At 45.5% G+C, this 57,239-nt stretch carries 61 protein-coding genes (1 of these 61 running past the window's edge); 20 read left to right on the forward strand and 41 right to left on the reverse strand.

From position 1 onward, the window contains the following. Nucleotides 1-31 precede the first annotated feature (31 nt). The 3 genes from QUB39_RS01375 to QUB39_RS01385 are packed head-to-tail and all read left to right on the forward strand — an operon-like array spanning nt 32 to nt 1,609. Nucleotides 32-295 (forward strand): type II toxin-antitoxin system PemK/MazF family toxin, encoded by a 264-nt coding sequence (locus QUB39_RS01375; protein WP_333210152.1) that lies wholly within the window; start codon nt 32-34, stop codon nt 293-295. A 55-nt stretch (nt 296-350) separates the two neighbouring features. Next, complete coding sequence (locus QUB39_RS01380; protein ID WP_333054550.1) at nt 351-1,205, forward strand: TIGR02587 family membrane protein; 855 nt, start codon at nt 351-353, stop codon at nt 1,203-1,205. After that, a complete protein-coding gene (locus QUB39_RS01385) occupies nt 1,202-1,609 on the forward strand; it encodes a TIGR02588 family protein (protein ID WP_333210155.1) in 408 nt (135 codons plus the stop codon). Before QUB39_RS01380 ends, QUB39_RS01385 begins: the two co-directional genes overlap by 4 nt. A 385-nt stretch (nt 1,610-1,994) precedes the next feature. Here the strand turns inward: QUB39_RS01385 and QUB39_RS01390 are convergent, their stop codons facing one another. From QUB39_RS01390 to QUB39_RS01450, 13 genes are all read right to left on the reverse strand, one after another. Further along, nucleotides 1,995-2,588, reverse strand: coding sequence for a CPBP family intramembrane glutamic endopeptidase (locus QUB39_RS01390; RefSeq protein WP_333054547.1), 594 nt, complete (start codon nt 2,586-2,588; stop codon nt 1,995-1,997). 31 nt (nt 2,589-2,619) lie between these two features. Beyond that, entirely contained in the window at nt 2,620-3,702 is a 1,083-nt protein-coding gene (locus tag QUB39_RS01395) for a DUF3326 domain-containing protein (RefSeq protein ID WP_333210157.1), read from the reverse strand. Beyond that, nucleotides 3,699-3,890 carry a hypothetical protein gene (locus QUB39_RS01400; RefSeq protein WP_333054545.1) on the reverse strand — a complete coding sequence of 64 codons (192 nt, stop codon included), beginning with the start codon at nt 3,888-3,890 and terminating at the stop codon, nt 3,699-3,701. The genes QUB39_RS01395 and QUB39_RS01400 overlap by 4 nt, the downstream gene beginning before the upstream one ends. 57 nt (nt 3,891-3,947) lie before the next feature. Further along, nucleotides 3,948-4,265, reverse strand: a complete 318-nt coding sequence (locus tag QUB39_RS01405; protein WP_333054544.1) for a 2Fe-2S iron-sulfur cluster-binding protein — start codon at nt 4,263-4,265, stop codon at nt 3,948-3,950. A 244-nt stretch (nt 4,266-4,509) separates the two neighbouring features. After that, on the reverse strand, nt 4,510-5,055 hold the full coding sequence (locus QUB39_RS01410) for a Uma2 family endonuclease (RefSeq protein WP_333210159.1): 546 nt from the start codon (nt 5,053-5,055) through the stop codon (nt 4,510-4,512). 22 nt (nt 5,056-5,077) lie between these two features. Beyond that, complete coding sequence (locus QUB39_RS01415; RefSeq protein WP_333054542.1) at nt 5,078-5,368, reverse strand: hypothetical protein; 291 nt, start codon at nt 5,366-5,368, stop codon at nt 5,078-5,080. Further along, nucleotides 5,361-6,542 carry a GTPase gene (locus QUB39_RS01420; RefSeq protein WP_333210161.1) on the reverse strand — a complete coding sequence of 394 codons (1,182 nt, stop codon included), beginning with the start codon at nt 6,540-6,542 and terminating at the stop codon, nt 5,361-5,363. The genes QUB39_RS01415 and QUB39_RS01420 overlap by 8 nt, the downstream gene beginning before the upstream one ends. A 155-nt stretch (nt 6,543-6,697) precedes the next feature. Beyond that, a complete protein-coding gene (locus tag QUB39_RS01425) occupies nt 6,698-7,195 on the reverse strand; it encodes a DUF29 domain-containing protein (RefSeq protein WP_333054540.1) in 498 nt (165 codons plus the stop codon). 188 nt (nt 7,196-7,383) lie between these two features. Next, complete coding sequence (locus QUB39_RS01430) at nt 7,384-7,923, reverse strand: Uma2 family endonuclease (protein WP_333210164.1); 540 nt, start codon at nt 7,921-7,923, stop codon at nt 7,384-7,386. 55 nt (nt 7,924-7,978) lie between these two features. After that, nucleotides 7,979-8,362, reverse strand: coding sequence for a hypothetical protein (locus tag QUB39_RS01435; protein WP_333210166.1), 384 nt, complete (start codon nt 8,360-8,362; stop codon nt 7,979-7,981). An 11-nt stretch (nt 8,363-8,373) separates the two neighbouring features. Continuing rightward, the gene (locus QUB39_RS01440) at nt 8,374-8,811 is read right to left on the reverse strand and encodes a CdiA C-terminal domain-containing protein (RefSeq protein ID WP_333210168.1); all 438 of its coding nucleotides are present in this window, start codon (nt 8,809-8,811) and stop codon (nt 8,374-8,376) included. Nucleotides 8,812-9,195: 384 nt separating this feature from the next. Further along, nucleotides 9,196-10,311 (reverse strand): hypothetical protein, encoded by a 1,116-nt coding sequence (locus QUB39_RS01445; protein ID WP_333210170.1) that lies wholly within the window; start codon nt 10,309-10,311, stop codon nt 9,196-9,198. Nucleotides 10,312-10,884: 573 nt separating this feature from the next. Continuing rightward, a complete protein-coding gene (locus tag QUB39_RS01450; RefSeq protein WP_333210172.1) occupies nt 10,885-11,373 on the reverse strand; it encodes a hypothetical protein in 489 nt (162 codons plus the stop codon). A gap of 146 nt (nt 11,374-11,519) precedes the next feature. On the opposite strand from QUB39_RS01450, the gene QUB39_RS01455 reads away from it, so the two are divergent. The 3 genes from QUB39_RS01455 to QUB39_RS01465 are packed head-to-tail and all read left to right on the forward strand — an operon-like array spanning nt 11,520 to nt 12,268. After that, nucleotides 11,520-11,732: a helix-turn-helix domain-containing protein gene (locus QUB39_RS01455; RefSeq protein ID WP_106149040.1), complete on the forward strand. Its 213-nt coding sequence runs from the start codon at nt 11,520-11,522 to the stop codon at nt 11,730-11,732. 56 nt (nt 11,733-11,788) lie between these two features. Beyond that, a complete protein-coding gene (locus tag QUB39_RS01460; protein WP_106149042.1) occupies nt 11,789-12,001 on the forward strand; it encodes a helix-turn-helix domain-containing protein in 213 nt (70 codons plus the stop codon). A gap of 54 nt (nt 12,002-12,055) precedes the next feature. Then, nucleotides 12,056-12,268, forward strand: coding sequence for a helix-turn-helix transcriptional regulator (locus QUB39_RS01465; protein WP_333210174.1), 213 nt, complete (start codon nt 12,056-12,058; stop codon nt 12,266-12,268). A gap of 29 nt (nt 12,269-12,297) precedes the next feature. Here the strand turns inward: QUB39_RS01465 and QUB39_RS01470 are convergent, their stop codons facing one another. The 11 genes from QUB39_RS01470 to QUB39_RS01520 all read right to left on the reverse strand — a co-directional run bounded on the left by QUB39_RS01470 (nt 12,298) and on the right by QUB39_RS01520 (nt 19,845). Next, complete coding sequence (locus QUB39_RS01470) at nt 12,298-12,672, reverse strand: hypothetical protein (RefSeq protein ID WP_333210176.1); 375 nt, start codon at nt 12,670-12,672, stop codon at nt 12,298-12,300. Between the two features lie 16 nt (nt 12,673-12,688). After that, a complete protein-coding gene (locus QUB39_RS01475; protein ID WP_190657376.1) occupies nt 12,689-12,892 on the reverse strand; it encodes a hypothetical protein in 204 nt (67 codons plus the stop codon). 74 nt (nt 12,893-12,966) lie between these two features. Next, on the reverse strand, nt 12,967-13,152 hold the full coding sequence (locus QUB39_RS01480; RefSeq protein WP_333048362.1) for a hypothetical protein: 186 nt from the start codon (nt 13,150-13,152) through the stop codon (nt 12,967-12,969). Between the two features lie 334 nt (nt 13,153-13,486). After that, nucleotides 13,487-14,437, reverse strand: a complete 951-nt coding sequence (locus tag QUB39_RS01485) for a F0F1 ATP synthase subunit gamma (protein ID WP_006631110.1) — start codon at nt 14,435-14,437, stop codon at nt 13,487-13,489. 382 nt (nt 14,438-14,819) lie between these two features. Then, a complete protein-coding gene (atpA, locus tag QUB39_RS01490) occupies nt 14,820-16,337 on the reverse strand; it encodes a F0F1 ATP synthase subunit alpha (protein WP_333037344.1) in 1,518 nt (505 codons plus the stop codon). 111 nt (nt 16,338-16,448) lie between these two features. Continuing rightward, the gene (gene atpH, locus QUB39_RS01495) at nt 16,449-16,994 is read right to left on the reverse strand and encodes an ATP synthase F1 subunit delta (RefSeq protein WP_333054532.1); all 546 of its coding nucleotides are present in this window, start codon (nt 16,992-16,994) and stop codon (nt 16,449-16,451) included. A 3-nt stretch (nt 16,995-16,997) separates the two neighbouring features. Further along, nucleotides 16,998-17,525, reverse strand: a complete 528-nt coding sequence (locus QUB39_RS01500; RefSeq protein ID WP_333054531.1) for a F0F1 ATP synthase subunit B — start codon at nt 17,523-17,525, stop codon at nt 16,998-17,000. An 87-nt stretch (nt 17,526-17,612) separates the two neighbouring features. Beyond that, a complete protein-coding gene (locus QUB39_RS01505) occupies nt 17,613-18,098 on the reverse strand; it encodes a F0F1 ATP synthase subunit B' (protein WP_333054530.1) in 486 nt (161 codons plus the stop codon). 97 nt (nt 18,099-18,195) lie between these two features. Beyond that, nucleotides 18,196-18,441 (reverse strand): ATP synthase F0 subunit C, encoded by a 246-nt coding sequence (gene atpE / locus QUB39_RS01510; protein ID WP_006631105.1) that lies wholly within the window; start codon nt 18,439-18,441, stop codon nt 18,196-18,198. A 128-nt stretch (nt 18,442-18,569) separates the two neighbouring features. After that, nucleotides 18,570-19,328: a F0F1 ATP synthase subunit A gene (gene atpB, locus QUB39_RS01515; protein WP_006631104.1), complete on the reverse strand. Its 759-nt coding sequence runs from the start codon at nt 19,326-19,328 to the stop codon at nt 18,570-18,572. Between the two features lie 55 nt (nt 19,329-19,383). Continuing rightward, on the reverse strand, nt 19,384-19,845 hold the full coding sequence (locus QUB39_RS01520) for an ATP synthase subunit I (protein ID WP_333054529.1): 462 nt from the start codon (nt 19,843-19,845) through the stop codon (nt 19,384-19,386). 162 nt (nt 19,846-20,007) lie between these two features. Between QUB39_RS01520 and QUB39_RS01525 the strand changes: the two genes are divergently transcribed. Further along, nucleotides 20,008-20,244: a hypothetical protein gene (locus QUB39_RS01525; protein ID WP_333210178.1), complete on the forward strand. Its 237-nt coding sequence runs from the start codon at nt 20,008-20,010 to the stop codon at nt 20,242-20,244. Nucleotides 20,245-20,342: 98 nt separating this feature from the next. Here the strand turns inward: QUB39_RS01525 and QUB39_RS01530 are convergent, their stop codons facing one another. Next, on the reverse strand, nt 20,343-21,632 hold the full coding sequence (locus QUB39_RS01530; protein ID WP_333210180.1) for a hypothetical protein: 1,290 nt from the start codon (nt 21,630-21,632) through the stop codon (nt 20,343-20,345). Between the two features lie 135 nt (nt 21,633-21,767). After that, entirely contained in the window at nt 21,768-22,217 is a 450-nt protein-coding gene (locus QUB39_RS01535; RefSeq protein WP_333210182.1) for a nitrate reductase associated protein, read from the reverse strand. Between the two features lie 166 nt (nt 22,218-22,383). On the opposite strand from QUB39_RS01535, the gene moaA reads away from it, so the two are divergent. After that, the gene (moaA, locus tag QUB39_RS01540; protein WP_333054525.1) at nt 22,384-23,373 is read left to right on the forward strand and encodes a GTP 3',8-cyclase MoaA; all 990 of its coding nucleotides are present in this window, start codon (nt 22,384-22,386) and stop codon (nt 23,371-23,373) included. Between the two features lie 526 nt (nt 23,374-23,899). After that, nucleotides 23,900-24,742 carry a hypothetical protein gene (locus QUB39_RS01545; protein WP_333210184.1) on the forward strand — a complete coding sequence of 281 codons (843 nt, stop codon included), beginning with the start codon at nt 23,900-23,902 and terminating at the stop codon, nt 24,740-24,742. A gap of 433 nt (nt 24,743-25,175) precedes the next feature. On the opposite strand, the gene QUB39_RS01550 is transcribed toward QUB39_RS01545, so the two are convergent. After that, on the reverse strand, nt 25,176-26,561 hold the full coding sequence (locus QUB39_RS01550) for a hypothetical protein (RefSeq protein WP_333054522.1): 1,386 nt from the start codon (nt 26,559-26,561) through the stop codon (nt 25,176-25,178). Nucleotides 26,562-27,640: 1,079 nt separating this feature from the next. Next, the gene (locus QUB39_RS01555) at nt 27,641-29,170 is read right to left on the reverse strand and encodes a YifB family Mg chelatase-like AAA ATPase (RefSeq protein ID WP_333054521.1); all 1,530 of its coding nucleotides are present in this window, start codon (nt 29,168-29,170) and stop codon (nt 27,641-27,643) included. A 215-nt stretch (nt 29,171-29,385) separates the two neighbouring features. Here QUB39_RS01555 and QUB39_RS01560 point away from each other — a divergent pair, with 215 nt between their 5' ends. After that, on the forward strand, nt 29,386-29,733 hold the full coding sequence (locus QUB39_RS01560) for a histidine triad nucleotide-binding protein (RefSeq protein WP_333054520.1): 348 nt from the start codon (nt 29,386-29,388) through the stop codon (nt 29,731-29,733). 545 nt (nt 29,734-30,278) lie between these two features. After that, the gene (gene psbA, locus QUB39_RS01565; protein ID WP_333160757.1) at nt 30,279-31,361 is read left to right on the forward strand and encodes a photosystem II q(b) protein; all 1,083 of its coding nucleotides are present in this window, start codon (nt 30,279-30,281) and stop codon (nt 31,359-31,361) included. A gap of 95 nt (nt 31,362-31,456) precedes the next feature. Here the strand turns inward: psbA and QUB39_RS01570 are convergent, their stop codons facing one another. Next, nucleotides 31,457-31,633, reverse strand: coding sequence for a hypothetical protein (locus QUB39_RS01570; protein ID WP_333054517.1), 177 nt, complete (start codon nt 31,631-31,633; stop codon nt 31,457-31,459). A gap of 64 nt (nt 31,634-31,697) precedes the next feature. Here QUB39_RS01570 and lnt point away from each other — a divergent pair, with 64 nt between their 5' ends. Next, nucleotides 31,698-33,575: an apolipoprotein N-acyltransferase gene (lnt, locus tag QUB39_RS01575; RefSeq protein WP_333210222.1), complete on the forward strand. Its 1,878-nt coding sequence runs from the start codon at nt 31,698-31,700 to the stop codon at nt 33,573-33,575. Nucleotides 33,576-33,641: 66 nt separating this feature from the next. Here lnt and QUB39_RS01580 read toward each other — a convergent pair whose 3' ends face one another. Continuing rightward, nucleotides 33,642-34,547, reverse strand: coding sequence for a bestrophin family ion channel (locus QUB39_RS01580; protein WP_333054515.1), 906 nt, complete (start codon nt 34,545-34,547; stop codon nt 33,642-33,644). 375 nt (nt 34,548-34,922) lie between these two features. Between QUB39_RS01580 and QUB39_RS01585 the strand changes: the two genes are divergently transcribed. Continuing rightward, nucleotides 34,923-37,070 (forward strand): DHH family phosphoesterase, encoded by a 2,148-nt coding sequence (locus QUB39_RS01585; protein WP_333210189.1) that lies wholly within the window; start codon nt 34,923-34,925, stop codon nt 37,068-37,070. A gap of 106 nt (nt 37,071-37,176) precedes the next feature. Here QUB39_RS01585 and psb30 read toward each other — a convergent pair whose 3' ends face one another. Further along, complete coding sequence (gene psb30, locus QUB39_RS01590; protein ID WP_333054512.1) at nt 37,177-37,317, reverse strand: photosystem II reaction center protein Ycf12/Psb30; 141 nt, start codon at nt 37,315-37,317, stop codon at nt 37,177-37,179. 492 nt (nt 37,318-37,809) lie between these two features. Between psb30 and QUB39_RS01595 the strand changes: the two genes are divergently transcribed. The 3 genes from QUB39_RS01595 (at nt 37,810) to QUB39_RS01605 (ending at nt 39,182) form a co-directional block, all read left to right on the forward strand. Next, complete coding sequence (locus QUB39_RS01595) at nt 37,810-38,178, forward strand: YkgJ family cysteine cluster protein (protein WP_333054511.1); 369 nt, start codon at nt 37,810-37,812, stop codon at nt 38,176-38,178. A 162-nt stretch (nt 38,179-38,340) separates the two neighbouring features. Continuing rightward, nucleotides 38,341-38,664: a hypothetical protein gene (locus QUB39_RS01600; protein WP_333054510.1), complete on the forward strand. Its 324-nt coding sequence runs from the start codon at nt 38,341-38,343 to the stop codon at nt 38,662-38,664. A gap of 230 nt (nt 38,665-38,894) precedes the next feature. Next, nucleotides 38,895-39,182 (forward strand): YggT family protein, encoded by a 288-nt coding sequence (locus QUB39_RS01605; RefSeq protein WP_333054509.1) that lies wholly within the window; start codon nt 38,895-38,897, stop codon nt 39,180-39,182. Nucleotides 39,183-39,406: 224 nt separating this feature from the next. On the opposite strand, the gene QUB39_RS01610 is transcribed toward QUB39_RS01605, so the two are convergent. The 3 genes from QUB39_RS01610 to QUB39_RS01620 form a co-directional block, all read right to left on the reverse strand. Beyond that, complete coding sequence (locus QUB39_RS01610; protein WP_190657424.1) at nt 39,407-39,838, reverse strand: hypothetical protein; 432 nt, start codon at nt 39,836-39,838, stop codon at nt 39,407-39,409. Nucleotides 39,839-39,945: 107 nt separating this feature from the next. Further along, complete coding sequence (locus tag QUB39_RS01615; RefSeq protein ID WP_333054508.1) at nt 39,946-40,986, reverse strand: shikimate dehydrogenase; 1,041 nt, start codon at nt 40,984-40,986, stop codon at nt 39,946-39,948. 96 nt (nt 40,987-41,082) lie between these two features. Beyond that, nucleotides 41,083-42,447 carry a P-loop NTPase fold protein gene (locus tag QUB39_RS01620; protein ID WP_333054506.1) on the reverse strand — a complete coding sequence of 455 codons (1,365 nt, stop codon included), beginning with the start codon at nt 42,445-42,447 and terminating at the stop codon, nt 41,083-41,085. Nucleotides 42,448-43,564: 1,117 nt separating this feature from the next. Between QUB39_RS01620 and QUB39_RS01625 the strand changes: the two genes are divergently transcribed. Further along, entirely contained in the window at nt 43,565-43,690 is a 126-nt protein-coding gene (locus tag QUB39_RS01625; RefSeq protein WP_333210192.1) for a hypothetical protein, read from the forward strand. Between the two features lie 356 nt (nt 43,691-44,046). Here QUB39_RS01625 and QUB39_RS01630 read toward each other — a convergent pair whose 3' ends face one another. Further along, nucleotides 44,047-46,818: a phycobilisome rod-core linker polypeptide gene (locus tag QUB39_RS01630; protein WP_333054505.1), complete on the reverse strand. Its 2,772-nt coding sequence runs from the start codon at nt 46,816-46,818 to the stop codon at nt 44,047-44,049. Nucleotides 46,819-47,473: 655 nt separating this feature from the next. On the opposite strand from QUB39_RS01630, the gene QUB39_RS01635 reads away from it, so the two are divergent. Beyond that, nucleotides 47,474-48,724 (forward strand): class I SAM-dependent methyltransferase, encoded by a 1,251-nt coding sequence (locus QUB39_RS01635; protein ID WP_333210194.1) that lies wholly within the window; start codon nt 47,474-47,476, stop codon nt 48,722-48,724. A gap of 114 nt (nt 48,725-48,838) precedes the next feature. Here QUB39_RS01635 and QUB39_RS01640 read toward each other — a convergent pair whose 3' ends face one another. Further along, complete coding sequence (locus tag QUB39_RS01640; protein ID WP_333054503.1) at nt 48,839-49,039, reverse strand: hypothetical protein; 201 nt, start codon at nt 49,037-49,039, stop codon at nt 48,839-48,841. A 478-nt stretch (nt 49,040-49,517) separates the two neighbouring features. After that, the gene (locus tag QUB39_RS01645; RefSeq protein ID WP_333054502.1) at nt 49,518-49,916 is read right to left on the reverse strand and encodes a DUF4342 domain-containing protein; all 399 of its coding nucleotides are present in this window, start codon (nt 49,914-49,916) and stop codon (nt 49,518-49,520) included. Nucleotides 49,917-50,745: 829 nt separating this feature from the next. Here QUB39_RS01645 and QUB39_RS01650 point away from each other — a divergent pair. Both QUB39_RS01650 and QUB39_RS01655 read left to right on the forward strand, forming a co-directional pair. Further along, nucleotides 50,746-50,913 carry a hypothetical protein gene (locus QUB39_RS01650; RefSeq protein ID WP_333054501.1) on the forward strand — a complete coding sequence of 56 codons (168 nt, stop codon included), beginning with the start codon at nt 50,746-50,748 and terminating at the stop codon, nt 50,911-50,913. Between the two features lie 432 nt (nt 50,914-51,345). After that, nucleotides 51,346-52,830, forward strand: a complete 1,485-nt coding sequence (locus tag QUB39_RS01655) for an ATP-binding protein (RefSeq protein WP_333054500.1) — start codon at nt 51,346-51,348, stop codon at nt 52,828-52,830. A 189-nt stretch (nt 52,831-53,019) separates the two neighbouring features. Here QUB39_RS01655 and QUB39_RS01660 read toward each other — a convergent pair whose 3' ends face one another. The 4 genes from QUB39_RS01660 to QUB39_RS01675 all read right to left on the reverse strand — a co-directional run. Next, complete coding sequence (locus tag QUB39_RS01660) at nt 53,020-53,400, reverse strand: hypothetical protein (protein WP_333210197.1); 381 nt, start codon at nt 53,398-53,400, stop codon at nt 53,020-53,022. A 117-nt stretch (nt 53,401-53,517) separates the two neighbouring features. Next, entirely contained in the window at nt 53,518-54,486 is a 969-nt protein-coding gene (gene secF / locus QUB39_RS01665) for a protein translocase subunit SecF (RefSeq protein WP_333210200.1), read from the reverse strand. Between the two features lie 194 nt (nt 54,487-54,680). Further along, nucleotides 54,681-56,078, reverse strand: a complete 1,398-nt coding sequence (secD, locus tag QUB39_RS01670) for a protein translocase subunit SecD (RefSeq protein WP_333054497.1) — start codon at nt 56,076-56,078, stop codon at nt 54,681-54,683. 182 nt (nt 56,079-56,260) lie between these two features. Next, nucleotides 56,261-57,239: the 3' portion of an alpha-ketoacid dehydrogenase subunit beta gene (locus tag QUB39_RS01675; protein WP_333109434.1), read on the reverse strand. Its footprint extends 5 nt past the window's final position; the window shows 979 of its 984 coding nt (coding positions 6-984); its start codon lies beyond the right edge, outside the window; the stop codon is at nt 56,261-56,263.

Consider the following 57,239-nt stretch of genomic DNA (forward strand, 5'->3'; position numbering starts at 1 on the left):
TTAATGAACCCTAAACATTTAAGAAATTGGTTTGCTAATTGCTGCTACTGTACCTCATAACAGCGGGAACCGCTGTATTGTTGTTGCACGAGTGACAAGTCAAACAACTAAGACTGTTTTTGATATTGAGATTGTAGAATGGGAGCAGGCAGGTTTTTTGCGTTCGTCAGTGGTTCGACTCCATAAGGTGAACACAATAGAAAAGCGTTTGGTCAATCGTCGATTGGGAATTTTAACCGCTAGCGACTGGACGCAAGTTAGAGAAAGAATACAACAAATATGGTATTCTATTTGAGCCAGTTTAAAAAAATATTTACTTGCCCAATTTTTGACGTGCGTTTTCACGAAACATGAAAAAATCAAAAAGACTTAAAAATCAGTGGTCAAAGGAACTAAACGACATCATTCGAGGTGCATCTGGTGGCTTTTTGTTCGGAATTCCGCTGCTTTATACGATGGAGGTTTGGTGGATCGGTTCCTATACTACACCAGCGGAAATGTCGATCGCGATCGCAACTACTTTTCTCGTCGTTTTCTTGTTGACTCGCACGGAAGGTTTTCGCAAAACTCAAGAGATCCGCTGGCTAGATGCTGCAATCGATACCGTAGAAGCGATCGCCCTTGGCATTGTCTGCGCGGCTTTTGTCCTGTTTTTGCTCAGGGAAATTACCCCGGAGACTCCGCTGCAAGAAACTTTGGGGAAAATCATCTTTGAAGGCCTGCCGTTTGCCTTGGGAGTAGCCCTGGCCAACGGTTTCTTGAGCGGCGATCGCTATCAAAGTTCAGACAGTGAACAGGAACCTACCATTAATGCAACTGTAGCAGATATCGGCGCTACTTTAATCGGCGCGATGATCATTGCTTTCAACATCGCCCCAACTGACGAAATTCCCATGCTAGCGGCAGGTATTTCGCCACCTAGGCAATTAGCAATTATCGCCGCTTCCCTGCTAATTTCTTACGGTATAGTATTTGTAGCAGGCTTTACTTATCAAGCAAAAAGGCAGCAGCAGCAAGGGATTTTTCAGCGTCCTCTCAGCGAAACTGTCATGGCCTATTTAGTGTCCCTGGCGGCTTCTGCATTTATGATGTTTTTCTTCCACAAACTCACTTTTGACGACCCGTGGTCGCTGTGGTTGAACTATACGTTAGTATTGGGATTGCCGGCGGCTGTTGGCGGCGCCGCGGGGAGGTTGGCGGTATGAGTGAAAGTAATAACAAAGAACAGCAACAAAAAAGAACTTTTGCTGAATGGGTGACATTTGCGATCGCCTGCTTGATCCTCTTTTCCATCACCGGACTCGTACTCTACAACTGGGTGACTAAAAAGCAGGAACCTCCGGTTATTTCTGTCACTCGGAACACGCCTATTCGCGAAAATCAAGGGCAATTTTACGTGCCGTTTACAGTAACTAATACGGGCGGCGAAACGGCAGAATCAGTGCAAATTATGGCCGAACTCCGCGTCAACGGTGAAGTTGTAGAATCCGGCGACCAACAAATAGATTTTTTGTCAAGCGGTGAAACTCAAGAAGGAGCTTTTATTTTCAGCCGTAACCCCAGTCAAGGTGAGTTGATTGTGCGATCGAGCAGTTACAAACTGCCTTAACAAGGTTTTCAACTCTCGTTTCCGGTAAGTGTGACCCTCATAAAATCCTGTCGCTGGGTGGGGGCGGGTTTAAAAATACCTTGGTTATTAAGCAGAGATACGGGTGAACCCGCCCCTACAAAATTTACGTTTATTGACCGAGAATTTTTTCATGGTACCCGCCACGTGATTTATCCGTGGAATCAATCCAAAATCTAAAATCCTCAAGCCCCCGAATTTATCTCGCGCAAGTCAATCCAAAATCCAAAATCTAAAATCTAAAATAGAATGACTCGGTATCACGTTAAATAGACATAATTCCCGTAGGGGCGGGTTCACCCATCTCTCCAATCGAGTGAGAGATTCATTAAACCCGCCCCAACCTCGATATTGTAGTGCGATCGAGCTAACGCTTCACGAGATTGTGTTCCCACTTCCAAACACAGCTAGAAATCAAATTTGTGCAGATATGAGCCGTAATTGGCACTAACAAATTCCCAGTAGCTAAAACACTGTAACCCAACAGCAATCCGACAGCCGTTGCCCAAACAGCATAAGGCCACTGATCCAGGGTTCCCAAGTGCAGAATACCGAAACAAAAACTCGATAAAACTAAACCGGTAACATTCAATCCCAAAGCAGACAGCATCACGCCTCGAAATAGCAATTCTTCGCTAAGTCCCGGCAGGAGTCCCAGCCAAATTAAATCCGGCCAAAACAAAGGTTTGAGCACTACTTCCAAGTAAACATCCGCACTGCGGCGATAACCGGGCCAGAGTTGATAAACGATCGCACTACCGCCTGTAATTGCCAGTCCGAGCGCAAATCCTTTGAGCAAGTCGATTCCTATCAATTTGACTGGCAAAAGCGAGACCGATCCAAATAGCAACCACAATTTAGCTACCGCCAGCAACATAATTGCTGTCACGCCCATTGCTACTAAAATTTGGGTGCGCGTCAAGGGTTCAATTTCAGGATTTCCGGGAAGTTTTTCTGCCACTTAATCACTTTTAGATTTGAGGTTTGAGATTTTAGATTTGTTTAGTTGAGTCAGACAAACAACGCAGGGGGGAGATGTCTGCGCCCAAGGAAGCTGGACTGATGCCCGATCGCAAAGCGACCAAAACTCCGATCGCCTCTAAATATGAGTTTACCTGCAAAGCTTTGATTCCGAGTTTTTCTGGAGTCGCCTGCATCTGGGTTTTGTTGTCGCCGACAGCGATGATTTGTACGGACGATCGCGCACTCAAACTCAGAATAGCACTGCCGCCGCAGGCTGTGGCGGGTATCACTACCGCATCGACTCGATCGGCGGTAATTGATAATTGATTGTGCTGCTGGCTTTCTGGCGCTACCAATTGGGGAGCTTTGCTGAGTCCGGCAAGCACGCAAGGTAGGAAAGTATAGCCGATTTCCTCAGCAGCCGATCGCGGGGACAGGTGCGGATCGAGGGGAAGTGGGGAAAGCGCAGGGGCGTGGGCGCAGGGGATTTTAAACGTCCTGACGATGAGGTGGCTGATCACAGCTTCCGCGCCGGCGAGGGGGTCAACTCCTTTGCCACGGCGGTAGTTTTCGAGGGCGAGGCTGCCTTCATCGTCGGGAAATCTGGCTACAACTGCGATCGCCTCTACTCTTGCTTGTGTGATTAATTTTTCTGCCGCGCGCAATAAACTGTCTGGATTGCCGATCGTCCCCCAGGATGCCCCGGATTCGGAAATACGCAATTCTACTTGCAGGGGGCGATCGGTTAAAACACAATCGGTTATATTCAAACCCAATGTAGCTCTCGCTGCATCAGCCGCTTGCAAGTGGCGCAACTGCAAGTCTGGTTCAATGCCGGCATCGAGGATTAAGCCGATGCGATTTTGATGTACCGGTTGCAGTCCCCAGCATCCGGCAGCAAATTTGTCAAGGGCGTAACCTTCAACGTAGAGAGCGTTAGGTATGGGCCAATAAAGTTGAGCGCCGTTGAGGACGTTGGGGTGAGTGATCAGGGTGTCTGAAATTTGGGCGATCGCCCTAGCCACGGGCAGCGCATCTCCTGCAAACCCACCAATCGAGGCTCCAACGCCTGTGGGGACTATCAAAACCACTGTCAAAGGGCGGGGGTTCACGGTGTTGCGGGGGATGCTTCCACGAGCACGTAGCCTTCTACAACAGCCTTTTGCCGATCGACATCCACGTCTGTGACTGCCCACCGTAGGGGTTCGCCGTGCTTTTGCAGTTCAATTTCAATAGCCGAGTGCAGTTGCTCGGCGGTATCGTGGAGGTCAACTTCTGCGGAAATGAAATGGGTGGTCATAGGGCGATCCATAGTGGTTTTACCGCTAACGGTACTTAGGTCAATTTTAGCTTAGTGCTAGGATTTACCGAATTGGCGATCGTAAACAATGTCTTCTTTTTCTGTTTCTATCTTCAAGTTCGATCGGGGATAAGCAACACACAGCAACACATAACCTTCTGCCTGAAGTTCGGGACTAACGCCCATGCCATCAACTTGATCAACTTGACCCTCAATAATTTTAGCAGCGCAAGTAGTACAAACCCCCGCATTGCAAGAACTCGGCAACTCAATGCCAGCGGCGTTGGCGGCGCGGAGAATTTGTTTATCTTCGGGTACTTCTACGGTATAGGTAGAGCCTTGGTGGATCAATTCAACAGTGTAAGTCTTAGACATATATCAATTATTGGTTTTAATTCCCCAATTGGAATTTACGCTAGATTTGGAAACAAAGCAATCAGTATTTTACCGCTGTTGGTGCTTTTGTGCAATTTTACAACTGCATTTTTTATTGATAATTTTTTTTATTAATTGGCCGGGCGAGTGAGTGGCATTTTGTCAATGACTTTTTCACAAATTATTACAAACCTCACGGCGGAACTGTGCCACAAAGCACTTATACCTAATTAATTTTTTGCCTTCAAGCCAACAACTCATCAACCGCAAGACTAAAACCCGGCAGCACTAGCTGAGTGCTGACGGTAGAACCCAGGTTAAAAGTTAACTTTTGAGTTTGAGTCATTATCAATATCCAGCGACTTTCTGGAAAAACTATCCAAACTTCCAGACAACCCGAATCTAAATACTCTTGTGCTTTAAGAAAAATCTCTTCCGCAATATCAGTAGGAGAAACTATTTCAGCAATTAACAGCGGGCTTTGAGGCAAAGTAGGAACATCGCCATATTCAGCAACAAGTTCAGCAGTCAGATAAGCTACATCAGGGCGGCGCACTCGCCTGTCAGTACGACAAGGAACTTCTGTATAGACTTCGCCACCTTGTCCGCTAGAATCTTTGTAATTTCCCCAAGCACGATCTAGTCTAGATTGGATTCGACTGTGTTTTACTGTCATGCCATTTTTCTCCGAGATTTGCCCGTCCACCCATTCCATATCATCGGCGGGACAGGCTATAAAGTCTTCTAGAGAAACATTTTCTGATAAAACGGCAGCCATTACCATAGCCATTTACTCCCTTTTGCAGAATTCACTAAATTATAGCAATCTTTGGTAATTGGTAATTGGTAATTGGTAATTGGTAATTGGTAATTGGTAATTGGTAATTGGTAATTGGTAATTGGAACTGAGATATTGCACCATTTTCAGCAACAGGCTTTCCGGCCTGTTCCACAAGAAAATCAATATCTTTGTGGAACAGGCAGGAAAGCCTGTTCATAAAAGGCTTATTGAGAATGGTGCAATATCTCAGTTGGAGTAACAAAATAACCCATGCCCTATGCCCTATGCCCCATGCCCCATGCCCCATGCCCAATTTACTCAATATTAATTTGATTGGGTGGTTTAGGTTGATTCGGTTTGTCATCCTTCAAAGTTTTACGCCCAGAACTAGCATAATCCTTATACAAATCCACAAACATCTTTGTCAACTGCTGCAAAGAAAGTTGTTCCCCATTAACTTGAGCTTTCATATAAGCTTTAAGCACTTCAATGTAAGCCAAACCGAGGGCAAGCGTGAGAGTTGCCGCCGTTGCACCAGAGATAGCACCGCCGACAACTGTACCCGCACCAGGAATCATTTTAATCAAATTAGTAACAATACTTCTGCCAACAGCAGTCACCCCACCAGCGCCGCTAATAGCAGACAGCATCGCCGAAATAAACCCCTTATCAAAGGGCATTCCAAAAATCACAGTAATATTAGCAATCATGGCCGTTTGCATCGTCATCAAAATCGGCGCATCAGCAAAGGGTACAGGAGTCGCACCGACAATTGCAGAACCTGCAACATAAGCACTTAGATACTTAAATGCCATATCGGATTTGAGCGCAATATTTGCAATTTGTTCTTTAACAAAAGCTTTTTTAGCTACTTCCGGCAGCAGTTGAAAAGTTGCATCTACCAACTTATCTAAACCGTGAGATTTTACTGTATAATCCTCATCAATTTCTTCCGGTTCAGCCATGACGGGGATGATTTGACTGACTGGCAAATTCATGTGTTCCAGTTGCTTGAAAAACTCGCTCGGCTTTTTAGATGTGGTCTGAGTCAGCACTAAAAGAACTGGTACATCTTTGACTTCCATTTCTTTTAGCCAGCTTTCCTCCACAGATTCTATTCTATTGGCGCTGTGATTGATGCAGTACCAGATGACGTGAATGTGTTCTTTTGGGTGCAGGAGTCTTTGGTCTTCAATCAGTTTAGCAACGTTTAATTGAATAACTTTAATTTGTTCGGCGTTAAGTTCGAGTCCGGGAGTATCGTAGACTGTAATGGGGCAATTCGGTTTTGTATATTGGCGAATGCCTTGAGTTATGGGGCGGCCGACTCCGGTTTCTGCTAAGCGTTGGCGAAAAACGGAATTTATCAGGGTACTTTTGCCAACACCAGTTTTGCCGATGACTAAAACATTGCACTGTCCCACTTGGTTTTCTGCCTCTTTGAAGGCGTAATAACTTCTATTTAAAAGCTCGTCTAAGGAAAAGTCGTCTGACATGGCGGTTTGCTCCGATAAGGGTGGGATATTAATTCAATACCACCGAATAGAATTCCGATGCTCTACAAACGAAGTCCGCGAAGGCGGACTGGGGGAGTATTAAATATATTGTAGCAATTTGATTTCAGAACCAGTGGAAAGGATATCTGATTCAATTATTCAATATTTTCAGGATTTTCAGGCTGCTCGCTGTCAGGCGGTAAAAAATCAGGATTAAGAACTTCTTCTTCAGTAAATGGAGACTCTGGGGGAAATATCTGAATAGATAAACCTGTTTCATCTGCGGCTAATTCCCTAGCATCTTGATAAGATTCATTAAAAATTTCTTCAAAAAAACGATATAAACTTGGACTGGTTTTGAAGGTATCTCGGATGCGTTGACGATGTTCACGAATGGTGTACACCCAACTATTTGTTCGTTTTTCTGGCTGATATTTATACTTAAGTAAGTGCATTAAAAGTACCCTTAAATTACTTTTTAAAGCATTCTTATCGCTTTTTCCCATACTTTCCAGTTCCTCTAGTAAGTTCTCTAAATCTATTTCAGAAAACTTTCCCTCTTTCAATAAGTTGATTGTTGTCTGTAACCAAAGATAAAAATCCCGTTCATAAAGAGATGTTATTGCAGTTGTTATTGATTGGATAGTTGTCATTTTGTTTGACTCCATTTCTTGGTCATCAACCTAAGAATATTGTAGTAGTAGGTTGCGTAGCCCTTCGACTCCGCTCAGGAACCGCGACAGCGAACCCTCCGCTAAATGCTCCGCCCAACAAATCCCAGAAATTGTTGGGTTTCGTAAACTCAACCCAACCTACTGAGTTTCGGATTTCATAATTTAGTTTAACCTAGCAATCCATCGACATCGATGCTAAAACCGATCAGGATTTGTTGGGTGCTGGCGGTATCGCCGGCTCGAAATGTCAATATTTGATTTTGAGTCATCACGAATATTAAACGACTTTCGGGAAAAACTAGCCAAACTTCCTGACAGCTAGATTCTAAATATTCCTGTGCTTTGAGAAAGACATCTTCAGCGATATCGGTGGGTGAAACTATTTCGGCAATTAACGAAAAACTTTGGGGTAAAGTGGCAAGATTGCCAAATTGTGCAACTAATTCGGGTGTGAGATAGGCGACATCGGGACGGCGAATTTGTCGGTTGGTACGGCAAGGAACCTCGACATAAGCCTCTCCCCCTTGGCCGCTTGAATCTTTGTAATTTTTCCAAGCATCCCCCAGGCTTAACTGAATTTTACCCGTCTTTAGTGTCATGCCATTTTTCTCTACAAGTTGTCCGTCCACCCATTCCATGTTGTCGGGCGGATGAGCCATGAACTCTTCTAGAGTAAAATGCTTCTGTGCGGCAGTAGCAGTGACCATAGTCATTTCCTCGTTTTTACAAATCGGTTTCAGAACTTGCCTGTATGATGTTCGATCAAACCTTCACCAATGGCGCAAACTCCTCTAACTTCACTTGTAAGTCATCCACCAGCATTAAACGATACCTTTCGGTAGTTTTCAACTTGTGGAGAACATAACTAGCAAACTCATCTCGCCACTTTTTTCTATCAAGTTCATTCGAGATGTTCAGCGCTCTGATAGATAGGTTGTAAGGGTATTCTTCAAAGTTGAGTTCTTTATCATTTTCAAAATCATGCTTTCCTACTGTAAGAGTGATTGTTGAGTTACGAAACTCATACCAGTGGTCAATCCCATCAGAAACCAGCTCTAATTTTAGAGCCAATATAAACTCTAATTCTTTGATTAAATGTTCGATGTCCTGTGGAAAGTCTACAAAAATATCTAGTGTGCGAGACATAAAAACCTCCTTTATTGAAACTCAGTAAAAGTGATGTCATAGATATCGCCAATAATTCGGACGCTATCAATTTTTCCGCGTGTAATATTTTTGGCCCTCTGCAAACCTCGTTCAGCCTCAGCCTCTATCAACCCAGACGCCCTAGCATCTATAATTATATCCCTAGCCTGTCCGCCTCGTCTAATCGAATTGTTGATCTGATTTTTTACTGTCGCGCTTGTAGCACCGGCATCCAGACTTTTGAATTCTGTGCGTTTTCCATCTACCTCAGCATCGGGATTTCTACCTCCATCGGTTTTTTCTACCAAGGCTTTAACATTTTTTCCCTCTCTTTCCAGAAATTCAGCAATTGCTCTTTCGGTTTCACCAAAAGCTCTTTCTGATTCATCAATACTGCCACAATTAGCCGAATTTGGCTCAGGGGTTTGGTTAGTCCCGTTATTCACCATTTTTGGTTATTTAAAATTTTGGTGAATTATCGCACATTATGAGCCAAGCCACTTGATAAAAGGAACCGGGTTTCTCACTTAGTCAATACAATGATTCCTCTCCCATCAGGTTCTACTATTACCTTAATATTAACACTATCTCTAGTTCCTTCAATCTGCCATCTTACGGGCTTACCAGCAAAGAAGTTACTTAAACTTTTAGCAAAGACTTAAGATAAGGATAAACTCTGAAACAATAAATTCTCTTTGATTTTCTGACAATTAATGGCACTTTTGCAAGTAGCCTGCTATTACTATTATGGCCGGTAAAGACGATGATTTTATCCCATAACCATTGTAAAATTAAGTTGGTATTGAGAACACAATGATGGCACATAAAATGGATTAAAGGAGTTTTTTTAGCCTTTCCTTTATTGAGTCGAGATCATTAATTTTCAATAGTTCTTCAATTTCTAATTGCATATTCTTCTTACCTTTTTTTAGCCCTTCTTTATAATTCTCATCGTCGAGCATGTTCAGATATTTCTTAACTTCTTCTTCAAAATCATTTAGAGTTTTATAAGGTAATTCATCCATATTCTTTGGATCAGATATTATTTTATACTCTTCTTTCGCAAGAATTTCACGAATATCCTCAGAAAGCTCATAAGTTAGATTTTCTTTATATGTTACAAAACATCCTTCTGTCTTTTCTTGATAGGAACAGTGAGACAGGATTTTAGCAATTTGAAATATCTTGTTTTCTATTAATAAGAGGCATAAAGAACCTTGAGGAACATCATTTTTCTCTTCATCTATAGTTTGAATCGAGTGAAAACAACCTATATTTTTATCATTAGCGAGATTAGTTGCCTTGGCAAGAAGAAAACTATCAGTCAAGACACCTAGTTTAAGGAATTTACCGGGTGTGTCTGTTATGGGTGGTTGATCTTGATTTCCAGGCGTAGATTTTTCTTCAGACGGTGAGAGAACTTCATTTTGATTTTCAGAAGACTCTCCATTATATTTATTAATTTTTTCTGCAAATTCCTTAATTTTTTGTTCCCATGAATTATATTGATTGTTCTGGTACTCGTCAATTATTTTTTCCCATAAATCATATTCCTTAGAATCAATATATATCTCAGACAAACGAGCAATTAATGTTTTTGTTAAGTTGAAGTTGTGGATACTAATACATAATTCTCCCTCACATTCAAGACCTGGCCGAGTTAGATTAGATGACCCTATGATCGAAACACCTATCTGAATGTCAGCTTTTATCTTCACATTCCGACTCCGACCTAAAAAACAATAGGCTTTGATATGAAAGTTCTTCTTAGGGCATATAAAGTGAACAGATTTATTATTAGGTTTTTTTGATTTTTCTGATTCGATAAAATCTAATATTTTTTTAATATTTTTAATCTCATTAAAGAAGTTTTTGCTGCCGATGGCAATCACAACTTTCGCATCTTCTGTTAAAGAATCGGATGAAAGAATTTGTTTTACTTGTGTCACCCCAGCATCATCAAAAAAAGCAGAAAAAATATAAATTTCACTCCAATAAAATTGTTCGGAATCTAATAAAGTATTGATTTTATTTTTTCAGCTTTCTTTGTCGTCGTACAAAAACTGATAATTCATCGTAAATACCTCCAATTAATTGATATAAAACTTTTTAGGTAAGATGTAAACCACAATTTGATTATCTTCGCTAAAACTGCGCGATCGCAATAAAGTTGACTAAAAACATAATCAGCCAACTCAATCAAAGCCTACTTCGACTCCGACGGCGGGAACCCCACCAAACGCATAACCGCAGACTGAGCGGACTTAGCCTGTAATTCCCGCGATGCCTGGGATGTTTGAAAGGTTACTCATGGGCTTAACAAGGGATAGAGAGGGAAACGCATGGAGAAATTATAACTGTTGCAGTCGAGCTTGAACCAATTTTTGAATATTTGTGGCAGAGATCGGATTTATGAGAGTTACGCACAGCAAAGAAACCGGGTTTTTCACTTAGTTAAAGGCTGGGATGCCGTATTTTTGCAAAAAAACCCGGTTTCTAATCACCAGTGTTTTAGTCATAATTTAAAAATGTTGCAGCAGAGATTTTTCTTGGGCGTAAACCTTTCGCAGCGACTCCAGCCCGATCGCACTTAACATCAATTTAATCACCCCCACCATTTTCCCCCACTCCAACAATTCAGAAACACAAACAGCTTTCTGAAATCTCGCCGCATAGAAATCCACCCAAAAATCCGGCGCGTGTCTCTCTTTCTGACTCGCTATCCGGCGCTTCCAATAACCAAAATCTAAACCAGAGGGCGATTCCACTCCCAAAACTGGCGGAAAGTCGGCATAACTGACAAACCGACTCATGCCTTTGGCGTGCACGTACAAGATATGCGCCCAGCACTCGAAGCGATATATTTGTTCTACCTTGATTTTCAGCAGCCGCGCGATCGCCTCTTTTGTCACAAACCGGCTCAATCTGTGTCTGGGGGTTGATTTTGGTCGAAAGCTTGCTAACATGGTTGATACATCCCACTTGATGGGAATTTTCAATGGTTGATACATCCCACTTGATGGGAATTTCAGATGGTTAATAAATCCCAGTTGATGGGATTTGAACTTTGATAGGCGATCGTCTTTTAGTTTTCCAGACCTGGGGGCGATCGCTTTTTTCGATAAAATTATAATATACTAAATCTAGTGGTCTGTCAATGGGTTTAATTAGATTGCGGGTTAGAGAATTTGCTGGTGAGAAAGGCTGGACGATCAAAGAGGTTTCTGACCGATCGGGAGTCAACTACAGCACCCTCAGCACCTATTCACGTTCTCCAGGAATGGCAATGGTTGATTTTACTTGTCTGCTGAAGTTGGCACGTACTTTTGACGTGATGGTGGAAGATTTGGTTGAGGTCGTCAAAGAATAGTCGATCGCTTTTTGGGATAACACTATCCGATGATGGTACACCATCATTTGTCAAGTATGGGTTTAGTCAGACTAAAAGTCAGGGAATTTGCGGCTGAGAAAGGTTGGACGCTAAAAGAGGTTTCAGAACGATCAGGAGTAATTTACAGCACCGTCAGACACTACGCCCGCTGTCCGGGAGTGTCAACCATTGACTTTATTTCTATACACAAATTGGCTCGCACCTTTGATGTAATGATTGAAGACTTGGTGGAAATTGTGCAGGAGTGAGCGATCGCTTTTTACGATAAAATTTTATCCCAGAGTAAATCTAGTTTTTTGTCAATGGGTTTAATTAGATTGCGGGTTCGAGAGTTGGCTGCTGAGAAAGGCTGGACGATCAAAGAGGTTTCTGAGCGATCGGGAGTAGTTTACAGTACGCTCAGAACCTATGCCCGATCGCCCGGCTTAGCAACTGTTGACGTGACAGCCTTGCACAAGTTGGCAAGGACTTTTGATTTGTCGATCGAAGATTTGTATGAAATTGTGCAGGAATAGTCGATCGCTTTTACGAACTAATTATCCACTCAATATTGCTCGACAGTTGCTAGCCTCTGATTGACAGACTCACCCCCTTGTAGCGCTTCCCAATCAGATGTAACAGGTTGGTAAGAACAGTAACACACCACAATTCGCTCCTCAGTATCGGAAGCAAAAAACTGCTGAACGCGAGTAACTACCCAATCTCCATCTTTCCCGTGGGTGACTCCATTACCGGGGTCAGATAAATTTTCATAATCGCGGGTTTTGTCCCCTACTTGAGGAATTTCTGGGTTTTCTTCCCAAGTCCAATTTTCCCAAAGTATATTAGTGAGACCGCCCCTCGGCATAAGCTGACGTTGTTCCCAGCCCGGAGCACTCATGCTTTCGGTTTTGTAGACAATCCAGATTTTTTTTGCCATTTTTCCTCCCTTTCCTTTAATCTTGGTAATCTTGCCACATATCCTGAAACGAGGTTTGTTCCCCGTCAAACACGCAAGCCACATCAGGGGGGGTGTTACGAGTCACTCGGATTTCTTTTAACCGCCAGTGGTATTTTTCGCCCATCTTTTCACAGAGTTCGGGATCTGTAACATGGTGTACGTTTTCTGGCTTTGGATTCGGTACGCGATCGCTCCTCACTTCAGACTTCCCTTAAAGTTTAAAAACTAAATGTCTTGCCCTGTATGCGATCGCTCCACCACTGCACACAGCAGCTATGTGTTGTTTTGGTTTTGACTTGCTTCTATTTTTGGTTGCTCAGCCTTCATGACATATTGCTCCATAAATTCCAGCAAAACATCCCTCATATTTTTACCGTCCCTAGCAACAGCCGACTTAAATCGGTTCCGCAGATCCGGCGGCATTTCTACTCTAATAGCCACAGTCTTGTTTTCATCCATACAGGCTCAAGGCTTTACAACATATACATTTTGACATTTTTATGTAGTTTGCCTAAAAACCAGCTTTTTGTATACAGGTGCATTAGTTTAACTATATGCCTTAGTGCATACTAATGCAAGAGTGCAAAAAATGCCGTTTTCCGCGAAAAACGCTACAGAGCGTTAATTTAAGTCATTTAGCTATGATTTACGCTCATAAACCCGGTTTCTGCAAAAAATCTTGAGTTTGGCTTTGTTAGTACATTGTGGTCAATTGTAACAACTTTATAAATAAAAAAAGCGCCTGAGTTTCCTCAGACGCATACCATAAAATCAACAAATTGTCAACTATAATCTAACCGTTCAAAGCCTCAGCACCGCCGCAAACTTCCAGGATTTCCTGAGTAATTGCCGCTTGCCGCGCCTTGTTATAAGTCAGCGTCAAACTACCGATCAAATCGCTAGCATTCTCACTAGCATTATTCATCGCCGTCATCCGCGCAGCCAACTCGCTAGCAGCAGACTCTTGCAAAGCCCGCAGCAATTGGTTGTTCAAATACAAGGGCAAAAGAGCCTCCAGAATTTGCGCCGGATCTTGCTCGAAAATCATGTCCCTGGGCAAACTCTTCGTAGGTGAAGCAACCTTCTCGCGCGATACTTGAAACTGTCCGCCTTGCGATGTCAAGCGGAAGATTTCATCATCGGGAGTTTCCAAACCTTGGGGGTCGAGGGGCAGCAAAGTTTGAATTACCGGACGCGAACTAATTAATGACACAAACTTGGTGTAAATTAGCTCAACTCTGTCCACAGTTCCCGACAGGAACAAAGAAAGCAATTCGTCAGCAATTTGTGCCGCTTCCGGTGCTGTGGGAATTTGTTCTAAGTTAGCGTAAGTAGCATCTATCGGCTGTTCGCGGCGCTGGAAATACTGAGTAGCTTTGCGTCCTACCAACACGTATTTGTAGTCTAAGCCTTCAGCTTTGATTTCCTTAGCGCGATTTTCGGCGTATCTGATGATGTTGCTGTTGTAGCCGCCGCACAAACCCCGATCGCCCGAAACTACCAACAGTCCCACCGATCGCACTTCGCGTTTTTTCAGCAGCGGCAAATCCAGGTTTTCAAACTGCAAGCGTTCCGCCAAACCGTATAATACCTCTGCCAGTCGATCGGCAAAAGGCCGAGTAGCAGTCACCTGTTCTTGAGCGCGGCGCACCTTTGCAGCGGCCACCAAGCGCATTGCTTCTGTAATCTTTTTAGTGTTCTTGACCGACTTAATGCGATCGCGAATAGTTTTCAGATTTGCCATAATTTTCTCCTTTTTTCTTAGCTTTTATTCTGAGTTCTTAGTTCCTAGTCATCAATTTTTAAGCTTGTGCGCGATCGAGAAACGGCATTTTTTAACCCACCGTAGGGACACGGCACTGCCCATTCGTGTCAACTTAAGCCGAAAGCCCGCCAGGGACTGAAGTCCCTGTCTAATAGCGAAAGTCCTCTGAAGAGGACTAATAATTTCTTCAGTCCTCTTCAGAGGACTTTTGCTTTGAGACAGGGGTTTTAACCCCTGTCGGACTGCGGGTTTAACGTGTTTGTTGACACCAATGGGCAATGCCGTGTCCTTAATCTAGGGACACTCCAAGAGCCGTGTCCCTAACAATTTCACCCGCTAATCACTGATGACTAAAGACTAATTACGCAGAAACCAAGAAACTTTGCTTGTATTCAGTGATGCCTTCTTTCAGCAGCTTCTCAGCTTCATCAGTCAAGGCCTTTCCGCCTTGAACAATTTCGCCGTACTTCGGCTTGCTAGTCCGCAAATAGTCGCGCAAACCAACAGTAAACTTGCTGACTTTTTCCACAGGAATGTCATCCATATAGCCGTTAATACCGGCATAGATTACAGCAACTTGTTCGTTCATCGGCAGAGGCGAACTTTGGGGCTGTTTCAACAGTTCCCGCAAGCGCTGACCGCGCGACAATTGATTTTGAGTAGCTTTATCCAAGTCAGAAGCAAACTGAGAAAATGCTGCCAGTTCTTCAAACTGTGCCAATTCCAATTTCACCTTACCGGCTACTTTTTTCATAGCCTTAGTTTGAGCCGCCGAACCTACCCGCGATACCGAAATACCGGGGTTTACTGCAGGACGCAAACCAGCGTTAAACAAGTCAGAAGAAAGGAAGATTTGACCGTCGGTAATCGAAATTACGTTCGTCGGAATGTAAGCAGAAACGTCACCAGCTTGGGTTTCGATAATTGGCAAAGCAGTCATGCTGCCTTCGCCCAAATCGTCGCTCAATTTAGCAGCGCGTTCTAGCAAGCGAGAGTGCAGGTAAAACACGTCTCCGGGATAAGCTTCGCGACCGGGAGGACGGCGCAGCAACAAGGACATTTGGCGGTAAGCTTGTGCTTGTTTGGAAAGGTCATCGTAAATGACCAAAGTGTGCTTGCCTTTGTACATGAAATACTCGGCTAAGCTAGCACCTGTGTAGGGAGCCAAGTATTGCAGGGTTGCGGGGTCGCTAGCGTTGGCTGCTACTACGATCGTGTAGTCCATCGCGCCCTTTTCTTGCAGGACGTTGACGATGTTAGCTACTGTAGAAGCTTTTTGACCGATCGCCACGTAAACGCAGATCACGTTTTCCGATTTTTGGTTGATGATTGTGTCGATCGCGATCGCAGTTTTACCGGTTTGTCTGTCACCGATAATCAGTTCCCGCTGTCCTCTTCCCACCGGAATCATCGCATCAATAGCGGTAATTCCTGTTTGCATGGGTTCGTAAACAGAACGGCGAGAAACAATCCCCGGTGCCGGAGATTCAATCAAGCGAGATTCAGTAGTTTTAATTTCTCCTTTGCCGTCAATCGGACGGGCCAAAGCATCAACTACCCGTCCCAACATTGCTTCACCCACGGGGACTTCAGCAATTCTGCCAGTAGCAGTAACTGCCGAACCTTCTTGAATGCCGAGGCCTTGGCCCATCAACACTGCACCCACGTTATCTTGTTCGAGGTTCAGTGCAATGCCCACGGTGCCGTCGGCAAATTCTAGCAATTCCCCAGACATAGCTTTATCCAAGCCATAAATCCGAGCAATGCCGTCGCCTACTTGCAGAACAGTACCGACGTTAGAGACTTTTACGTCTTGGTCGTACTGTTCAATTTGCTGGCGAATAATGCTGCTAATTTCGTCAGGTCTGATTGCTGCCATGTCAGTTGTTTTTTGTCAGTTGTTTGTTGTCAGTTGTCAGTTATCAGTTGTTCAAAACTACCAACCGTTAACTGCTAATTAAATTAGCTAATAGTCATCAGCTATTAACTCTCAGGAATTCAAGCGAATTCCTAGACGGCGCAATTGTCCCCGCAGGCTGGCATCAATTACTTGAGAGCCTACTTTGATTACCACACCGCCGATTAAATCTGCGTCTATTTTGGTTTCAATTTCTACGCTTCTAGCGCTGGTCATCGCCTGCACTTTCTCGCGAACAGTCTGCTGTTGAGCGTCTGAAAGCGGGACTGCCGATGTAACTTCAGCCAATACTGTTTGGTTTAGTTCTCGGAGCCTTGCCAAGTATTGTTTGCCAATCCCTTCTAAAAAAAGAATTCTTCCTTTGTCTACTAATAGCTTCAGAAAGCTGTGCATCAAGGGGCTCATTTCTTCACCCGCTATTTGCCCAATTACGGCTTTTTTAGCATCCGGTTTTACCAGCGGATTGGCTAAAAATTGACGCAAATCTTCCGAACCTTCTAGCAGGCTCAGCAAGGAACGAATATCTTCGCCGAACTTCTCTGAGAGATTGTTGGACTGAGCCAGTGACATCAAGGCAGATGCGTAAGGCTGTAAGACTTCTGTGCTGACTGTACTCACGTTTTAGCCTCCCAGTAACGCAATGCTGCGATCGATTAATTGGTGTTGAGCGCTGTCGTCTAAGCTAGTTTTTAGCTGGCTTTCCACCTTTGCTAATGCCAGAGATACAACAGCCGATCGCAGTTGGGCGATCGCTCTTTCCCGCTCCGCTTCCAACTCTTGACCTGCTGTTGCTCTCATTCGTTCAACGTCTTGCGCTGCCTGAGCTAGAATTGCTTCTTTTGCTTTCTTGGCAGTTTCTTCAGCAGCGGCACGAATTCGTTCGGCTTCTGCTTGCGCTTGAGTCAGTTTTTGCTGTTGCTCTGCTAGAGCTGCTGCTGCATCTTTTTGGCGTTTTTCTGCATCTTGAATCGCCTCTTGGATAGCCGAACGCCTCTCTGTCAGGATTTTACCTACAAATCCGCGCCCGAAATAAAACAGCACTGCAATAATAATGACCAGGTTAATCAGGTTGGTTTCTAAAATATCGAAATTTAAACCGAAACCACCTTCGCCGCTAGCTTCTGTGGCTAGCAATAAAACAGTCCCCATGATACTCTTCCATAATTGCGCGTGCAGATTGGGTGAAGCGATTTTAGATTTGAGATTCCATCAAAAATCTAAAACTCTTCGGTCTCGCTATTTGGCCAACGACTGCCCTAATAGCTTTTCGAGAATTTGGCCGCTGAGCGCGTCTACTTGTTGTTCTAGTGAGCGCATTGCTTCTTGCTTTTGCTGCTCTATTTCTTGCCCAGCTTTTTCTCGCGCGACTTGAGCTTCTTGTTGAGCCTCAGCTACTTTTGCTGCCCCAATTTTTTGGGCATCAGCTTGAGCAGCAGCAATTACTGATTGAGACTGTTTGCGAGTTTCTCCCAGTTTTTGCTCGTACTGCTGCGCTAGTTGCTGAGCTTTTGCCAAGCGTTCTTTGGCGGAGACTTGAGTGTTGCGAATGTAATCGGCGCGATCGTCAATTGACTTGCTGAGCGGCTTGTAAAAAATTACATTCAAGACTGCGACTAGAATTAAAAACTGCACCGCCATCAGAGGCAGCGTAGCATCTATATCAAACAGTCCCCCTTCCTTAGCCGCTTCTTCAACTGCTAGTAATACTGTCCAGTGCATCATGATTTTTTGACGGCTTCCATCTAATTCGCTTAATCGATTTTAGACTTGAGATTTTGGATTAGAATCGCCAAAACCTCAAATCTAAAATTTCCAATTATTATGCGAAGGGGTTGGCAAACAGCAGCACTAGGGCTACGACCAAACCGTAAATTGTGAGCGCTTCCATGAACGCCAAACTCAACAGCAAGGTGCCGCGAATTTTACCTTCTGCTTCCGGCTGACGGGCAATACCTTCTACAGCCTGACCTGCTGCATTACCTTGACCGATGCCAGGGCCGATTGCAGCTAAACCTACTGCCAAAGCGGCGGCAATTACGGAAGCGGCAGCAACTGTTGGGTTCATGATGATTTTCCTTATCTAAAGTACAAAATTGAGAACAGAAAGTCTAGAGAATTGTCCGATTTTACGGCCGAAAGTTTAAGTTCAGAAATTTATTTTTTCCTCCCTCATGCTTCGCCGTTTATCGTTAGTTAATCGTGGTGTTCTTCGCCGTGACCGCCTTCTAGAGCTTCACCAATGTAGGCGGCGGCTAAGGTAGCAAAAATCAAAGCTTGAATTGCACTCGTAAATAGTCCCAAAACCATCACTGGCAGAGGAACAAATAAAGGCACTAGCAACACTAGCACTCCGACCACCAATTCGTCCGCAAGAATGTTGCCAAACAAACGGAAACTCAGGGACAGAGGCTTAGTGAAATCTTCTATGATTTTGAACGGCAACATAAAAGGCACCGGTTCAACATAGTGGGCGAAATACCCCAAGCCGCTTTTGCTGAGACCTGCATAAAAATATGCTAGAGAAGTCAGCAGTGCAAATGCTACCGTCGTGTTGATGTCAGCGGTAGGAGCTCCCAATTCCCCTGATGGCAGCTTAATCAGCTTCCAAGGAATTAGAGCGCCAGACCAGTTTGACACAAAGATGAACAGAAATAATGTACCAATAAACGGTACCCAAGGGCGATATTCTTTTTCCCCAATTTGGTTTTTAGCCAAGTCCCGAATAAATTCCAGCGCATACTCCATAAAATTTTGCATTCCGCTGGGAATTCGCTGGATTTTGCTGGTTCCTAAAATCGAAACTACGACTAAAACAGCAATTACAAACCACGAGGTTAGAAAAACCTGCCCGTGCACTTTCAGATTGCCCAGTTGCCAGTACAACTGCTGGCCAACTTCCAATTCGGCGAGGGGGAAACGATTAAAGGTGTTTAGAACGTCAAGCATTGCCATTCAACGGGCTTCCCCATACAAATCGATGAGTTGAGTTTTGCTCGAATTGCCTGACTTACCTGTAGTCTAGTGCTAATGCACTTCGGATCACGTAAACCATCAGCGCAGCTTTGTAAGTCAGAAATCCCAAAAATATCGGTAAAATCTGTAGCTGATTCCACTGTGTTCCTACTATCATCACCGCTAAAAACACACCGAGCCTTGTCTTGCTGATGCGTTGATTTTGGCTGCCGATTCGTTCAACGTCTCTAGCCAACATCTTTAAGTAAACCACACCTGTGCTCGCCCCAAGCAAATAATTCAGGGCAATATTGAGCGAGTAAAAAATCCAAACGGAGATAAAAATAATCGCCGTAAACGCAAGGGTGTACGCCAACAACTCTTGTTGGAGGCGATAAAAGTCTTGCATGGGATTCGTTGTCTCGGACGAGACTGTCGAGACTGTTGAGACTGTGCCAGCTTGAGGAATATCCTCGGTTGCTGGTGTGGGTTCGGTGGGTGTGTTTTGCGTGTTCACGAAGCTCAGAAACTAATGCAGGTAGCAGGCGAGTGCTTTGCAAACTCAGAAAAATAATACCACGCTGCGGTAACAATACTTAAAATAAAATTAATCATATTTTTTACTTTACTGGTTTCTAGGAAGAGCCTGGGAACCGATGTCACTCTTGCTCTGCCTCGCGTGGCGAAGGGTAAATTGGAGGCTCTTCTCGCCTATCTGCGTTACGAGGCAGAACCGACTGAACGCATCATCATTTTGAGTCGGCGACCGACGACTTTCACTATGAGACAGGGGTTTGCAACCCGCTGTCGGACTGTCGGACTGTCGGGCTGTCGGATTGTCGGACTGTCGGGCTGTCGGATTGTCCAGAAGACCGACAGGGAATTAATTCCCTGTCTCATAGCACAAGTCGGTTAAAAACCGACTGAAATCCTATAATTTTTAGTCTTCTTGCAGTCGTCTTCAGAAAACTACTTCACCGCATTCAGCTTGAGGATTGCTATAACTGATAACAGTTAAAAGTCCCCATTCAACGTGGTAAAATTGGCTGCGCTTAGAGCAGCAGGTTGGACTCCGGTAACAACCCCTAAAATTTGTCCGGTAGCAACAATCCGAATCGCTGTATTGCTACCCGAAGCATCTAAGGCAATTCCTGCAAATGCAAGTCCGTTGGTGAGGGCGATCGCATCTTGACCCGCCGTAAAATCCGCAATAACATCGGCTTCAGATACATTGGAGGCGGCTGCATTCACCCGCAGTACAAACAGATCGTTTCCAGCTTCACCTGTCAGAATATCTCTACCTAAGTCACCTACCAATTGGTCGTTACCCTCTCCTCCATTGAGCACATCGTTGTTTTGTCCGCCACGTAGGAGGTCGTCACCCGCACCGCCAGAGAGCGTATCATTTCCGAGGTTTCCAGCGATCGTGTCATTGCCGGCGTTGCCATCGATGCGATCGTTATCGCGACCGCCCCAGAGCGTATCGTTGCCGTCGCCTCCTAGTATAGTATCGTTGCCGGCATTGCCATTTACCCGATCGGCCGATGGCGACCCTTGGATCGAGTCGTTACCATCTAAACCTTGAACCAGTAGATTGCCGACTCGAGCTGGATCGATGGTAAAGTTATCGGCATTGGTGGAGAGGTTGAAGAAGAGGCCATTGGGATCCAAGGGGGAAGGAGAAATGGTTCCAGGTGTGAAACCATATTGAAGATGATCGACTTCCCAGTTATTTTTACCGGGCATCGACAATCGAATTGATGAGATCCCGTTTTGATTGACCACTCCAAAGAATCTATCTTCTGAGGTTGTACGCGAAATACTCTCATCACCCAGCGAAAAGGGACCGATAACCCCCAGAGATTCTCCCAATGGCCCAAACGCCTCAAATAACGTGTTATTTAGCAAGTCGCCAGACCGGGGTGTGCCGCCACCATTCCTGCCAATATCCGTCCAGACAATTCCAGCATGGGTTGGTAATTGACCCCCAAGTGCATTAGCGGAAAAGTTGAAGGTAAAGCTGCTAGTCCTCAAATTCGAGAATAAGCTGCTGCTGTTTCCCCTGGCCTGACCATCAATAACTCCGTCATCGCCGTCCACCGAGTCGCTGAAGGTTGTTGCAATATCTGTTGTGGCAAACTCAGAAACAGTAACACCCGGTGTATTTAAAGCGCCGTCTTCAAAGTCTTCTAAATGAAAGTAAGTGAACCTAACTGGGCTAAATGGGCTGATGGCACTTCCTGCTGATGGATTGTTGAAAGCCCAGTAGGGCAGTGGATCAAAAAACTGAGGATTGTTAGACATGGTGTCTTGAAAGTAAATGCTACTTAAAAGTTATATTCTCGCTGAAAATGAGGCGATATGGTAAAGAAATCGCTCCCAACCAACAACCTACATTGAGTGATTGCTCGCGCTGGCTACAAACTTTTTACCATATACTTATTCAATAAGTTGAAACTCTCGAACAGCGGGGAGAAAGTTTTTATTCTCGTGGCTCGATCGACTAAGCTTAATCAAAGCAAATCGCTGTAGCGGCTGCAAACTCGCCCACTGTGCCAAAGTTATTGTGACGCCGAACTCTTGCGCTTTTGCAGAAACAGACTCCGGTACAGTTGCAGCATCCATCCACGGGGGATTTTCATCAACGGTCAAATCTGTTCCCGGTTTGCCTGTCTGTTGAATTAATACTTGGTTTAGCTGTTCTCGGTAATCGATAATTTCTGCTTCTGTCAAGCAAGGTTTCTCTACAAGCATTTGACGTTCTGCTTGGTTAAAATGATTCCAATCCTGCAACTTTAATTTAATGCCACAAGTATCTAACTTGAGACGTACTTGCATCGGGATGCACCGCAGGGCTTCTACAAAATCGGCTTCAAATTCAAAGAACATAAATATACAAATTTGTGAATGAGATTTTTTTTTATTAACCGCAGAGGGCGCAGAGAGCGCAGAGTAAGAGAAGAGAGAGAAATCTATGCAGGTTTTTTGCTTTCTATCAATAATTGCAGAAAATCGAGTCAGCATTTATAATTAAATAATATTACAAACTATTGACATGGATACCGTAGACTACCTTCGGATTAGCTTGATAGACCGCTGCAACTTCCGCTGTCTCTACTGTATGCCGGAAGGTAGTGAGTTGGACTATGTATTGCAGCAGCAGTTGTTAACTCACTCGGAATTGCTAACTCTGCTGCGGGAAGTTTTTATACCCGTGGGATTTACCAAGTTTCGGTTGACGGGTGGGGAACCGCTGCTGCGCCCTGGGGTGGTGGATTTGGTAAGGTCGATCGCATCTTTGCCGGAAACGCGAGATTTGTCAATGACAACTAATGGCTTTTTGCTGGCGGGAATGGCCCAAAATCTCTACGATGCTGGTTTGCGCCGGATTAATATTAGTTTGGATTCGCTGGAACCGGAGACTTTTGATAAGATAATTGGCAGTCGGGGACGATCGCGATGGACGCAGGTTTGGGAGGGAATTCAAGCGGCTTATCACGCAGGATTTGACCCGCTGAAACTGAATGTTGTGGTAATTCCCGGTGTGAATGACGGCGAAATATTGGATTTAGCGGCGTTAACTATTAACCGGAATTGGCACGTTCGTTTTATTGAGTTTATGCCGATCGGCAATGGGGATTTATTTGGCGATAAGGGTTGGGTAGCCTCAGCCGAATTGCGGCAACGAATTAGCGACAAATACGGGTTAGCGGAGTCGGGTGTTCGCGGAAATGGGCCGGCGGATGTGTTTCAAATTCCGGGGGCGAAGGGCACTTTAGGATTTATCAGCCAAATGTCCGAGTGTTTTTGCGATCGCTGCAACCGGATGCGTTTGTCTGCTGACGGGTGGCTGCGGCCTTGTCTGCTGAACGAAACCGGGCAAATTGACTTGAAAACTGCTTTGCGGAATGGGGTGTCTACGGTTGAATTGCGCGATCGAGTGCGGCACATATTAGAGATGAAACCGGAAATTAATTTCAAACAGCGGGATTCGGGAACTACTCAAGGAAATTACAGTCGCACCATGTCTCAAATCGGTGGGTAATTGTCTTTAGTGCGATCGGTCATTTATGTACTTATTCCTAGGTTGCGTTGAGCTAAGCAAAACCCAACTCTCTGTGAAAGTAACAAGTTGGGTTTCGTTCCTCAACCCAACCTACAACTACTATAGCAATCCTTGCAGGAGTCGTAAAAAATCACGACTCCTGCAAGGATTGCTATATGCTTGCACCGCAAGCATTATAAATCACTCATTTAGCCGATATTCTTTGTTGAAGTACGGCTAATTCTATGCCTTTGGGGACTTGGGAATCACTCTGAGGGTAGAGCCTGGTTAATACCTTAACGAGTTACATTGGATACAAATGAAGGAAAAACCAAAAGTTCTCTAAACTCCCTAAGCTAAAAGCTGTTAAGCAATTAAACTCATGAGCCAAACACCCAACGCTTACACCTGAATCTTGACGGTAAATCGAAATAAGTGATTTAAATGCTCAACAGCTTAGCTCAAGTTTTCAAACCAGGGCATCTCCTACAGACAATATTTTTTGAATAGTTGTGGCAAGATAATTATGAAACCTAACGAAGAAAATAGCTCTAGCCGTGAAATTCATCAAGAAGTTCACACCGATGCAACTAACGGTCACGTCAGTACAACGCGAACCACTACAAGTGTTCCGAGTACAACGGGGAAGGCTTCTAAAGAAGCAGCTCATCACCAAGGTTATGTACAGGGTCAAATGGCGGAAAATCACCGCCAACTTGGAGTCCAAGAAGTCCGCGATAATGAGAATGCTGGTCGCGGGTTACTGTTAGGAATTCTTCTTGCTTCTTTGGCAGGCTTAGTTCTGGGCAGTGTATATTACTTCAATCGGAGTGAGGAGGCTCCTACTCCGGCTTCTGCTCCTGTGATTGTTGTACCGAAAGCGAATCAGCCTTCAGCAACACCAGCTCCGACTCGGACTATAGAGAGAGAAAAAACGATCATTCAAAAGATTGTTCCGGTTCCGGTTCAACCATCTCCAGCTCAAAACCCTACGCCTGATCCTCAACCAAGTCCAGCTCAAAACGCAACTCCGGCTCCTCAAGCAAGTCCGGCTCCCAATATCAATATTACAATTCCAAATTCACAGCAGCAAGATGCACCCGCTCAGGAAGCAGCGCCGTCTCCATCTTCGCCGTCAAATAATACCAATACTACGGTTCCGACTCCGCAGAATGAGCCAGATTCCACTCCAACAACTCCAGCACCTGAGAGTTCAGCTACTCCATCTCCAACTCAAGATGATGGTGCTTCTGGAGCAGGTACCAGTGGCCAAACTAATACGGAAAGCCAGAGCGATTCTAATCCTACGGATACGGCTGTACCTAATAGCAACTCCGGCGCAGAGGGTGCGACTGGTTCACCACAATAAAAGTTTGATGTCGAATTAGTCCGCTACGGGTTCAAACCCCAGACTCATAGCTAAAGTCCTTTAAAGCTGATATCTGGCACCATTCTCGCTTAACAGGCTTTTCGGCCTGTTCCACAAAATATAAATTTTCTTGTGGAACAGGCCGAAAAGCCTGTTCATAAAAGGCTTATTGATAATGGTGCAACATATTAGTTAAAGAGGACTTTTTTTAGGGTTTAAAGTGAAATCTTGCACCATTATCAATAAGCCTGCTATAGGCGGGATATCCTGCCCAACCCCTACTCCCCACAAGAAAATGCACTTGTTGTGGAACAGGCTCGAAAGCCTGTTAAGCGAGAATAATGCAACATCTCAGACTAACCGCACATTGTGGCTGAACTCAAAAAACCAGGTTTCTGCGATGGAAAACGTTTTAAGATTTTGCCAATCTATCCTAAGAAACTGTTTGGTGAACTAATTTAACTTTCCCTAAAGCCGTCTTTCTGCTGTCAAATAGTTTCATCACCCCGGAGGAGATGGTCTCGATGACATCGGGAGAACAGTAAGAGAGAAACTCTTCCGAGGAAATATGACCGGCAAAAAACTCTTGAGCTTTCTTCAAAAAGTTTTCAGTTTCAGCAAAACCGATAGATTTGATAATAAACGTAGCTACGGGAGAGTTTTTAATATCATAGGGAGATTCTTGATTTCGTCCTATTGCTAACAAATTTAAAACCTCTTTTTCCAACTGAGTTTCTAATGGGTAGGCAATCTGTTTGTTGGGCAAGTAATCCTCCAAAACTGAGGTCTTAAATCCGGGTGCGCGCAATTCTCCCATCATAGTAGAAAGCGGAATATCGCGCCCCAAGCGGTAGGAAAGAGCTTCTAAAATGGCGATGGTAATTAGCTTGATACCCAGATAAAGTTTAGCAACTTCGATATTTTTGCGAGTTCGGGCAATCAGGTTAGCGTAGGTTGCATCGTCCGGCTCTTGCATAAACTGCTGGAAAACCAGCTCGGGTTTGAGGAAGTTCAAAAATCCTTCCATTTTTTGCAGAGACCTGCGATATCCGGCAACAGTATAGGAATTAACATTGGTCAATTCGTGGTTGGTTTCTGGCATCAAATTCCAGGTATTGTCTAAGAAATTAGAGGAATTTGGAGATGCAAAATTCTCGACATCTCTATTTGCTAACCTGACTGCACGCTTGACAATTTCTAAGGTTTGGGCATCGCTCCATCCCAAGTTAAAATCGCGATTTGCACTTGCTAAACGCTGGTACAAAAGTTCGATCGCACTCAAACCGCTGGGCGAAACGGGGCGAAAAGGGATAGTAGCTTCGATGCAAGCGGCGATTTCGGCGATCGTACTAGCTGGCAAAAAAGGCTCCAAAGATTTGGCAGCAATAACGGCACTCAAAAATTCGTTTTGGCCGCCAAACGGAGAGAGAGTCTTGCCGGGAATAAACCCAAATACTGAGGCCACTAGGTGATACATGGCATCGTCGGGCAGTTCGGTTTCATCTCTAATAACTAACTGCGATCGCACTTCTTTGACAAAAGGACAAAGGGCGCTGCTAATATTGAAACTAACCCCCTGATCGACTTGCACGTACACGAGGTCGTGAAACAGGGCAGCCAGCACCTCGATCGGATCGACTGACCCCCCGACCTCAAAAATGTGTTCCGACGTGTGAAAGTAGCGCCAAGGCCCTCTCATCGTTTGAATAATTAGCTCAGCTATCTGCTCCAGCTTGGGAATGTCTACTTGACCTCCCAATTGCTCGATCGAGCTTACCAAGCAATCCAAGCACCGTTTTTGTTCTGCCAAAAGCTCCATTTACACACCTCCAGTGCATTCCCTGATTGTCTTGCGCTTGATTGCATGGTATCAAAACGCGCTGCGATCGTGCCATAATTCGTCACTCAAAAATTTCAAATTTTAGGGTGAAACAGGGAGAGGGGGCGAGGGAAAGAGGAAGAGCGAGGAAGAGCGAGGGAGAGCGAGGGAGAGCGAGGGAGAGAAATTAAGTATTAAAAATTCTGCCGTTGTGGAGATTCGGGCAACTTGGGCGATCGGTATCATAAATTACAGTAAAAATGACAAAAAGTGGGTAAAAACTTGATGAATTTTTGAGGAAATTATGAGGGATTTTTGACAAAAGCTGTGGGTGGGTGGCATTGACACCAGCTTCAAGCTGCGGTGGTCTAAATACTGCGTGTGGCCTCAGAATAAGATTCCTAGACGTGCTGATAAACTTCAGTTGATTAGCTTTCGGGCAGTTGGTCTAAAGCTTCCTCGCTCGCCACTTTAACTGCTGCCTTGGTTTGCTGTGACCTCCCCCAATCTAACACTAACAGAACTTACGCAACTGTCAATCGATTTTAGATTTTAGATTTTAGATTTTAGATTGAAGCATTGACTTGCGCGAGATAAATTCGGGGGCTTGCTTATCGGATACACGTTTTTGATTTCTCCACGGATGAATCACGTGGCGGGTATCCTGGATGCTTTCGGTCACAAGTGATACTGGCACCATGCAGCACAAAATCAGACAATAAACATGGGAACATCGGGGCGTTTCAGTGGCTCAATTAAATAATGGGACAACATCAATCGAGCTTCAATACCCCCTCAATCCCTTCGTCCCCCTCTGCTGCGACTTCGTATGTTTAGAAGCAATTTAAATCGCCGAATCAACTGTTAAATACCCAACTTCTTTAAGAAGTCGGGGATCGGGGGATTGTGTCTTTTGAGCCGCTGCTGACAAGCGAATTTCTTCATGTGGTACCCGCCACGTGATTTATCCGTGGAATCAATCCCAAATCGAAAATCGAAAATCCTCCAGAAAGAGCATTTATCCGTGGGGTCGCCTCTAAAATCTAAAATCTAAAATCTAAAATCTAAAATCGATTGACTTACTGCATTCGATCGATCGTCCGATACTGCACCGCCTCCGCCACATGATTCGTTTTCAAGCTTTCATCCCCCGACAAATCAGCAATAGTTCTAGCAACCTTCAAAATGCGATCGCTAGCCCTCGCCGAAAGCCCCAACTTCCGAATCGCCATCTCCAATAAATTCCGAGAAGCATCATCCAACTGACACCATCTGTTAATGTGACTGCTTTGCATTTCCGCATTACAGCGCAAACTAGATTCCGACTGAAAACGGCGAGTTGCGAGCTCTCGCGCCCGCTGTACTCTCACCCGCACCGGTTCCGACTCCTCCCCCGTCGGCTGTCGCGTAATTTCTTCGGGTTTCAAACGATTTACGGCCACTTGCAAATCAATCCGATCCATCAAAGGCCCCGAAAGTTTTGCCCAATATTGCTCCCTCTTTTGCGGCGAACAAGTACACTGTTGAATCGAATCCCCGTAATAACCGCAAGCGCAAGGATTCGTACTTGCAACTAAAGTGAATTGAGCCGGAAACATCACCGATTGTCTAGTCCGAGAAATCGTCACATAACCATCTTCCAGTGGTTGCCGCAAAAACTCCAAAACATCTCTTTTAAACTCAGTTAATTCATCCAAAAAAAGAATGCCGCGGTGTGCTAAAGAAATTTCACCCGGACGGGGAAAACTGCCGCCACCTACCAAAGAAGGGCCAGATGCCGAATGGTGAGGACTGCGAAAAGGCCGATCGCCCACCAAGCTTCCCTTATCCTTCAACAACCCAGCCACCGAATGAATCTGAGTTACATCCAAAGCTTCATCAAAAGTCAGCGGCGGCAAAATACCAGGCAAACGCCTCGCCAACATCGTCTTACCGCTCCCTGGCGGCCCCACAAAAATTAAATTGTGTCCCCCCGCCGCCGCAATTTCCAAAGCCCGCCGCGCGTGAATTTGCCCCTTTACATCCTTTAAATCTAAACCCGAAAACCGCGTTTTAGCTAACTCTTCTCGACCGTTTACTTCGACAGGCGAATAAACTTCAGGATTGTTCAAAAAATCAGTAACTGCAAAAATATTCTCAAAACCATAAACAGATATTCCGTGCACCAAAGCCGCTTCCTGCGCGTTACCAGCCGGTACAACTAATCCTGAAATACCCATTTTTTGAGCAGCAGCGGCGATCGGCAAAACCCCAGCCACAGGCCGTAAACTCCCATCTAAAGAAAGTTCCCCTAAAAACAAATAATCTCCTAAAAGTTGACCGCTGACTTGTTCTGATGCTGCTAAAATGCCAATGGCGATCGGCAAATCAAAACTCGGCCCCTCCTTCCGCAAATCCGCCGGAGTCAAATTAATCACAATACTCCGCATCGGAAAAGCATATCCCGAATTTTTCAGCGTAGCCTTAACCCTTTCTTTAGCTTCTTGCACCGCAGAATCGGGCAATCCCACAACCACAATTTTCGGTAGCCCGCCTGACACATCAGCCTCAACACCAACCTTTACCGCGTCAATTCCAACGATCGATGCACTCCAAACCCTAGCAAGCATTTTTCTTTATCCTTAATTTGCCTGTCCTTGATTCATCATCTATTATGATTAACAATGACTAATGAATATCGGAAGAGGCAAGAAAAACTTTTCCTTGCCTCTTCTTTTTCTGATCTTCCTTCTCTCCTGCTAAGTCTTCCCTCTTCCCTCTTCCCGACATCCGTTACATCCGTTACATCTTGTACAGTGCTCGTTGCCGAACTTCGTTAACACCCATGACAACTCAAGAAACGCTTTTCAGCAAAATCATCCGCAAAGAGATTCCCGCAGACATCGTTTATGAGGACGACTTGGCCCTCGCCTTCAGAGATATCAATCCGCAAGCGCCCGTCCACATCCTCGTCATTCCCAAACAGCCTATTGCCAAATTAGCCGATGCCGAGTCGGAAGATCATGCTCTCATGGGGCACTTGCTGCTGACTGTCAAGCGCGTAGCAGAACAACTCGGACTTAGCAACGGCTATCGCGTCGTCATTAATAGCGGCAGCGACGGCGGTCAAACTGTATACCACCTGCACCTTCACATTCTCGGCGGTCGGCAGATGAACTGGCCTCCAGGCTAAAGCCTAATTTTTACCCAGAAATTGCGGACTCATCCTCAGAAACTCGGTTGATTTCTCTTGCCAAGCGCCTCAGAAACCGGGTTTCTTTTTTCGTCAATAAACCCGGTTGATTGGCTCTTATTGAGAATGCAGCCCGCACTAGAAACCCGGTTGTCAGTATTCTCCCGATAAAAATTTACCCTCGCAGAATCCACCGGGTATATGTGAATAAATATTAAAAATCCTCTCCCCCAGACCTAATTAAGAGATATTTAAATAGAAAGAGAATCGACCTGAACAAAAATAATTTGATGGAGCTGCTGAACCAAGCTACAGACAATAGATTCAGTTCTTCTGACCGCTGTATTTAACTCGTTTGGTGTGTAATTTTACTTTGTAAAAAACTACAAATATTTACTAATAATCAAATTTTTGTAAAAGTTTGTAAAATTTTTGAATTGTCAGCAGAAATCCCTTGGCAAACTTTAGTGAATGGTGTTACTAATATAAGCGTGGGACATCCCCACAATGAACCTTGAAAATTCAATTAAGCCATCATAAACCAAATGACAACAACCGTACAGCGTCGCGAAAGCGGCAACGTTTGGGAACGCTTTTGTGAATGGGTCACAAGCACTGAAAACCGGATTTACATCGGTTGGTTCGGCGTCTTGATGATTCCCACCTTGCTGAGTGCCACCATCTGCTACATCATCGCCTTCATCGCTGCTCCTCCAGTGGACATCGACGGCATCCGCGAACCAGTAGCTGGTTCCTTGATGTACGGCAACAACATCATTACTGGTGCTGTTGTGCCTTCATCGAATGCGATCGGGCTTCACTTCTATCCCATCTGGGAAGCTGCTTCCTTAGACGAATGGTTGTACAACGGCGGCCCCTACCAATTGGTAGTATTTCACTTCCTGATTGGCATTTTCTGCTACATGGGTCGTGAATGGGAACTGTCCTACCGCTTAGGTATGCGTCCTTGGATCTGCGTCGCTTACTCTGCACCTGTTGCAGCAGCCACCGCAGTATTCTTGATTTACCCGATCGGACAAGGCAGCTTTTCTGACGGTATGCCCTTGGGTATCTCCGGCACCTTCAACTTCATGATCGTGTTCCAAGCCGAGCACAACATCCTGATGCACCCCTTCCATATGTTGGGAGTAGCTGGTGTCTTCGGCGGTGCTCTGTTCTCCGCCATGCACGGTTCTCTTGTTACCTCTAGCTTGGTTCGCGAAACAACCGAAACTGAATCTTTGAACTACGGTTACAAATTCGGTCAAGAAGAAGAAACCTACAACATCGTTGCAGCCCACGGCTACTTCGGTCGTTTGATTTTCCAATACGCGAGCTTTAACAACAGCCGTTCTCTGCACTTCTTGTTAGGTGCATGGCCTGTTGTCGGCATCTGGTTTACCGCTTTGGGTATTTCCACGATGGCGTTTAACCTCAACGGTTTCAACTTCAACCAATCGATTATCGACTCGCAAGGTCGCGTCATCAACACTTGGGCTGATGTCATCAACCGCGCTAACCTGGGTATGGAAGTAATGCACGAGCGCAACGCTCACAACTTCCCTCTCGACTTGGCTGCCGGTGAAGTCACCCCAGTAGCAATGGTTGCTCCTTCCATCAACGGCTAAATTTAGCTTTTGATTTAACAAAAAGCGCTCCTAGAAATAGGGGCGCTTTTTGTTTGAGCAAGTAGAATTTGAGAGATTTTTTTCGGTTAAATCCGTTAAATCTGAGATGTTGCACCATTCTCAATTAATTGTTTAGGAACAGGCTTTTCGGCCTGTTCCACAAGAAAACTAACTCTTTGTGGAACAGGCCGAAAAGCCTGTTCTTGAGAAGGGTGCAAAATGTGAGTTAAATTCATTAAATCCGTTAAATTCCGTACACTGCTCGTTGCCAAACTCCCTTCTTCCCGATCGATCTGATATATTGATTAAGAATTATTATTTTTGGCAAGCATCAAAGTGGCGATATTTAACAGGCACAAATTTGAAAAACTCGTGGTTCATAAATCAAAAACATTAGCCTGGGCGATCCCACTTTTCAGCGGCATTTTGATGGCATTGACAACCGCACCAGTAAATGCTTGGCTATTGGCTTGGGTAGCATTAGCTCCGCTGTGGGTTTTGGTTGTCAGTTATCAAAAGCCAAAAATAGAACAACAAAAACAAAAATTTCTCTTTCTTCCTTCTTTCCTCAAAATCCATCCGTTACATCCGTTACAGAATCCGTTGCCGAACTTCCTTCTTCCTTCACTCTGGGGAATTGGCTATCACGGATTAGCTTTATCTTGGATTATGGGAATTCACCCGATGACTTGGTTGGGAGTTCCTTGGTGGCCGAGTTTGGCGATCGCACTTTTTTGCTGGGCATTCATCACCCTCTGGGGAGCAGCCTTAGTCGCCGTTTGGGCGTGGCTATTTGTAATTCTCAACTCCCTCACTTTACCCAGCAAAAATCCTATTCCTAACTCCCCCCCTTTACAAGGGGGGGCTGGGGGGGGTAGCTCCGATCTTATTCTTCTTAACTCCCCCCCTTTACAAGGGGGGGCAGGGGGGGGTAGCTCTAAATTTTCAGCATTAACTCGCGTTTTAATTGGCACAGCTTTGTGGTGTGCCTTAGAAAGTATTTGGAGTACAGGTTCGCTGTGGTGGACATCACTATCTTACACGCAAAGCCCGCACAATTTAGCAATATTGCACCTCGGTCAACTCTCCGGGCCCAGCGCAGTAACAGCGGCTATTGTAGCAGTAAATGGCTTAATCGCAGAAGCTTTTATTGAAGGAAGAAGGAAGAAGGAAGAAGGAAGTTCGGCAACGGATTGTGTAACGGATGTAACGGATGTAACGGATGGATGGAAGCAGGAGAGAGTCCGAGGTAAGAAGGGAGAAGTCCGAGGGAAGAAGTCGGTTGCTTATATTTTGCCTGCGGGTTTATTTTTAGTTTTGCATATTGCAGGCTGGAGTTTGTACAATCGGCTTTTAATTCAAGAGGCGGGAACATCATTAAAAATTGGCATTATTCAAGGCAATATTCCTAACGAGATTAAGTTTGACTCAGCGGGTTGGGGGCGCGCTTTAGAAGGTTACACCACTGGATACAAACAGTTAGCCGACAGAAAAGTCGATGCTGTGTTAATTCCAGAGACAGCTTTGCCTTTTATCTGGACAAACGAGTATCAGCGTTCTACTCTTTCCTTTTACCAAGCTATTCTCGAACGCGGCGTTGTGGCTTGGGTTGGAGGATTCGGACAGCAAGATAATAGTATCACTAACAGCTTATTGGCGATCGATCGCACTGGAGAAATTGTCGGCCGCTACGATAAACTAAAGCTAGTGCCTTTAGGCGAATATATCCCTTTTTACGAAATCTTAGGCGGGATTATTAATCGACTTTCGCCCTTAGATGCTCATTTAGTACCCGGCAATTCTCAACAATTGTTTGATACGCCGTTTGGCCGCGCCATTGTCGGAATTTGTTACGATTCGGCCTTTGCGGAAATTTTCCGATATCAGGCGGCGAATGGAGGCGAATTTATGCTCACAGCTTCCAACAATGCCCACTACAAACCGCCCATGTTGGATCAACATCACGCTCTAGATGTGATGCGGGCAATTGAGACGGATAGATGGGCAGTTATCGCAACTAATACGGGTTACTCTGCTTTTGTAAATCCTCGCGGCGAGACGGTTTGGAAGTCTGGGATTAATACCTATGAAGTCCGAGATGCTACTATCTATCGGCGGCAAACTCGGACTTTTTACGTGCGGTGGGGAGATTGGCTGACACCTGTATTGTTAGTATTAGCGGGGTTAATGCGGTTGATTGTTAAAAAAAATTAATCCGAAGCTTTTAGATTTTAGATTTTATGTACCAATCTAAAATCTAAAATCTAAAATCGAATGACTCTACTTATCTTTCACGTGTTCGTGAACGCTAGGAGATAAAGAAATTAAATCGTCGATATTGCGCTGCATGGCAGCACAAATATTGTCCAAAGGCAAATCATTGTCATCGTGCCCGAAGGGATTTTCTATTTCAATGCCGATTTCTTCGATGCCGAACAAAGTAAAACTAATTAAAGCCACAACTAAGCCGGTTCCCCAACCCAAATCTTTCACCATTTGAAAGGGGAGGGCTAAACAGTAAAGCAACAATAGTTGTTTCAGGTGAATCGCGTAAGCCAAAGGGATAGGCGTCTTCAAAATCCGCTCGCAGCCACCTAATACATCAATCATAGAGTTGAGCAACTCATTCATACCAGTTAACTGATAAACATCGAGGCAATTGCGCTCGTACTGCTCGTGCAAGTAATCCTCAATCCAAAAGGCAATTTCTAGAGGCGGATTGTTCATTGATTTGAGCTTGTGGTAGTGCGCTGGGGACATTAACGGCTCCAACTCTGGATTGACTGATTCTTGCCGCAAATGCAGTTTTAGGGCCACTGCAAAGGCGGGTAACAGGCGCAGGACTGACTTTTTGAGTTCGATATCCTGCGGGTCTTTTTCCTCAATTGCTACCCAGATTTGGCGCGCCAAATTGCGGACGTTGTTGACTAAAGTTCCCCACATTTTTCGGCCGTCCCAAAATCTTTCGTAGGCTGTATTTGTCCGAAAAACTAATAGTAGACCCAGGACTATACTGGGTACAATACTCGACAAAATTGGTAAGGAAACTGGCCACTTAAAAAAGTGCAGTAGGGAAATAAAAACTCCAAAGCCGCCGCACAGCAAAACGCGGGGCAAAATTGAGAGAATGACAGACCCCCGAACCTGTAATGCCATTTTAAACCAAGGTGGTCGATCGTCTCTCATGCAAGTCTCCTCATTAAATTAAATTAGCCTCGCCCTAGCACGGGCGGCACAACTGCCTGCTACACTTATTTCTTCGGCTCCCACCAGTCGATTTGAGATTCGAGATTTTAGATTGACTCCACAGATAAATCTGGGGCGTTTGAACTTTGGTCTAAAATTTTTTGGTCTCCATGACTGTTGGCAGGGCTTTGATCCCTATTTGGGTGCGGTGAGAGCTTCCGAAAAAAGCTTTCCTACAAACAACCTTTGGATTTTACCCAAAAAACTCATCAGCATCAATCTAAAATCTAAAACCTAAAACCTAAAATCTAAAATTGATTGACTGAGGCACTTAATTCGGTAAGATTAATCATGTATCTTTAAACCTCAGCTTCCGTGCAAGAGCTACCGACATCTGTGCCCCCGCATTTTCACCGATTGCCAAACCAACGGTGGCAAATTTATTCGCCTCAAACACAGCAAGCCGAACAGTTTGCCACTGAAATCAGTTTGTCGCCTTTGCTGGCCCAGGTGCTGATTAACCGGGGCATCGATTCGGTTAAAGAAGTGCAAGGGTTTATCGAACCGGAATCTCTGGTTTTGCCGGCGCCAATGGATGAGTTTCCAGATTTGGCTGCGAGTGTCAAATTGTTGCGGGAGGCGATTTCGGGAGGGCAAAAAATTGCGATTTGCGGCGACTACGATGCTGACGGGATGACGAGCACGGCTTTGTTGTTACGCGCTCTCAGGGTTCTGGGGGCGAATGTGGATTATGCTATTCCGAGCCGGATGCGAGAAGGTTATGGGATTAACGATCGCATTGTAGAAGAATTTCACTCGGAAGGTGTCGCTCTCATTCTCACGGTTGACAACGGAATTGCAGCCTACGGCCCGGTTTCCAGGGCACGAGAACTCGGTGTCAAAGTTATTATTACAGACCACCATGATTTGCCGCCAAAACTGCCGCCGGCTGATGCTATTCTCAACCCGAAATTAATCGCGGAATCTTCACCTTATCGCGGTTTAGCTGGCGTAGGCGTGGCTTATGTTTTGGCTATTACTTTGGCTCAGGATATGCAGAAAGTTGGGGGGTTGGTAAATCCCCTGCTGGAGTTATTCACGTTGGGAACTATTGCGGATTTAGCACCTTTGACTGGAGTTAATCGGCGCTGGGTAAAGCGGGGTTTGCGGCTGTTGCCTCACTCGCAATTGGCGGGTATTCAGGCTTTGATTCAGGTGGCGGGAGTGCAGCCTGGAAGTGCGGAAAGTTCATCTATTCTCAACTCAAAACTCAAGGGCGGGCACGGGGGCACCGCCCCTACTCAAAATTCGTTAAAGCCTGAAGATATTGGTTTTAGGCTTGGGCCCCGGATTAATGCTGTGGGGCGGCTGGCTGACCCTCAAATTGTGATAGAGTTGCTGACTACGGACGATCGCGAATTAGCTCTTAAAAACGCGATGCAGTGCGAACAAATTAATCAGCGCAGGCAGGAGTTGTGCCAGGAAATTGAGCAGGAAGCAATTGCTTGGTGCGAGGAAAAGGCGATCGATTTGCAGCAAGAACGAGTTTTAGTTGTGGTGCAGCCCGGTTGGCACCACGGGGTGATCGGGATTGTAGCTTCTCGGTTGGTGGAACGCTACGGCGTACCTGTGTTTATTGGTACTTTTGAGGATGAGGGCGGGCACGGGGGCACCGCCCCTACAACCTCATCCTCCTCCGTTCCCCCGTGCCCGCCCGCTAAAATTGTCCGGGGTTCGGCGAGGGGAATTCCTGAGTTTAATGTATTTGATGGGCTGAATTTTTGCGCGGATTTATTAACTAAATTTGGCGGACACAAAGCGGCTGGCGGTTTTTCTATGCCTGCTGAGAATATCGAACAATTCCGCAGCCAATTGTCAATTTTTGCCAATCAATGTTTGCAGCCGGAACACTTAAAACCGCTGGTTTCAGTTGACGTGCGAGCAGATTTGGCTGAGATTAATCTTGACCTTTACCGACAAATTGATGCTCTGGAACCTTGCGGGATTGAAAATAAGGCTCCTGTATTTTGGACGCCTAATGTTTGCATAACTGAACAGAAAATTGTTGGTAAAGGAGGTCACGTTAAATTAACTGCAACTCAAGATGGAAATGTATCGGCTAGTGTGAAGGCGATTGCTTGGCGTTGGGGCGAATATTTTCCTTTGCCTCGGCGGGTTGATCTTGCTTACCGATTGCGGGAAAATAGTTTTAATGGCAAGACATCGGTTGAGTTAGAATTGTTGGGCGTTCGGCTACCGGCAAATGCTGCTACTTCCAGGCCACCGAGGTTCGGAAAAGTTGAGTTTGATTATTGCGATCGCACTTATTCTTGCAGTCTGTCTCCCGCCGGCTCGATCGAGGAATTGAGAATTCGCAACTCTCAAGGGCAAGTTTTGGCTGTTGCACCCGGACAAAACATCGGTTTGTTAGGTAACTCCCGCAAAGATGCTAGAGAAGTCGATGTATCTCTACCTTTTTTTGAGAATTTGATTCAAACTGCTAAACACGCCCTTGGTATTTGATAAGAAAGCTCGTGCTGCTGGGAAATTTGGCGATCGAGCGTTGTGAATTTTGCCTAATTTAAAACTCAAAACTCCCAACTCTCGATCGCCGCCTAGCGTGCTATAATTACAGGTCGCCGCCTTTAGCTGCCAAGAGAAAAATCACGATCGGGCCAGAAAGCACGACGGCTGCGAGTAAAGCTACCTGAACAATGAGTTGGTAGTCTACACCACCCATACCACTGAAAAGATCGGTTATAAAGTCCATTTGTCCTCCTGACTGTAGTGATTAAGTCTAGATTGTTGCATTAGAAAATCCGCTTCTGATTTTACCGGGCGATCGACCATATTTTTTAAGGAACTTTACAAAATTCAACAAAATGTAAACTACGATCGACCTCTCAGTCATTCGATTTTAGATTTGAGATTTTAGATTTTGGATTGACCCCAGGGATAAATTCGGGGGACGCAAGGATTTTCAATTTTCGATTTTGGATTGATTCCACGGATAAATCACGTGGCGGGTACCACATGAAGAAAGTCTTGGTCACAGGGAACTGCGGACTTGATGCCCCTTCCCGGAAAGTCTCCCAAATCTCAAATCTCAAATCTCAAATCCAACCGCCCCTTCGGGATATGGGCCTCCGGCGCTGGCAATTGATATACTTGAAGAGCCCAAATCTCCTAAAGTTTGGCATTTTCCACATAATGCTCCGAATCTAAAATCTAAAATCTAAAATCTAAAATCTAAAATCAAACTATGGCTACTTGGCGTTGCGTAAAGCAGTGCGGTGCTTGTTGTTACCTCGACCCAACAGAGCGCCCAGACTTAGACGAGTATTTATCAGAAGACGAATTATCGCTCTATTTGAGCTTAGTCGGAGATGACGGTTGGTGTATCAATTTTGACAAAACCACCAGAGAATGCGGAATTTATGCCGATCGACCGCGCTTTTGTCGGGTAGACTCAGAGGTGTTTGAGGAAATGTACGGCGTTGAGCCGGCCCAATTGAACGATTTCGCGATCGAGTGCTGCTTGGAACACATAGAAGATTTGTATGGCGATCGATCTTTGGAAATGATCCGCTTTAACTCGGAAGTCGGAATTCTCGCCTTACCTGACAACTAACCGACTTGATGCTCATTAGGCTTTCTCTTTGCGGATGATTTTTCGCGCTGGGCATCTCAATCTAAAATCTAAAATCTAAAATCTAAAATCGTCTGCCGGTTTCTCACCGGGAGAGTGTCAAAATAAACAAATCAAAGAAATATCGCGCTGTTGAGTTGAGCCATGAGCAATCGAGAGGGTTTTACGGGGGGATTTATTGCCGGAGCCGCAGTTGGCGGCTTGGTGGGTGCCGTTTTGGGCGCGGTGCTGTCGCGGCGCGCTGCTGAAGCTTTGCTGAGTGAACCTTCAGAAGCAAAGACAAGAAAGATCCGCCAGAGGAAAGCCAGCCAACTCGAAGCCGAAGGGATGGAAGTAGCAAGGCTGAGTTTAGAAGATAAAATTGCCCAGCTCAATCAGGCAATAGATGACGTGCGGCTGCAACTCGGCGACGTAAACGGCAACGCGCCGGCGTCGGGCAGCGAGGGTTCGATCGCCCAAGACTCCTGAATCCCTTTAAAATTTTAGATTAGTCGGGCCGATCGATGGGGGCTACTGACATCTTGCACCATTCTCGCTTAACAGGCCTTTCGGGCCTGTGAAGCCAAGAGTGAATTTTATTGTGGGTCGTTACTCTTCTAGCCCGCCCGTAAACAGCCTCATGCTCCCCCTCTCCCCGACCTATGCTAAACTTTAAGTTAAAGTGTCTGTAAACTTTACTCAAACTTCAACGAGAATATATGAGTTATTCCCTAGGCCTTTTGGCAACCACGCTGTCCACATTTCTGCAAATCTATGTAGCCCTGATGATTATTCGGGTGCTGTTAAGCTGGTTCCCTAACATCAATTGGTACGACCCCCCGTTTTCAATTTTGAGTCAGTTAACAGACCCTTACCTCAATCTATTCCGCTCGATTATCCCCCCCTTGGGAGGGATTGACTTTTCACCACTAATTGCGTTTTTTGTACTGCAATTCGGCTCGGAATTCTTGATCGGTCTTTTGACCAGCCTGCAAACATCTTTGTAGTTGGAAAAGCTTAAGTTTTTCAGCATCGAGCGTAAATTGTTTGGCAGACCTAGCCGCCGGCAACTAAATTTTAGATTTGACATTTTTAGATTAACTCCCCGGTTGAAAAGCTGGGGAGTTTATCGTAAATTAGAAATGAGAAATTGCCGGCCGCTCAACAATCGAAAATCGAAAACTGCATCGCAATTTCATCGGCAGCCAACCCAAAATCTCCAAGAGTTTCGTTAGCGGCGAACCACGCCAGTAAAACCTGTAGCTTTAAATTGCTTGAGCTTCAAAGGTGTTCGTTGATTGGCGGCAACGGAAATTCTGAGCTGAAAATCGCTAACTCCGGGAGGAACTTCTTCTATAGAACCCAACCGAGTCCGGTTTTGCATCACCGGATTGTCGTCAGCATCATAAATGCGGCCGAAAATATCGGCATTGACAACTGGTTTGCCGGTGCTATTTTCAGCTTTCCCAGTAATCAAAAAGCAGGTAGCTTCCATAGAACTGCCGCTGGTGACTGTTCCTTCTCCCATTTCTGCCGGACATTCGCGATAAGAAAGGTCTGAAAGTTTAATCTGCGTCAAAGCCCAAGCAGGTGGAGTGAATACCAAACTAAAAATTCCGATTAGGCAAGTAGCAAAAAAAAGGCTGATAGCTCGAAATTTCATAAATGGGGGGGCAAGTATATTTTAATTCTCAGCTTAGCGCGAATTGGGCCTCAAATTCCTGCTTATAGGAATTCTGAAAACTACAGCTACTTTTTGAAGAAATGGCATTAATCTAGACCTAAATGCTGGCGCAAGGCTTGGCGCATCACATCGACTGGGACGGATTCTTGATCCAGCCAAATTTTTAAGGCGGCTGCTCCTTGTTGAACTAGCATGGGGAGTCCGTCAATAGCTCGCGCTCCCCGAAGCTTCGCATCTTTGAGAAACTGGGTAGGATTAGGGGTGTAAATTAAATCATAGACGATCGCACCTGCTGAAATTCGATCGATCTCACCAGCCGCAACCGGCGACTTTTCCCCCTGCGGATACATCCCCACAGGCGTCGTGTTCACCAGCAAATCTGCCTGCGAGATTAAGCTTGACAAATTATCCCAAGTATGCACCTGCAAATTATGCACGGGCATCGGAGAATTGACCCAACTCTGCTGAAATTCCCCTAAATTTTGTTCGTTGCGGCCGACAACGTGAATCTCTGCACATCCCAATTGAGCGCATCCAGCCACAACAGCTCTCGCGGCCCCGCCATTCCCCAAAATTACCGCTACTTTCTGACTCCAATCGGAACCCCCCCTAGCCCCCCCTTGGTAAGGGGGGGGACAGGATTCAACAGCCGTATTGCCCGTTTCTTCGGAACCCCCCCTAGCCCCCCCTTGGTAAGGGGGGGGACAGGATTCGACTGCCGTATTGCCCGTTTCTTCGGAATCCCCCCTAGCCCCCCCTTGGTAAGGGGGGGTTGGGGGGGTTTGCAGGGGCGCGAGAAAGCCTTCAACGTCTGTATTTGTGCCGCACCAACCTTTGTCAGTCAGGTATACGGTATTGACTGCGCCGATCGATCGGGCGATCGGGGAAACTTCTGACAACAGCGGTAAGATTGCTTGTTTGTGGGGAATCGTGATGCTAAATCCCCGAACGCCGATCGCCGCAAATCCTGCAAGAGCAGCTTTTAAATCCCCTGGTTTTACCGGAAACGGCAAGTAAACAAAATCGACTCCCAAGTGGGAAATAGCAGCATTGTGCATCGCCGGCGACAAAGAATGTTCGACGGGATGACCAATTACTCCTAACAGTTTAGTCGTGCCTTTAATCATTTTTGTTAGTTGACTGTTGACTGTTTATGATTAGGCGGAGATAACTCTCAACCATCAACCATCAACTCTCAACCATCAACTGTCAACTGTCAACTGTCAACTCTCAACTGTTTCCCGAAACTCTTTGGCGTCAGCCAAAATCGGATTGACATCAAACCAATAATCTTCGCCGTAACGGTATTCAAACACCCAGAGACTCCGCAGCAATATTTGGTATTTAGTTTCCCCGTTCACAGTTTTGGTAACGGATACTTGGCGCAGCAATTGCCACTCATCAGGTTCGATCGCCAAAGTAAGCTGGTGGCGGCGCTGGACGATCACATTTTCCAAAGTTTCCCGCGACAGAGGAGGGTCTTGTTTCTGCAGACAGCCATACAGTAGTTGCAGCAAATTGCGGACATGACCGCCGCTGACTCGACACAGGCGATCGAGAGTTTCCGCAGAGTCGAAAACTTTGCCCACCAAAGCATAGCGCTGTGAAGGATGCACCGTTGGAAAAGCCCGCGCCAGAACCATTTGCCGCAGCAATTCCACACCCTCAGAACACTCAGAACCATCGCTAAACTGCACCGGCACCATCGGCAAAACCTTCGGATCTACCCCAAATCGATTGGTCAACTGGCCCAAATCGTTAGAGAAAATCAGCACCAAAGGAATTGTATACACGACGTGGCAATTTAGTCTTGCCAATTGTTCGCCGCGATCGACAAACAGGTATTCCGGCTGCAGTCGCCCCGTCGGTTTCGCGCACAGGTGTATGCGATCGAGATTGTCGATAATTACCACAAGTCCCTGTTTTCCCTGGCGTTTCAGTTCTTGGTTAGCCGGTTCCAGCAACTCCTTATTCAGTGCATCTAAAATTACGTTAGTTCGCGGCTCCAAATATTGCCTTAACTCCGATCGCAGATTCGGAGCATCTTTCGCCTTAGCAGTAATTTTCCCAATTCCCAAAGACAGAGAAAATTCTCCCTCCGTGCTGGCATTTATTTCCCCAAAACCAGGGACATTAGCTTCAGCACTCAAGTCTATTTGAGTTTGAAAAACATCAGCAACCCCTTTGAGCAAAGCTTTAAAACCCGTCGGTTGCAGCTTGATTTTCATTTTCTCGATACTTTCGCTCACCTGACGAGCAACGCTCAATAAAATGTCAGTGATATCTACATCTGCCATGTCTAAGTCTTTACTCGACTCAAAATAAACAACATGAAATCCTTGTTGCTGCAATTGAGCTTGTAGCCGCAGCAATTCAGTTGATTTACCAGAGCCGATGTGACCGGTGAATAATTGACAGGTAGGTGAATCGGGGGACAGACGGCTGATGGTGCGCTCCAATTGTTCTACGATCGTGCCGCCCCGCACTGAAGAGAAATCGATATAGTATTGTCGGTCTTGTTGATTTGCTACTGCCAGGGTGTAGCTGGGATTGCAGGCGCTATAAAATTTCTGTAAATTTAGTTCCATACCCTGTTCCATCTTTCACAACATTATGCCCTAATACCTTATTCATTTCGCTACTTTACTAATCAGAACAAGTGGCCCGTTTATTGTGCTGTTTTATTTTGCGGTCAATATCTTGATGTAGCTCATACAAATTTAGATTTTAGATTTTAGATTTTAGATTTTAGATGGGTAATGACTCATCACTATCGCGTTTGGGTTCTTCCCTCCCTGGCCCTTCTTTTTTTAAACTTTTATCATAATACGCGCTAACCAATTATACCTAATTTTTGCCTATAGGGAATGAAGGGAAATCACTAATGCCCGATAACTAGGTAATGGATCTGTCTGTGCCGATCGCAATTTTGTATATTGAAATCAACGACGAAGAGTGGGCGGTAATGTTCTCGCGTTAAAGTGGCTATTTGAGTACGGTTAACCGAATATCTAAAGGGCGGGTGCAAGTTTCCGCCCCGACTTCATAAACCAATATATTGTGTTTTCTATGCTGAATTGTCCGATAAATTATCCATATTCCGCCTCCGATACAAAAAATACTTGTTGTCAGTTTGAATAAAAAAACACGCTAGTATAGAAACCGCCAAGGCGGTTGCTATATCGCCATTAACCGATTAATCATGGCTGTAATTAATAATCCTAAGATTAGCGAAATCAATAAGCTAATCCGCATTTAAATTGCATAGTAAAATAAATTTTTTCTCTTGTGGGAAGTAGGGCTTGGGCCCGAAAGCCCGCCGTTAACATACAAATTAAATGCACAACAGCTTAGATCGACAAACCCATATTCTTTTCGTCCTATACTTTGTAGTTTGGTATTCTTGAGTGGCAGTTAGTTTAATTATTCAAATCCTAAATATACTCAGTACAGTCAATCGATTTTAGATTTTAGATTTTAGATTTTAGAGGCGACCCCACGGATAAATGCTCTTTCTTGAGGATTTTCGATTTTCGATTTTGGGTTGATTCCACGGATAAATCACGTGGCGGGTACCATCAAGAAATTCGTGGTCAGAGACCATACTGAATTGCCAACCATTTCTCACGCTTGCCTGCCCGTTATCAAATTTCTCAGTCTCATCAAACTGTGGTTCAATTTAGTCCACTTAAGTGGACTTCAGCTATGAGACAGGGATTTCAATCCCTGTCGGACTCTCGGACTCATCGATCGACCCCGATCGCACTTTTGGGGCGATCGGGTTTTGCTTTGAGTCCTAGCAGTGATAGAAATCCCCGTCGAGAGAGTTAAAGTCGGTTTTAACTGACATCTTGCAGCAATATCAATAAGAGGATTTTTCGTGGGGTCGGGCGGGTTTATAGAACCTATTTGCAAGCTTTAAGGCTGTTGGCGAACCCGCCCCTAGGGCTAATTGAGAATGGTGCAAGATATCAGTTAAAACCGACTGAAACGCCAAATCAAACGATCGCCCACCTCAGTCCTCATAGCAAGGACTTTAGCTAGGACACAGGGAGTTCAATCCCTGTCGGACTATGGGACTCGCCGATCGATCAACAGCGTAACATTACCAAAAATCCCCCGCTACAGCATTACCATAGCGAGGGATTTTTGTCAACCTACAAAATCAACTTTCTTGCAGTTTGTTGTTAGCTTCTGTCGATCGCAGCCACAGGCTCAAAACTCGGAACCACAATTTCACCATTCTGCTTAGTCAACTGGTTGTACAGTCTTTCAGTATTCGGGAAATTAGCAGCAGGTAGAGTCGGGAAGCGGCGGTAAGGAACAGTATCCTCACCAAAAGCCTCAGCATATTCAACGCTGTTCAACATCGCGTTGATAAAGCCCTTAATCCCTTTACTTGCCAAGATTTGGTTATAAGTCCGAATCTCCGCTTGATTGCGAGGAGCACGGCCCAAGAAGTGCTTCGTACCCAACTCAATTACCTTAGTATTGGGATAAGGTGCGTAGAACTGTTTGATGTACAGCGACGAGCAGCCCAAAGCCTCAATGAACTCCTTGAGATTGATTTCATTGTTGCCCAGTTTGCTTTCGAGCGCCGTGAATTCATTCTTCACAACGTAGGGGTTTAAATCGCGTTCAAAAATTTGACGGTAAGCAGCTTGAATTAAAGTTTTCAAAGCTACTTTGTCCGAAGTTGTCGTCAGCTTGAACATCTTAGTTTGTTCGCGCCGCTTGCTAACACCTTGAGCAATCCGACTTTGCAACTCGATATCGCCTCGGTTGCCTGCTGTACCCAGTTCAATAAACCGAGGAGTTTCGGGCGTCTGAGCTTGGAAATTTTGCTCAGCGATGGAACCCGATCGCATCGTCCGCATCGACAAACCACCGGGAGTCACATAGCGCTCGTAGGGCACTGTATCTTCCCCGAAAGCTTCGTTGTACTCCATGCTGTCCATGATGCTATCGACTAGCGCGTAGAAACCCTTCTTGGCGCAAATGTCAAAGTAAGCGTTCATTTCCTGACGGCCGTAGGTAGGGCGTCCCAGGAGTCGGCGGTGAATGTACTCGATCGCCTTACAAACGTAGAGCTTGCTCCAGTACATATTGCGGAACACATCAGACTTCGCCAACATCCGAATAAACTCGCGCATCGGAATCTCGCCGTTTTCCAGCTTAATTTCCGCTACCTTTTGGCGCTGCCCGTCGAACACATCGCGACCAAACACTTGCAGGTAAGCAGCCCGAATCACCGCTTGGGTGGAACTTTCGGTATATTTGACACTGGAAGAATTGCTGTAGCTGCTGGAGACACCGCGGGCAGTTTTCTTGGAAGCAACATAGTTGCTCGGTAACTGGTCTAATTTAAAGACCTTGGGGCCCAGAGAACCAGGAGCAGCACCGCGAGCCGCCGGATTGCTCAACTGATTGTCAATCCCCGCACCTTGACGGATCAGGATACGGCGAGTGTCTTTGCCGAAGGGAGCTGGACGGCTCTTGGGGTTGCGAGTTTCTTTCGGGAAAATCGCGCCGAACTGAATTTCTAAGGGGTCATTGCCAACACCGTAAACGTGCTGGTCTGGCAGAGGCTGGGTGTAGCCAGCAAACAAGGTGATGAACTGAGGAACCTTGCGGAACGGAGCGCTGAAATTGAACAAATCAATTTGCGGGCCCCAGTTGCGACACTCCTGAGCTTCTTGGCCCAAACCGCGCAGGTAAGGCACTGTTTCTTCGCCGAAGTAGTCGGAATACTCCTGGGAATAAACCATCGCGTCTACGAGGGCTGGCAGGCCGCCTTTGCTGACGATCGCAAAATACTTGCTAAATTCCTCCCGCGAGCTCAAACCGCGGCCGAGGAAGTGGCGGGCGGCAAGTTCTACAGCGCGGCTGTTGACAAACGGCTCGTAGAATTGCTGACGGTACAGAGGAGATTTGCCAAGGCGGCGAATAAACTCTTTCATCGAGATTTCGCCATTTTTGACCTTGGATTCCAAGTCAGAAATGCTTTGGCTGTATGCGCGGGTAATATCGCGCTCGAATACTTGGCGGTAAGCTGCTTTGACTACTTCTATCTTTTCGGCCGAAGACAGACCGGTTTTCATGACGAATTTCGACCGTCGCTCGGCTGCGTTGAAGTAAATCTGAGGCAGTTGCAGCCCTTGCTGGTCGTTGCTTTCGCGCTGCCGCACCTTGTCTGAAGGTGTGGGAGCTTTGAATTCGGTAATTGCTACGTCGAAATACTGTCCGACGATCGCACTAGCCTCTGCATTGTTTCGGAAATAGCCCAAAGATGCTGCCTTCATTTCCTGCATTGCCACAATTGTGGCCGCCGAAGAGCAAGCATTTTCGATGATTTCCCGCAATCCGCGCACGTTCACCGAAATAATATTCGGGTCGCCAGCGACAATTGCGTAGGTGATGTAACGCAAAAACCAGCTCAAGTCCCGCAGAGATTTGGTCATGTTGCCCGGGCCGTAGCGCGAGACATTGATCGGCTGAAATCCTGCTGGGATTGGGCCGCTGTAGCCGCCACCGTTGCCAGAAAATAGATTTCCTAGCCCCAAGAATCCGCCGCCGCCACCGCCGTTGCCGCCAGAGCGGCTTTCTACGTAGGTGACATTTCCCAGTTTCATGCCTTCAGAGACATTCGCCGAACCGCCACGTGCCGCCCCTGCTACAGCCATCGCAGGTTCTTGTGGTCTTTCCAAAAATGCCAGCGGGGAACCGCCGGTAAAAATCCGGTTAGCTGCGCGGGATACTATCAGTTCCGAGTTTTGGGTCAGCGTCGCAGAGATATCGATCCGAAGAGCCCCGGAACTGAAATAACTTGCCAGTTCGCTGAGTTCGCCCCGCTGTAGAAAGCGGTCTTGCTGTTCTGCTTGCGAAATTGTTGCGACCGGTACAGTTTGATATAGTTGCGGACGCGCAACCGAGCTTCCACCACTTGCTTTTACAGTCATTAGACTCTTTCGCTCCCTATCTAAATCGTTGCAGCATTTAACCAGACTAACCTTGCCTTCTCATGCAGGTCAAAGTAGGTATTTTTGCTTTGTTTACTTTTTGCCTTTACCTGTCACGAGGTTCGGGCGCGCTTACTTTCTTAGATTAAAATGTTTTGGTTTCATCTTTCTGCCTGCGGGTAAATGTCCGATCCGAAGGCAGGCACGGGGTACTCCCTCCGCTGCGATCCGTCGGTATACCCGTGGAAAAAAAGACTCGGCAGGAGAGTTGCCTTTGGGCGATTGCAGCCAGTGCCTTGAATTAAAGGAAAAGAAAATCAAAAATTTTCTTCTGCCTGTTTCGAGACCTGTTGCTCTTTTGAAAGACGCCTCCGCTTTACCCGACAGTTCAGCGGTGGGCTATTGACAGTCCTCGTTTGTTAAAAAGCCTGTCGAGATTTATTGTATAGATTTAAGAGAGCTTATATGAGAAAAAATGATAAGTTTTATTACGCAGAAGCTGTCAACCGATTTTAGATTTTAGATTTTAGATTTTAGATTGAAGAATCGACCCCACCGATAAATCCGGGGGGCGCGGATCAAATTGCTGTCGGTCAGTGGTCAGCGGTCAGTTGTCAGTCCAATCCCGAATCCCCAAGCCCAACAAATGTCACCTATGGATACTACACCCGATATCAGTGCTGCCGTGCGGCGGCTTTACGATACTTTCCCTTTCCCGCCCGATCCTTTGTCAGATGAACCGCCCCCAGGCTACAACTGGCGCTGGAGTTGGCCTGATGCTTACAATTTTTGCACCGGCCAAAAGCCGCCAAAACTAGATGTTCGGATTTTAGATGCTGGCTGCGGCACGGGTTCGAGTACCGATTATCTGATTCACCTCAATCCCGAAGCTTCGGTGACGGCGATCGACCTGAGTGCGGGTGCTTTGAAGGTAGCACAAGAACGCTGTCGGCGATCGGGAGCGCGCGAAGCAGATTTCCGCCACCTCAGCCTGTACGATGCCGCCGAGTTAGAGGGCGAGTTTGATTTGATCAACTGCGTGGGTGTGCTGCACCATTTACCCGATCCGATCCGGGGCATTCAAGCCCTGGCGGCGAAGTTGGCGGCGGGCGGTTTGATGCACATTTTTGTGTATGCTGAGCTCGGACGCTGGGAAATTCAACTCATGCAAAGGGCGATCGGACTTCTCCAAGGTTCCCAAAAAGGTGACTATCCCGATGGTGTGAAAGTCGGTCGTCAAATCTTTGCTTCTCTACCAGAAAACAACCGTCTTGTCAAGTACGAAAAACAGCGTTGGGCAGGAGAAAATCAGCGGGACGAATGTTTTGCTGATATGTACGTTCACCCGCAGGAAATTGACTACAATATCGAGACTTTGTTCGAGTTAATTGACGCTTCGGGATTGGAATTTATCGGTTTCTCAAATCCGGGATATTGGCAGTTAGAAAGACTTTTGGGGAAAGCGCCGGAATTGATAGAAAGAGCTCAGGGTTTGACGGAACGGGAGCTTTATCGATTAATTGAATTGTTGGATACGGAAATCACTCATTACGAGTTTTTCTTGGGCAAAAAGCCTGTTAATAAGATTGATTGGTCGGACGATAAGGCACTTTTGGCGGCAATTCCTGAGTTGAGTGGTTGTATGCACGGTTGGCCGAGTCAACAAGTGTTTGATTGCAATTACCAATTGCTCAATTTGTCAAGTGCTGAATTTGAGTTTTTGCAAGGTTGTGCACCCCCCCCAGCCCCCCCTTATCAAGGGGGGGAGAAAGAGGGAACCTCGCCTGGGCAAGGTAAAGGAGAGAAGACTGTTGGGGAGATTTTGGGGAATGTGGAGATGGGATTGGATGAAGTGCGATCGATCTTGTCAAAACAGCTAATTTTGCTAACACCCGGTAAAATCTAAGGGCGGGCTCTCCGGCTTAACTCCTACTCCCCACAATCAAATTAGCTTTTTGTGGAACAGGCCGGAAAGCCTGTTCTTTGCTCGGAGTATAATTTCTGTTAAATTCCCAATTAATCAAGGTTTTACAGTTGGAGGATTAACAGCCGTAATTTGTGAATAACGAGCGAAATCAGCAATGTTAAAAGTTAGGATATGGGTTAAACCATGAACTAGCATAGCAGCTACTAGCCGCGCATCATAAACGTTAACACCTACAACCTTATTTGCGATCGCCAGTCGCTCCCATTCTTGATAAATTGCTTCGGTATCCAACAACAGAGGAAAAAGCTGTTTTAAGCGATTAATTTCTGCCTATCCTTCTATTGCAGTACGCCCTAATCCATGTCTCTGAATCGGGCGCGTGCAAACGTTGCTTAACTCTCGGTTTGGACTAAGGAATGAGAATTAAATAACTTCCACAAGTTTGTGGAAGTTATTTCTCATTCCTCAGTTCCCAGGCTCCAGCCTGGGAACCAGTTAATCCTGGATGCACGTACTAGGATTTCCTGTCATTGCGAACGTAGTGAAGCAAGTCTGACTGGTGGTTGGATTTTTGCCCGTAGCAATCCCTAGTTTTTCTTGCAATTATTCAATGATTTTTTGCAGCCCCAGTACCATTTCTACAAGTTAAGCTTGGCTCAACTGCTATATTTCGGTTTTTTTCTGCTTTCTGGTTGCTGCGGGCTTTTTCATTGGTTTATTTTACCAACTTTTGTCACCGAAGTTTTTTTGACCTGAATCCTTACGAATTTTTTTATTCTGTTCTTTCAATGATGATGGTCATGTGAGCTACTAATGCACCTATCGCTCCTACTGCTGCAATGACTGGAAACAACGCCGCACCGATGACTCCGCCGACTACTCCCACTGTCAAAGGAACTTCTACTAAGATCCGTCCCTCTTCATTTTTGATAATGATGCGGCGGATATTTCCTTCGTGAATCAGTTCTTTAACTTTAGCAACCAAATCGTCGCCGTTAATTTTTACCTCCTCGACGCTAACTTTTTCCTGAGTATAAGCAGGGGTTTCTAGAGGAGTCGTTTCAAAATTAACCTCAGAAACTTTTTGGGCAGAAACTTTTTCAGATACAGGTATTGATTCGAGCTCTCTTGTCCCGACTGGTTCTTGTGCGCGATCAGTAGGTGTGTCCATTTTTTGTTCTCCTTTTAGGTAAAAGTATTTTTGTATAGAATGATATTGAAATATAACACGCAACTTTTTTTGAATCAATCATTCTTTTGGGTGATATTGCTGCTGCTGTCGTGATTTTCTGAAGGTATGATGATGAAAATTCTCTGACTCTCTCGCTTCTGGGCTTATCCCATCTGTCCCTATCTCCTTGTGCCGTTTGGTTAACTGTCTGCTTCTGGCCCTCGCACCGCCTAATCCTTGAAAAGCGTCCAATCCAGACAACGAAAGGATGAGAGCGACTTCCACACTCTCAGAGACTCAGACTCAACAGGTGTACAGGTTGAAATACTGACATTGTACTGAAAGTACGATCGTCCCGCCGTGTATACAATTACCACCTCTCGTTCGGGAAACCGCACATGAAAACCGTCGCTTACTTTCCTCAAATGTTATTTCAATTTAGCTCAGTGCGATCGCCACATCAAACCCGACCCCCCGAGGTTCCTCAAATCAACATCTTAGAGTTTCTAATGAGAATTGCCTAAAATCAAGGGGGAGGAGAAGTAATAATGATCGAAATATTACCGCAACTAAACCAACTTGTTCACATTGAAGTTGAATTTGGGGAAACGGAAAGGTAAAATAGAATTATTTGCTTCTGCTTCCTCTTGATTCTCCGTGTCCGATTTGCCAGCGACAAAGTTTGAATCTCAAGTTGGGAACCCGATGGTACTTTTCTGGAAAATTTTAAGGCACATCAAGCGGATGTGTCGAATGTGAGTTTTAGCTGCGATCGCACAACTTTAGCATCTGCCGGGAAAAATTTCGTTGGTGAAGCTTTGGAGTCTCGATGCGGCTAAAGTATAAGCTGCCGAACTTGACAAATTGCTCGCCATCGGCTGTCCTTGGCTCTGAGACTACCTACAATACAATCTTCGGGTTGAGTGCGATCGGCATTTGTGCAAAAAAACTGACAATTGACATTTCTTGGCAATTGCCGGAAACCTGTTTTGCCTGAATTTTCAAATCGGGCGATCGGCTGCTGATTTGTCGCTATTCTTGTCTTATTGTAATATAATTTTACGCAAGGGGCAATACGAAATGTACTGCCACAGGTCGCAGATGTCTATCCATCTGAACCAATTTAATGTCATCAAACATTAAAAATAGTTATGACTGTTATATTCGGATTAGTAAAATCTTGGATATATAAAATTCAATACATAGTCAGGTTTCAAAGGGGTGTCTGCTGTTAAATCAATCTAACCTGCAATATCATTTCTGGTGACACCAGCACGATTTAAGGAAAAAAATCCTGCTGAATTAACTGGGTTCGAGGGAGCAGAGGAAAGTTGATGACTAAGCTATAAAAAGAGTTGAAAAAGCCTTCTAAATAGTAGGCAATACTCCAGCAGCAAACCACAACTGCCAATTACCAAAGGAGGGAGCAGTGTATGAAACTGACGGGTTGAGTCCCCTAAAATCGTCGCTTGGTTTGCGATCGACTCTACAGGAATTAACCCTGTACGACTTTCTCCTAGAATCTGAGTGTCCGGGAGACGAAGTTGCTAAAATTTTTCAAGCAAACCCTTTAGTTCCGGGCATCATCATCACTCAGCAAGGAAAGTTTATAGGGATGATTTCGCGGCGGCGTTATTTTGAACACATGAGCCGCCCCTACAGCTTGGAGTTATTTTCTCAACAGCCTTTGTTCATACTCTACCGCTTTACTAAAACTGATATGTTGGTTCTCGATCGCGACACCTCAATTATGACAGCAGTGCGGCAGTCTTTGGAGCGATCGCCCGAACTAATCCACGAACCAATTGTAGTACAAGTAGAACCGGAAACTTACAAACTTTTAGACGTACACCAACTGCTGCTTTCTCAGTTGCAAATTCACGAGTTATCAACCGTGGCGATGCGCGAGTCGCAAGCACAATTGAGACATCAAGCCCAACAGCTCGAACTTGCCCTGCTGGAACTTCAGCGCACTCAAACTCAACTAATTCAAACAGAAAAAATGTCTTCTTTGGGGCAGTTAGTAGCAGGAGTAGCTCACGAAATCAACAATCCCATCGGCTTTATCTACAGCAATTTGCACCACGCTAAAGAGTACACGCAAGCTTTAATGCAGATGCTCGAAATCTACAGGCAGCAGTGTCCCGCATTCATACCGGAAATTGCAGCGGAAGCGGAAAAAATAGAACTAGATTATTTGCTAGAAGACTTGCCCAGAGTCTTAAATTCTATGCAGCAAGGTGCAGAAAGAGTGCGCGACATCGTTTTGTCGCTGCGGAATTTTTGCAGATTAGACGAAGCTGAAATGAAGCAAGTCAACATTCACGACGGTATCAACAATACGATTATGCTTTTGCAAAGCCAGCTTAAAGGAAAACCGGGGCAGGAGGCGATAGAAATTCACAAAGAATACAGCGACTTGCCACTGGTGCAGTGCTATCCCGGACAACTCAATCAGGTATTTATGAATATTTTACTTAATGCAGTTTACGCTCTGGTTGAGTCTAATACATACGAAAATGTCGATAAAAAAAACGCAAATAAGTCGCAATTAGGCGAAAAAAATCAGTCTAGTACAAAGACTCAATCATCAGTTTCTAAGTCTACCCGCCTGATTCCTACGATTCTGATTCGCACCGAGTTAATTGATAAAAAAAAGGTAATAATTAAAATTTCTGACAACGGCCCGGGGATGACAGAAGATGTTCGGAAGCGGTTGTTTGACCCTTTCTTTACTACTAAGCCGGTCGGCCAAGGAACGGGTTTGGGACTGTCGATTAGCTATGAAATTGTTGTCAACCAACATGGCGGCGCATTGAAGTGCTTTTCGGAACCGGGAAAAGGAGCCGAATTTGCGATCGAAATTCCGCTTCAACAGTCTTCCCTCGCACAGATTTTGCCTCGCTTTGCGTGATACAACAGAAGGAAGTTCGGCAACGAGCAATGTACGGGATTTAACGGATTTAAAATAATTAGCATCTACTCAAAGGTGGTCAGAAACCGGGTTTTTCACCCTCATATTTGCTTGCAGCGCGCAGATTCGGTAAAAAACCCGGTTTCTTAGGTTGGAGTGCGTCTAGGACTAAAGAATAAAGCCCGTCGGCTACCGCGAACCTTTGCAAACCCACTTCCACAAAGGATGACTCGGCCCCTGTTGGCGAATGCGACGAACTTGTTGTTCCAAACCCTGTTTTTCCCGCAGGGGCAACCCTCGCACCATATTGCGACTTTGCCAAGTTAGCACTCCCAAAGTCATCCCCAAGCACAAACCTAAACCGAGAGTGGGCCAGCGATGAAAAGATAAACCATAGCGCACTGCGACCCAAGTGAAGTGTTCTAACCACAAAGCGATTTCGCGGCGCAAACCCCAAATGCTCAAAGAACCGACGCTAATCCACAGCAATATCACTGTTAACCAGCGGCCGTAAACTGTTAGTTTGTGAAGCCTTTGGACTTCAATTTCAAAAGTTTGGTCAGTAGTCATTTGTTATTTGTCATTTGTCATTTGTCATTGGTTATTGGTTATTTGATGATTTATTATTAGTCAGTCAACAGTTAACCGTCAACAGTTAACCGTCAACAGTTAACTGTTAACAGTCAATTAAACTTCCTCGGACTGGTTGATTCCTTCTGCGGGGACGGGGATGGAGTGACCGGTGCGACTGCGCCACCAAGCTAGCAGCGTACTGGCAACGAAAATACTGGAATACGAACCAGCAATAAAACCGACAATCAAAGCTAAAGCAAAGTATTTGAGGGTTTCGCCACCAAACAAAAAGATTGAAAACAATGTCAGCAGCGTGGTAAACGTTGTGTTAATTGACCTTCCCAGCGTCTGCATGACAGCATCATCGACAATTTGATCGATCGACTGTCCCGGATTTAGCTTGATTACTTCGCGCACGCGATCGTAAATTACCACAGTATCGTTAACAGAAAAACCGATAAGTGTCAAGAGCGCGACCACAAATAAACTATCAACTTCCAGTCCTTGAACTAAACCCAAAAACGAGAAAACACCAAGCGTGACCAACACGTCGTGAAGCACAGCCACAAAAGCAAAAAAGGCATAATCCAACTGAAATCGGAATGTCAGATAAGCAGTAATTCCAGCAAAAGAAACCAACAAAGCCAGCAAACCAGAAGTAAACAACTGTTTGCCGAGGGTAGGCCCAACCGTATCAATTTGAGTAGATTGAGGAGCAAAAGCGCCTATCTTTTCGCTCAAAGCTGTTTGCAAATTAGTCCGCTGTTCGACATCCAAAGTTTTTGTTCGCAGCGACAAACCCTGCTGTTCTTGGCCGATAACTTGAATGCTGCTACCTGCCAAACCTTGGGTGTCCAGGACTTGGCGGACAGCAGCAAGATCGATAGGTTTACAATTGTCCGGTTTTGTGCAGTCGAGTTCAAATTGCAACCGAGTGCCGCCGATAAAGTCCAAACTGGGGCGCAGTGGTGCGCGGATGTCGGGACGAGTCCAAGAAATCGCCATCGACACTATACCTGCGAGGATTATAGCGGCGGAAATACTCCACCAGAGCGATCGATATTTGATTACACTGAATTTCATAATTTGAAGGAAGAGGGAAGTTCGGCAACGGATTGTGTAAGCTGTTACGCATCTAAATTGTATTTTTGGGCGGGCGGGACGCCCACCCCACAAGAATTTGCTCGAATTTGATTGTCAAATGTAGATGCGCCTCACCTTAACGAATGTAACGGATGTAAGAAGGAAGGAAGAAGTCAACAGTCAACAGTCAACAGTTAACTATTAGCAGTTTTCGACAAATCGGGACAGAACAACTGAGGTTTCCGCAGGGCTGGAAAGCTCAATACTACGAACAGCAGAGTGCGGCTGCAAGTGAGCGCAGTAAACATACTCACTAATACGCCCAATGCCAGAGTTACAGCAAACCCTTTAACTAAACCAGCGCCCAACCAGAACAAAGCAACACAAGCAATAACTGTTGTGACGTTGCCGTCTAAAATGCTGGAAAAAGCGCGGTAAAAACCCGATTCGACCGATCGATAAAGCGATTTCCCCGCCCGCAACTCTTCGCGGGTGCGCTCAAAAATCAGCACGTTAGCATCCACAGCCATCCCGATGCTGAGCACAAAACCAGCAATTCCCGGCAGCGTTAATGTCACTCCCAAAAGCACGAAAGCTGCCCAAGTTAACAGAGCATAAATTAACAGCGCAATATTGGCAATTACGCCAGGGAGTCGATAGTAGGCAACCATGAAAATCAAGACTAAAATCAAGCCGCCGATACCTGCGTTAATACTGCTTTGAATGCTGTCTCTACCCAAGGTAGCGCCGACAGTACGGTTTTCTACAATTTCGACTGGTACCGGCAAAGCGCCGCCCCGCAGTTGCACTGCCAAATCGTTGGCTTCTTGGGTTGTAAAGTTGCCTTGAATTACGGCACTTCCACCAGTAATTCCTGTTTGGGCAAATTCAACGCCGACGACTGGAGAACTGATCATTCTATCGTCTAGGAAAATACCGATACTGCGTCCGGTGCCTGCTAAATTTTTAGTGAGTTGGGCAAATAGTTCGCCTCCTTTGGTATCGAAAACAAGAGCAACGTTCCAGTTGTTCCCAGAAGCCAAGGGTTGAGGTTGAGCGTCTTTGAGGTTTTCGCCGCCGAGGCCGCTGCTTTTGAAGAGTTTGGCGATCGCCTCATTGCTTCTTGTCAAAGCAGCCTGATTTTCTTTAATAGCTGCCTCATTCGGGCTAATTTTCAGTTCTGCTTGTTTGACCAGCAATTCCTGCTGCAACTGCCTTTCAATGCCCAATTGTGCTTCTGTTCCGGGCAGTTGTTCCAGAAATTCTAGCTTGGCCGTACCGCCCAAAACTCGTTCTGCTTGCTGCGGGTCATTTACTCCTGGCAACTGCACGAGAATTTGGTCTTCTCCTACTGTTTGGACTAATGCTTCGGAAACACCCAAACCGTTGACCCGGTTTTCGACAATCCGCCGCACTGCTTCTAACATTCCCTGGTCAATTTTGGGAATTGTGGGGGTAGTTTTTACTTGAATTGTGAGTTGCGACCCTCCTTGCAAGTCTAATCCCAGCCGCGTCGGAATTGTTACTATTACAGTAATGGCGGCGATGATTAGAACAAAAATTAGGGCTAATAGGGAACGTTGTTTTTGCATATTTAATTATTAGTCATTAGTCATTAGTCATTAGTCATTGGTCATTAGTCAGTAGTTAGGTGCAAGAAATAATCAATCGGTGCATCCGTTTTTTAGCATCAATGTCCTGCTGGATATCGTTAGTTTTAGCGAACAACAAAAGAGTGATAACTAATGACTAATGGCTAATGACTGATGACTATTTATACTCGCAAAGCTACCATTTTTTGGACGGCTTCGACAATTTGATTGGGCTGGACAATTGTCAGTCTTTCCAAATTGCCGTTGTAAGGTGTGGGAATATCTTGTGAAGACAGGCGCAAAACTGGTGCGTCGAGTTCGTCAAAAAATCGATCGCTGATTGAGGCAATTAGTTCGGCACCGATGCCTCCTGTTTTCATGCACTCCTCTACAATAATTACTTTGTGAGTTTTGCGAATGGATGCGCCGATGGTCTCCATGTCCAAGGGTTTGAGAGAAATTAGGTCGATTACTTCTGGATCGTAACCTTCTTTTACCAGGGCGGGCACGGCTTGCATGACGTGGTGTCGCATCCTCGAATATGTCACGATTGTGACATCTTTGCCCGATCGCACAATTTCTGCTTTGTCCAGCGGCACTAAATATTCTGTTTCTGGCAAATTTTCTTTGAGGTTGTAAAGAAGAACGTGCTCGAAAAACAGAACGGGGTTATCGTCGCGGATGGCTGATTTTAAGAGTCCTTTGGCGTTGTAGGGAGTCGAACAGGCGACTATTTTCAAACCCGGTACTGCTTGGAAATATGCTTCTAACCGCTGGGAGTGTTCGGCGCCGAGTTGCCGGCCCACGCCCCCGGGCCCACGAATTACCATTGGCATTTTGAAGTTGCCGCCCGATGTGTAGCGCAGCATTCCGGCGTTGTTGGAAATTTGGTTGAAGGCCAGCAGCAAAAAGCCCATGTTCATGCCTTCGATGACCGGCCGCAATCCCGTCATTGCTGCGCCTACTGCCATACCCGTAAAGCTATTTTCGGCGATCGGGGTGTCGAGCACTCTAAGTTCGCCGTATTTGTTGTAGAGGTCTTTGGTGACTTTGTAGGAACCGCCGTATTGGCCTACGTCTTCGCCGAGTACGAATACGGCGGAGTCGCGGGCCATTTCTTCGTCTAACGCCTCGCGGAGGGCGTTGAAAAGTAAGGTTTCT

The sequence above is a fragment of the Microcoleus sp. AT8-B5 genome (assembly GCF_036705565.1).
Lineage (GTDB): Bacteria > Cyanobacteriota > Cyanobacteriia > Cyanobacteriales > Microcoleaceae > Microcoleus.

Coding starts and splice junctions, on each gene's coding strand:
- QUB39_RS01600 (WP_333054510.1), top strand. CDS start 38,341: ATGAGCAATCGAGAGGGTTTTACGGGGGGATTTATTGCCGGAGCCGCA.
- QUB39_RS01560 (WP_333054520.1), top strand. CDS start 29,386: ATGACAACTCAAGAAACGCTTTTCAGCAAAATCATCCGCAAAGAGATT.
- QUB39_RS01555 (WP_333054521.1), bottom strand. CDS start 29,170: ATGCTTGCTAGGGTTTGGAGTGCATCGATCGTTGGAATTGACGCGGTA.
- QUB39_RS01595 (WP_333054511.1), top strand. CDS start 37,810: ATGGCTACTTGGCGTTGCGTAAAGCAGTGCGGTGCTTGTTGTTACCTC.
- QUB39_RS01485 (WP_006631110.1), bottom strand. CDS start 14,437: ATGGCAAATCTGAAAACTATTCGCGATCGCATTAAGTCGGTCAAGAAC.
- QUB39_RS01530 (WP_333210180.1), bottom strand. CDS start 21,632: ATGTCTAACAATCCTCAGTTTTTTGATCCACTGCCCTACTGGGCTTTC.
- QUB39_RS01660 (WP_333210197.1), bottom strand. CDS start 53,400: ATGACTACTGACCAAACTTTTGAAATTGAAGTCCAAAGGCTTCACAAA.
- QUB39_RS01460 (WP_106149042.1), top strand. CDS start 11,789: ATGGGTTTAGTCAGACTAAAAGTCAGGGAATTTGCGGCTGAGAAAGGT.
- QUB39_RS01545 (WP_333210184.1), top strand. CDS start 23,900: ATGAAACCTAACGAAGAAAATAGCTCTAGCCGTGAAATTCATCAAGAA.
- QUB39_RS01580 (WP_333054515.1), bottom strand. CDS start 34,547: ATGAGAGACGATCGACCACCTTGGTTTAAAATGGCATTACAGGTTCGG.
- atpB (WP_006631104.1), bottom strand. CDS start 19,328: ATGGCAATGCTTGACGTTCTAAACACCTTTAATCGTTTCCCCCTCGCC.
- QUB39_RS01465 (WP_333210174.1), top strand. CDS start 12,056: ATGGGTTTAATTAGATTGCGGGTTCGAGAGTTGGCTGCTGAGAAAGGC.
- QUB39_RS01630 (WP_333054505.1), bottom strand. CDS start 46,818: ATGACTGTAAAAGCAAGTGGTGGAAGCTCGGTTGCGCGTCCGCAACTA.
- QUB39_RS01650 (WP_333054501.1), top strand. CDS start 50,746: ATGCGGCTAAAGTATAAGCTGCCGAACTTGACAAATTGCTCGCCATCG.
- secD (WP_333054497.1), bottom strand. CDS start 56,078: ATGCAAAAACAACGTTCCCTATTAGCCCTAATTTTTGTTCTAATCATC.
- QUB39_RS01625 (WP_333210192.1), top strand. CDS start 43,565: ATGAGACAGGGATTTCAATCCCTGTCGGACTCTCGGACTCATCGATCG.
- QUB39_RS01410 (WP_333210159.1), bottom strand. CDS start 5,055: ATGGCTATGGTAATGGCTGCCGTTTTATCAGAAAATGTTTCTCTAGAA.
- moaA (WP_333054525.1), top strand. CDS start 22,384: ATGGATACCGTAGACTACCTTCGGATTAGCTTGATAGACCGCTGCAAC.
- atpE (WP_006631105.1), bottom strand. CDS start 18,441: ATGAACCCAACAGTTGCTGCCGCTTCCGTAATTGCCGCCGCTTTGGCA.
- QUB39_RS01425 (WP_333054540.1), bottom strand. CDS start 7,195: ATGACAACTATCCAATCAATAACAACTGCAATAACATCTCTTTATGAA.
- psb30 (WP_333054512.1), bottom strand. CDS start 37,317: ATGGACTTTATAACCGATCTTTTCAGTGGTATGGGTGGTGTAGACTAC.
- QUB39_RS01420 (WP_333210161.1), bottom strand. CDS start 6,542: ATGTCAGACGACTTTTCCTTAGACGAGCTTTTAAATAGAAGTTATTAC.
- QUB39_RS01440 (WP_333210168.1), bottom strand. CDS start 8,811: ATGGTGAATAACGGGACTAACCAAACCCCTGAGCCAAATTCGGCTAAT.
- QUB39_RS01450 (WP_333210172.1), bottom strand. CDS start 11,373: ATGTATCAACCATTGAAAATTCCCATCAAGTGGGATGTATCAACCATG.
- QUB39_RS01610 (WP_190657424.1), bottom strand. CDS start 39,838: ATGAAATTTCGAGCTATCAGCCTTTTTTTTGCTACTTGCCTAATCGGA.
- psbA (WP_333160757.1), top strand. CDS start 30,279: ATGACAACAACCGTACAGCGTCGCGAAAGCGGCAACGTTTGGGAACGC.
- QUB39_RS01635 (WP_333210194.1), top strand. CDS start 47,474: ATGGATACTACACCCGATATCAGTGCTGCCGTGCGGCGGCTTTACGAT.
- secF (WP_333210200.1), bottom strand. CDS start 54,486: ATGAAATTCAGTGTAATCAAATATCGATCGCTCTGGTGGAGTATTTCC.
- QUB39_RS01645 (WP_333054502.1), bottom strand. CDS start 49,916: ATGGACACACCTACTGATCGCGCACAAGAACCAGTCGGGACAAGAGAG.
- QUB39_RS01620 (WP_333054506.1), bottom strand. CDS start 42,447: ATGGAACTAAATTTACAGAAATTTTATAGCGCCTGCAATCCCAGCTAC.
- QUB39_RS01455 (WP_106149040.1), top strand. CDS start 11,520: ATGGGTTTAATTAGATTGCGGGTTAGAGAATTTGCTGGTGAGAAAGGC.
- atpA (WP_333037344.1), bottom strand. CDS start 16,337: ATGGCAGCAATCAGACCTGACGAAATTAGCAGCATTATTCGCCAGCAA.
- QUB39_RS01405 (WP_333054544.1), bottom strand. CDS start 4,265: ATGTCTAAGACTTACACTGTTGAATTGATCCACCAAGGCTCTACCTAT.
- QUB39_RS01470 (WP_333210176.1), bottom strand. CDS start 12,672: ATGGCAAAAAAAATCTGGATTGTCTACAAAACCGAAAGCATGAGTGCT.
- QUB39_RS01435 (WP_333210166.1), bottom strand. CDS start 8,362: ATGTCTCGCACACTAGATATTTTTGTAGACTTTCCACAGGACATCGAA.
- QUB39_RS01615 (WP_333054508.1), bottom strand. CDS start 40,986: ATGATTAAAGGCACGACTAAACTGTTAGGAGTAATTGGTCATCCCGTC.
- QUB39_RS01535 (WP_333210182.1), bottom strand. CDS start 22,217: ATGTTCTTTGAATTTGAAGCCGATTTTGTAGAAGCCCTGCGGTGCATC.
- QUB39_RS01605 (WP_333054509.1), top strand. CDS start 38,895: ATGAGTTATTCCCTAGGCCTTTTGGCAACCACGCTGTCCACATTTCTG.
- QUB39_RS01380 (WP_333054550.1), top strand. CDS start 351: ATGAAAAAATCAAAAAGACTTAAAAATCAGTGGTCAAAGGAACTAAAC.
- QUB39_RS01500 (WP_333054531.1), bottom strand. CDS start 17,525: ATGGGGACTGTTTTATTGCTAGCCACAGAAGCTAGCGGCGAAGGTGGT.
- QUB39_RS01385 (WP_333210155.1), top strand. CDS start 1,202: ATGAGTGAAAGTAATAACAAAGAACAGCAACAAAAAAGAACTTTTGCT.
- QUB39_RS01505 (WP_333054530.1), bottom strand. CDS start 18,098: ATGATGCACTGGACAGTATTACTAGCAGTTGAAGAAGCGGCTAAGGAA.
- QUB39_RS01480 (WP_333048362.1), bottom strand. CDS start 13,152: ATGGATGAAAACAAGACTGTGGCTATTAGAGTAGAAATGCCGCCGGAT.
- QUB39_RS01430 (WP_333210164.1), bottom strand. CDS start 7,923: ATGGTCACTGCTACTGCCGCACAGAAGCATTTTACTCTAGAAGAGTTC.
- QUB39_RS01550 (WP_333054522.1), bottom strand. CDS start 26,561: ATGGAGCTTTTGGCAGAACAAAAACGGTGCTTGGATTGCTTGGTAAGC.
- QUB39_RS01400 (WP_333054545.1), bottom strand. CDS start 3,890: ATGACCACCCATTTCATTTCCGCAGAAGTTGACCTCCACGATACCGCC.